61 protein-coding genes, 1 tRNA gene and 1 pseudogene (2 of these 63 running past the window's edge) are annotated in these 55,027 nt (G+C 71.4%); 30 read left to right on the top strand and 33 right to left on the bottom strand.

From position 1 onward, the window contains the following. A protein-coding gene (locus ABZV06_RS07390) for a hypothetical protein (RefSeq protein WP_355244571.1) crosses the window boundary here: on the bottom strand, nucleotides 1–48 show its 5' portion. Its footprint begins 222 nt before the window's first position; the window shows 48 of its 270 coding nt (coding positions 1–48); the start codon lies at nucleotides 46–48; the stop codon falls past the left edge of the window. A 183-nt stretch (nucleotides 49–231) separates the two neighbouring features. On the opposite strand from ABZV06_RS07390, the gene ABZV06_RS07385 reads away from it, so the two are divergent. Together ABZV06_RS07385 and ABZV06_RS07380 are read left to right on the top strand one after the other, a co-directional pair. Then, on the top strand, nucleotides 232–888 hold the full coding sequence (locus ABZV06_RS07385) for a 4'-phosphopantetheinyl transferase superfamily protein (protein ID WP_355244568.1): 657 nt from the start codon (nucleotides 232–234) through the stop codon (nucleotides 886–888). 172 nt (nucleotides 889–1,060) lie between these two features. Further along, a complete protein-coding gene (locus tag ABZV06_RS07380; protein ID WP_355619396.1) occupies nucleotides 1,061–2,071 on the top strand; it encodes a hypothetical protein in 1,011 nt (336 codons plus the stop codon). 55 nt (nucleotides 2,072–2,126) lie between these two features. Here ABZV06_RS07380 and ABZV06_RS07375 read toward each other — a convergent pair whose 3' ends face one another. After that, nucleotides 2,127–3,128, bottom strand: a complete 1,002-nt coding sequence (locus ABZV06_RS07375; RefSeq protein ID WP_355244562.1) for a hypothetical protein — start codon at nucleotides 3,126–3,128, stop codon at nucleotides 2,127–2,129. Nucleotides 3,129–3,216: 88 nt separating this feature from the next. Here ABZV06_RS07375 and ABZV06_RS07370 point away from each other — a divergent pair, with 88 nt between their 5' ends. From ABZV06_RS07370 to ABZV06_RS07330, 9 genes are all read left to right on the top strand, one after another. Further along, on the top strand, nucleotides 3,217–4,005 hold the full coding sequence (locus tag ABZV06_RS07370; RefSeq protein ID WP_355244559.1) for a hypothetical protein: 789 nt from the start codon (nucleotides 3,217–3,219) through the stop codon (nucleotides 4,003–4,005). 356 nt (nucleotides 4,006–4,361) lie between these two features. Then, nucleotides 4,362–4,958 (top strand): hypothetical protein, encoded by a 597-nt coding sequence (locus ABZV06_RS07365; RefSeq protein WP_355244556.1) that lies wholly within the window; start codon nucleotides 4,362–4,364, stop codon nucleotides 4,956–4,958. Nucleotides 4,959–5,102: 144 nt separating this feature from the next. Next, a complete protein-coding gene (locus ABZV06_RS07360; protein WP_355244553.1) occupies nucleotides 5,103–5,786 on the top strand; it encodes a lytic polysaccharide monooxygenase in 684 nt (227 codons plus the stop codon). Nucleotides 5,787–6,610: 824 nt separating this feature from the next. Further along, entirely contained in the window at nucleotides 6,611–7,651 is a 1,041-nt protein-coding gene (locus tag ABZV06_RS07355; RefSeq protein ID WP_355619393.1) for an iron-containing redox enzyme family protein, read from the top strand. A 77-nt stretch (nucleotides 7,652–7,728) separates the two neighbouring features. Beyond that, nucleotides 7,729–8,436 (top strand): 2OG-Fe dioxygenase family protein, encoded by a 708-nt coding sequence (locus ABZV06_RS07350; RefSeq protein WP_355619390.1) that lies wholly within the window; start codon nucleotides 7,729–7,731, stop codon nucleotides 8,434–8,436. Between the two features lie 159 nt (nucleotides 8,437–8,595). Continuing rightward, nucleotides 8,596–9,495, top strand: coding sequence for a diaminopimelate epimerase (gene dapF / locus ABZV06_RS07345; protein WP_355619387.1), 900 nt, complete (start codon nucleotides 8,596–8,598; stop codon nucleotides 9,493–9,495). After that, nucleotides 9,492–11,573 carry a molybdopterin-dependent oxidoreductase gene (locus tag ABZV06_RS07340; protein WP_355619384.1) on the top strand — a complete coding sequence of 694 codons (2,082 nt, stop codon included), beginning with the start codon at nucleotides 9,492–9,494 and terminating at the stop codon, nucleotides 11,571–11,573. Before dapF ends, ABZV06_RS07340 begins: the two co-directional genes overlap by 4 nt. Before the next feature lie 21 nt (nucleotides 11,574–11,594). Beyond that, nucleotides 11,595–12,584 carry an aldo/keto reductase family protein gene (locus ABZV06_RS07335; RefSeq protein WP_355619381.1) on the top strand — a complete coding sequence of 330 codons (990 nt, stop codon included), beginning with the start codon at nucleotides 11,595–11,597 and terminating at the stop codon, nucleotides 12,582–12,584. A gap of 27 nt (nucleotides 12,585–12,611) precedes the next feature. After that, a complete protein-coding gene (locus ABZV06_RS07330) occupies nucleotides 12,612–13,757 on the top strand; it encodes an aminotransferase class I/II-fold pyridoxal phosphate-dependent enzyme (protein WP_355619378.1) in 1,146 nt (381 codons plus the stop codon). A gap of 69 nt (nucleotides 13,758–13,826) precedes the next feature. Here the strand turns inward: ABZV06_RS07330 and ABZV06_RS07325 are convergent, their stop codons facing one another. The 8 genes from ABZV06_RS07325 to ABZV06_RS07290 form a co-directional block, all read right to left on the bottom strand. Then, nucleotides 13,827–14,801, bottom strand: coding sequence for a DMT family transporter (locus ABZV06_RS07325; RefSeq protein ID WP_355619376.1), 975 nt, complete (start codon nucleotides 14,799–14,801; stop codon nucleotides 13,827–13,829). Between the two features lie 178 nt (nucleotides 14,802–14,979). After that, the gene (locus tag ABZV06_RS07320; RefSeq protein WP_355244528.1) at nucleotides 14,980–15,699 is read right to left on the bottom strand and encodes a LysE family translocator; all 720 of its coding nucleotides are present in this window, start codon (nucleotides 15,697–15,699) and stop codon (nucleotides 14,980–14,982) included. Nucleotides 15,700–15,953: 254 nt separating this feature from the next. Beyond that, a tRNA-Ala gene (locus ABZV06_RS07315) sits at nucleotides 15,954–16,030 on the bottom strand. Between the two features lie 433 nt (nucleotides 16,031–16,463). Next, nucleotides 16,464–17,243 (bottom strand): hypothetical protein, encoded by a 780-nt coding sequence (locus ABZV06_RS07310; protein WP_355244525.1) that lies wholly within the window; start codon nucleotides 17,241–17,243, stop codon nucleotides 16,464–16,466. Between the two features lie 179 nt (nucleotides 17,244–17,422). After that, nucleotides 17,423–18,073: a GNAT family protein gene (locus ABZV06_RS07305; protein WP_355619374.1), complete on the bottom strand. Its 651-nt coding sequence runs from the start codon at nucleotides 18,071–18,073 to the stop codon at nucleotides 17,423–17,425. 70 nt (nucleotides 18,074–18,143) lie between these two features. Next, complete coding sequence (glp, locus tag ABZV06_RS07300; protein ID WP_355244519.1) at nucleotides 18,144–19,457, bottom strand: gephyrin-like molybdotransferase Glp; 1,314 nt, start codon at nucleotides 19,455–19,457, stop codon at nucleotides 18,144–18,146. Further along, nucleotides 19,454–20,416 (bottom strand): UTP--glucose-1-phosphate uridylyltransferase, encoded by a 963-nt coding sequence (locus tag ABZV06_RS07295; RefSeq protein WP_355244516.1) that lies wholly within the window; start codon nucleotides 20,414–20,416, stop codon nucleotides 19,454–19,456. The genes glp and ABZV06_RS07295 overlap by 4 nt, the downstream gene beginning before the upstream one ends. Before the next feature lie 9 nt (nucleotides 20,417–20,425). Further along, nucleotides 20,426–22,762, bottom strand: coding sequence for a diguanylate cyclase (locus ABZV06_RS07290; RefSeq protein ID WP_355619371.1), 2,337 nt, complete (start codon nucleotides 22,760–22,762; stop codon nucleotides 20,426–20,428). Nucleotides 22,763–22,847: 85 nt separating this feature from the next. Between ABZV06_RS07290 and ABZV06_RS07285 the strand changes: the two genes are divergently transcribed. Both ABZV06_RS07285 and ABZV06_RS07280 read left to right on the top strand, forming a co-directional pair. Continuing rightward, the gene (locus tag ABZV06_RS07285; RefSeq protein ID WP_355619368.1) at nucleotides 22,848–23,525 is read left to right on the top strand and encodes a 5-formyltetrahydrofolate cyclo-ligase; all 678 of its coding nucleotides are present in this window, start codon (nucleotides 22,848–22,850) and stop codon (nucleotides 23,523–23,525) included. A gap of 27 nt (nucleotides 23,526–23,552) precedes the next feature. After that, nucleotides 23,553–23,729: pseudogene (locus ABZV06_RS07280) on the top strand (FmdB family zinc ribbon protein); the annotation flags it as partial. 14 nt (nucleotides 23,730–23,743) lie between these two features. Here the strand turns inward: ABZV06_RS07280 and ABZV06_RS07275 are convergent. Both ABZV06_RS07275 and ABZV06_RS07270 read right to left on the bottom strand, forming a co-directional pair. Next, nucleotides 23,744–24,034: a hypothetical protein gene (locus ABZV06_RS07275; protein ID WP_355244622.1), complete on the bottom strand. Its 291-nt coding sequence runs from the start codon at nucleotides 24,032–24,034 to the stop codon at nucleotides 23,744–23,746. 75 nt (nucleotides 24,035–24,109) lie between these two features. Next, complete coding sequence (locus ABZV06_RS07270) at nucleotides 24,110–24,292, bottom strand: hypothetical protein (RefSeq protein WP_355244507.1); 183 nt, start codon at nucleotides 24,290–24,292, stop codon at nucleotides 24,110–24,112. A 108-nt stretch (nucleotides 24,293–24,400) separates the two neighbouring features. Between ABZV06_RS07270 and ABZV06_RS07265 the strand changes: the two genes are divergently transcribed. Then, entirely contained in the window at nucleotides 24,401–24,727 is a 327-nt protein-coding gene (locus ABZV06_RS07265) for a hypothetical protein (protein WP_355244504.1), read from the top strand. 30 nt (nucleotides 24,728–24,757) lie between these two features. Here the strand turns inward: ABZV06_RS07265 and ABZV06_RS07260 are convergent, their stop codons facing one another. After that, entirely contained in the window at nucleotides 24,758–25,240 is a 483-nt protein-coding gene (locus ABZV06_RS07260) for a DUF2231 domain-containing protein (protein ID WP_355619429.1), read from the bottom strand. A 189-nt stretch (nucleotides 25,241–25,429) separates the two neighbouring features. Between ABZV06_RS07260 and ABZV06_RS07255 the strand changes: the two genes are divergently transcribed. Further along, a complete protein-coding gene (locus ABZV06_RS07255) occupies nucleotides 25,430–26,293 on the top strand; it encodes an oxygenase MpaB family protein (protein ID WP_355619365.1) in 864 nt (287 codons plus the stop codon). Nucleotides 26,294–26,352: 59 nt separating this feature from the next. On the opposite strand, the gene ABZV06_RS07250 is transcribed toward ABZV06_RS07255, so the two are convergent. From ABZV06_RS07250 to ABZV06_RS07200, 11 genes are all read right to left on the bottom strand, one after another. Continuing rightward, the gene (locus ABZV06_RS07250; RefSeq protein ID WP_355619426.1) at nucleotides 26,353–27,180 is read right to left on the bottom strand and encodes a PD-(D/E)XK nuclease family protein; all 828 of its coding nucleotides are present in this window, start codon (nucleotides 27,178–27,180) and stop codon (nucleotides 26,353–26,355) included. A gap of 137 nt (nucleotides 27,181–27,317) precedes the next feature. Beyond that, entirely contained in the window at nucleotides 27,318–27,932 is a 615-nt protein-coding gene (locus ABZV06_RS07245) for a MarC family protein (protein ID WP_355244498.1), read from the bottom strand. Nucleotides 27,933–27,973: 41 nt separating this feature from the next. Continuing rightward, on the bottom strand, nucleotides 27,974–28,846 hold the full coding sequence (locus tag ABZV06_RS07240) for a PHP domain-containing protein (protein WP_355619362.1): 873 nt from the start codon (nucleotides 28,844–28,846) through the stop codon (nucleotides 27,974–27,976). A 102-nt stretch (nucleotides 28,847–28,948) separates the two neighbouring features. Next, nucleotides 28,949–30,208 carry a hypothetical protein gene (locus ABZV06_RS07235; protein ID WP_355244493.1) on the bottom strand — a complete coding sequence of 420 codons (1,260 nt, stop codon included), beginning with the start codon at nucleotides 30,206–30,208 and terminating at the stop codon, nucleotides 28,949–28,951. Beyond that, nucleotides 30,205–31,011: a SigE family RNA polymerase sigma factor gene (locus tag ABZV06_RS07230; protein ID WP_355244490.1), complete on the bottom strand. Its 807-nt coding sequence runs from the start codon at nucleotides 31,009–31,011 to the stop codon at nucleotides 30,205–30,207. The genes ABZV06_RS07235 and ABZV06_RS07230 overlap by 4 nt, the downstream gene beginning before the upstream one ends. Nucleotides 31,012–31,114: 103 nt before the next feature. Next, a complete protein-coding gene (locus ABZV06_RS07225) occupies nucleotides 31,115–31,990 on the bottom strand; it encodes a PH domain-containing protein (RefSeq protein ID WP_355244487.1) in 876 nt (291 codons plus the stop codon). A gap of 6 nt (nucleotides 31,991–31,996) precedes the next feature. Further along, a complete protein-coding gene (locus ABZV06_RS07220) occupies nucleotides 31,997–32,155 on the bottom strand; it encodes a hypothetical protein (protein WP_007455302.1) in 159 nt (52 codons plus the stop codon). Nucleotides 32,156–32,271: 116 nt separating this feature from the next. After that, nucleotides 32,272–32,469: a DUF6758 family protein gene (locus ABZV06_RS07215; protein ID WP_355244611.1), complete on the bottom strand. Its 198-nt coding sequence runs from the start codon at nucleotides 32,467–32,469 to the stop codon at nucleotides 32,272–32,274. Between the two features lie 91 nt (nucleotides 32,470–32,560). Then, on the bottom strand, nucleotides 32,561–33,184 hold the full coding sequence (locus ABZV06_RS07210; RefSeq protein ID WP_355244484.1) for an RNA methyltransferase: 624 nt from the start codon (nucleotides 33,182–33,184) through the stop codon (nucleotides 32,561–32,563). Nucleotides 33,185–33,223: 39 nt separating this feature from the next. Next, nucleotides 33,224–33,748 (bottom strand): hypothetical protein, encoded by a 525-nt coding sequence (locus ABZV06_RS07205; protein ID WP_355619359.1) that lies wholly within the window; start codon nucleotides 33,746–33,748, stop codon nucleotides 33,224–33,226. 87 nt (nucleotides 33,749–33,835) lie between these two features. Next, nucleotides 33,836–34,351: a MaoC family dehydratase gene (locus ABZV06_RS07200; RefSeq protein WP_355244479.1), complete on the bottom strand. Its 516-nt coding sequence runs from the start codon at nucleotides 34,349–34,351 to the stop codon at nucleotides 33,836–33,838. Nucleotides 34,352–34,900: 549 nt separating this feature from the next. On the opposite strand from ABZV06_RS07200, the gene trxA reads away from it, so the two are divergent. The 3 genes from trxA (at nucleotide 34,901) to ABZV06_RS07185 (ending at nucleotide 36,792) form a co-directional block, all read left to right on the top strand. After that, complete coding sequence (gene trxA / locus ABZV06_RS07195; protein WP_124771302.1) at nucleotides 34,901–35,263, top strand: thioredoxin; 363 nt, start codon at nucleotides 34,901–34,903, stop codon at nucleotides 35,261–35,263. Between the two features lie 159 nt (nucleotides 35,264–35,422). After that, nucleotides 35,423–35,863, top strand: coding sequence for a hypothetical protein (locus ABZV06_RS07190; protein WP_355619357.1), 441 nt, complete (start codon nucleotides 35,423–35,425; stop codon nucleotides 35,861–35,863). After that, nucleotides 35,860–36,792, top strand: coding sequence for an HTTM domain-containing protein (locus ABZV06_RS07185; RefSeq protein WP_355244474.1), 933 nt, complete (start codon nucleotides 35,860–35,862; stop codon nucleotides 36,790–36,792). The genes ABZV06_RS07190 and ABZV06_RS07185 overlap by 4 nt, the downstream gene beginning before the upstream one ends. Here ABZV06_RS07185 and ABZV06_RS07180 read toward each other — a convergent pair. Continuing rightward, nucleotides 36,756–37,175, bottom strand: coding sequence for a DUF393 domain-containing protein (locus ABZV06_RS07180; protein ID WP_355244472.1), 420 nt, complete (start codon nucleotides 37,173–37,175; stop codon nucleotides 36,756–36,758). The two genes, ABZV06_RS07185 and ABZV06_RS07180, sit on opposite strands and share 37 nt — an antisense overlap. 92 nt (nucleotides 37,176–37,267) lie before the next feature. Here ABZV06_RS07180 and ABZV06_RS07175 point away from each other — a divergent pair, with 92 nt between their 5' ends. From ABZV06_RS07175 to ABZV06_RS07160, 4 genes are all read left to right on the top strand, one after another. Then, the gene (locus ABZV06_RS07175) at nucleotides 37,268–39,334 is read left to right on the top strand and encodes an intein-containing Rv2578c family radical SAM protein (RefSeq protein ID WP_355619354.1); all 2,067 of its coding nucleotides are present in this window, start codon (nucleotides 37,268–37,270) and stop codon (nucleotides 39,332–39,334) included. Between the two features lie 206 nt (nucleotides 39,335–39,540). After that, nucleotides 39,541–40,131 (top strand): sigma-70 family RNA polymerase sigma factor, encoded by a 591-nt coding sequence (locus ABZV06_RS07170; RefSeq protein WP_355244466.1) that lies wholly within the window; start codon nucleotides 39,541–39,543, stop codon nucleotides 40,129–40,131. After that, nucleotides 40,128–41,093: a DUF2092 domain-containing protein gene (locus ABZV06_RS07165; protein WP_355619351.1), complete on the top strand. Its 966-nt coding sequence runs from the start codon at nucleotides 40,128–40,130 to the stop codon at nucleotides 41,091–41,093. Before ABZV06_RS07170 ends, ABZV06_RS07165 begins: the two co-directional genes overlap by 4 nt. A gap of 121 nt (nucleotides 41,094–41,214) precedes the next feature. After that, on the top strand, nucleotides 41,215–41,622 hold the full coding sequence (locus ABZV06_RS07160) for a CoA-binding protein (RefSeq protein ID WP_355244461.1): 408 nt from the start codon (nucleotides 41,215–41,217) through the stop codon (nucleotides 41,620–41,622). 101 nt (nucleotides 41,623–41,723) lie between these two features. Here the strand turns inward: ABZV06_RS07160 and ABZV06_RS07155 are convergent, their stop codons facing one another. Continuing rightward, complete coding sequence (locus tag ABZV06_RS07155) at nucleotides 41,724–42,920, bottom strand: acyl-CoA dehydrogenase family protein (RefSeq protein ID WP_355619348.1); 1,197 nt, start codon at nucleotides 42,918–42,920, stop codon at nucleotides 41,724–41,726. A 175-nt stretch (nucleotides 42,921–43,095) separates the two neighbouring features. Here ABZV06_RS07155 and ABZV06_RS07150 point away from each other — a divergent pair, with 175 nt between their 5' ends. Continuing rightward, on the top strand, nucleotides 43,096–43,629 hold the full coding sequence (locus tag ABZV06_RS07150; RefSeq protein ID WP_355244455.1) for a DUF4190 domain-containing protein: 534 nt from the start codon (nucleotides 43,096–43,098) through the stop codon (nucleotides 43,627–43,629). On the opposite strand, the gene ABZV06_RS07145 is transcribed toward ABZV06_RS07150, so the two are convergent. After that, the gene (locus ABZV06_RS07145) at nucleotides 43,630–44,535 is read right to left on the bottom strand and encodes an SDR family NAD(P)-dependent oxidoreductase (RefSeq protein ID WP_355619345.1); all 906 of its coding nucleotides are present in this window, start codon (nucleotides 44,533–44,535) and stop codon (nucleotides 43,630–43,632) included. 117 nt (nucleotides 44,536–44,652) lie between these two features. On the opposite strand from ABZV06_RS07145, the gene ABZV06_RS07140 reads away from it, so the two are divergent. Further along, nucleotides 44,653–45,201 carry a DUF4190 domain-containing protein gene (locus ABZV06_RS07140; protein ID WP_355244449.1) on the top strand — a complete coding sequence of 183 codons (549 nt, stop codon included), beginning with the start codon at nucleotides 44,653–44,655 and terminating at the stop codon, nucleotides 45,199–45,201. A gap of 75 nt (nucleotides 45,202–45,276) precedes the next feature. Here the strand turns inward: ABZV06_RS07140 and ABZV06_RS07135 are convergent, their stop codons facing one another. Beyond that, nucleotides 45,277–46,233, bottom strand: coding sequence for a CoA ester lyase (locus ABZV06_RS07135; protein WP_355244446.1), 957 nt, complete (start codon nucleotides 46,231–46,233; stop codon nucleotides 45,277–45,279). Between the two features lie 123 nt (nucleotides 46,234–46,356). Between ABZV06_RS07135 and ABZV06_RS07130 the strand changes: the two genes are divergently transcribed. Further along, nucleotides 46,357–47,181, top strand: a complete 825-nt coding sequence (locus ABZV06_RS07130) for an SDR family NAD(P)-dependent oxidoreductase (RefSeq protein ID WP_355619423.1) — start codon at nucleotides 46,357–46,359, stop codon at nucleotides 47,179–47,181. 10 nt (nucleotides 47,182–47,191) lie between these two features. Continuing rightward, entirely contained in the window at nucleotides 47,192–47,467 is a 276-nt protein-coding gene (locus ABZV06_RS07125) for a hypothetical protein (protein WP_355619342.1), read from the top strand. Nucleotides 47,468–47,475: 8 nt separating this feature from the next. Here ABZV06_RS07125 and ABZV06_RS07120 read toward each other — a convergent pair whose 3' ends face one another. Next, nucleotides 47,476–48,435, bottom strand: a complete 960-nt coding sequence (locus ABZV06_RS07120) for a DMT family transporter (RefSeq protein ID WP_355244440.1) — start codon at nucleotides 48,433–48,435, stop codon at nucleotides 47,476–47,478. Nucleotides 48,436–48,538: 103 nt separating this feature from the next. Here ABZV06_RS07120 and ABZV06_RS07115 point away from each other — a divergent pair, with 103 nt between their 5' ends. Next, nucleotides 48,539–49,258 (top strand): HAD-IA family hydrolase, encoded by a 720-nt coding sequence (locus ABZV06_RS07115; RefSeq protein WP_355619339.1) that lies wholly within the window; start codon nucleotides 48,539–48,541, stop codon nucleotides 49,256–49,258. 8 nt (nucleotides 49,259–49,266) lie between these two features. Here the strand turns inward: ABZV06_RS07115 and ABZV06_RS07110 are convergent, their stop codons facing one another. Continuing rightward, nucleotides 49,267–49,797, bottom strand: coding sequence for a hypothetical protein (locus ABZV06_RS07110; protein ID WP_355619336.1), 531 nt, complete (start codon nucleotides 49,795–49,797; stop codon nucleotides 49,267–49,269). 12 nt (nucleotides 49,798–49,809) lie between these two features. Next, nucleotides 49,810–50,685 (bottom strand): PhzF family phenazine biosynthesis protein, encoded by an 876-nt coding sequence (locus tag ABZV06_RS07105; protein WP_355244431.1) that lies wholly within the window; start codon nucleotides 50,683–50,685, stop codon nucleotides 49,810–49,812. Between the two features lie 33 nt (nucleotides 50,686–50,718). On the opposite strand from ABZV06_RS07105, the gene ABZV06_RS07100 reads away from it, so the two are divergent. The 3 genes from ABZV06_RS07100 (at nucleotide 50,719) to ABZV06_RS07090 (ending at nucleotide 53,831) form a co-directional block, all read left to right on the top strand. Next, nucleotides 50,719–52,005 (top strand): CBS domain-containing protein, encoded by a 1,287-nt coding sequence (locus tag ABZV06_RS07100; protein WP_355244428.1) that lies wholly within the window; start codon nucleotides 50,719–50,721, stop codon nucleotides 52,003–52,005. Then, nucleotides 51,998–52,606: a DUF1003 domain-containing protein gene (locus ABZV06_RS07095; protein WP_355244425.1), complete on the top strand. Its 609-nt coding sequence runs from the start codon at nucleotides 51,998–52,000 to the stop codon at nucleotides 52,604–52,606. Before ABZV06_RS07100 ends, ABZV06_RS07095 begins: the two co-directional genes overlap by 8 nt. A gap of 76 nt (nucleotides 52,607–52,682) precedes the next feature. Next, on the top strand, nucleotides 52,683–53,831 hold the full coding sequence (locus ABZV06_RS07090; RefSeq protein ID WP_355244422.1) for an Mrp/NBP35 family ATP-binding protein: 1,149 nt from the start codon (nucleotides 52,683–52,685) through the stop codon (nucleotides 53,829–53,831). Between the two features lie 66 nt (nucleotides 53,832–53,897). On the opposite strand, the gene ABZV06_RS07085 is transcribed toward ABZV06_RS07090, so the two are convergent. Both ABZV06_RS07085 and ABZV06_RS07080 read right to left on the bottom strand, forming a co-directional pair. Next, nucleotides 53,898–54,320, bottom strand: coding sequence for a preprotein translocase subunit TatB (locus ABZV06_RS07085; RefSeq protein WP_355244419.1), 423 nt, complete (start codon nucleotides 54,318–54,320; stop codon nucleotides 53,898–53,900). 76 nt (nucleotides 54,321–54,396) lie between these two features. After that, nucleotides 54,397–55,027, bottom strand: the 3' portion of a protein-coding gene (locus ABZV06_RS07080) for a trypsin-like peptidase domain-containing protein (protein ID WP_355619420.1). 623 nt of this gene lie beyond the right edge of the window; 631 of the gene's 1,254 nt are visible here — the last part of the coding sequence; its start codon lies off the right edge, out of view — the gene reads right to left on this strand; the stop codon is at nucleotides 54,397–54,399.

Here is a 55,027-nt window from a genome sequence, read left to right as displayed (position 1 = left end):
TGCGTGGTCGTCGGCCCGACCCCTCGGCCGTTCGGCGCCATCGCTCATCGCAGCTCCTCCAGATGTTCACGGGACTTGCCAGCTATTGATGGTGGTCCCCCCGGAGCCATCACGAAGGGCGCGACGCGTCCCTCCGGTGTTACATCTTTGCGGTACGTTCTGCGATCGTGGGAGTCGGAAATGTGACCGTCGCGCGAACGTCCCCTCACTACCCGGCGGTAGGTGTCCGCCGTGCGTGACCTCATGCCGCCAACCGTGGCCGTGGCCGTGGCCGCACCCGACGACTGGACCGGCGACCTCCTCGACGCCGAACAGGCGTGTCTCGGCGACAAGGCGGTGCAGACCCGCCGACGGGACTTCACCGCCGGTCGGGTGTGTGCCCGTCGGGCGATGGCCGACCTCGGCCTGCCGACGGTGGCCGTGCCGAGCGCCGCCAACCGCGCGCCGATCTGGCCGGCGGGCGTGGTCGGTGCGATCACCCACACCGCCGGCTACTGCGCCGCCGCCGCGGCGCGCGCCACCGAGGTGCGGTCCGTCGGTATGGACGCCGAGCAGCACCGCGAGATCAATGCGGGGGTACGCCGACTCGTGCTGCTGCCCGAGGAGGAGGAGACCTGCGCGCGGCTACCCTCCGGGGTCCGGTGGCCGATCGTGTTCTTCAGCGCCAAGGAGACCGTCTACAAGGTCTGGCATCCGGTCGTCGGGACCTGGCTGGACTTCCACGACGCCCACCTCGACCTGGACCCGGACGCCGGCACGTTCACCGCCCGGATCGCATCGGCGCGCGTGGACGCTGCCCAGGTCGCCGATCCCCCGACCACGATCACCGGCCGGTTCGTGGTCGCCGACGGCCTGGTCCGCACCGCCGCCGTCCTCGCCCTGCCCTGACCGCCGCCGCTCGCACCGTCCATGCTGGCCGCCGCGCGGGCGCTCGGTGGAACCGTGGACGCGAGGCGGCGTGGAACCGTGGACGCGAGGCGGCGCGCCGACCGGGCGACAGTCGACGCACGGTAGCGTCGGCGGGTTCCCGAACCGCACGTACGAGGCGTCAAGGAGTACGGTGACCCACCCCCAGCCCCCCGTCGGACCGCAGGACCCTCAGCAGCCGAGCCCGGAGCCGCCGCCGACGCAGCCGTTCCCGGCGACACCGCAGCCGCAGCAGTCCGCCGCCGACCCGACGGTCCCGCAGGCGCCGGTGCCGCCCGACCCGTGGTCGGCGGCGGCGCAGACGCCGGTGTCGGGTCAGCCGGCAGCCGGGGTGTCACCGCAGGGCGTACCGGAGCAGTGGGCGGCCCCGACGAACGCCCCGCTGCCGCCGTTCGCCAGCTCGCCCTATCCGGTCTCCCCCGACCAGCCCTGGCCGCAACCCCCGTTCTCGGGCAGCGCCTACCCGTACGCGGGGGGCGCGTATCCACCTCCCGGCGGCCCGGGCTACCCGCCCACGACGCCGCCCGTCGCGACGAAGAGCTCCAAGAAGACCGTGGTGGTCGTCGCGGTGACGGCGGCCGTGCTCACCCTGCTCTGCTGCGCCGGCGGGATCGTGGCGGTGGTCTTCGGCGCGAACCGCGCGGCGAACGAGGTGACCGACGCGCTTCCCACCCCGGGCGTGACCCGCGGCGTCGGGCAGCCACCGGCCACCGCCGCTCCGTCGCCCCGGGCGGCCGACGGCGGCGACACCCGCGACATGTCCGTCGGCGACACCCTGGTCCTCGACGACAGCAGCGGAACCGTCGAGATCACCGTGACGAAGTTCAGCACCTCGGCCAAGCCCTGCACGTCGTACGGCCTTGAGCCGGACGAGGGCATGTACGTGATCGCCGACGTGACGGTTGCGGTCACCAGGGGCACCGGTTCGGCGAACCCGCTCTACTTCCAGTGGGTCGCCGCCGACGGCACCGAGACCAATGCGATCGCCGGCGCCTTCTCCGGCTGCGGCAAGCCCATCCCGGCCGGGAACGACCTGACCGCCGGCACCAGACGCACCGGCAGCGTGGTGTTCGACGTGCACGACAGGTCGGGAGTGCTCGAATACCAACCCAGGTTCGCGACCGCTGGCTCCTGGAAGCCGTGACGTGCGGTGGGGCCGACCCGACGGGCCGGCCCCACGCACCCGTGGAGATCGGGTGTCAGCAGCCCGTCCACCGGACCGGGGTCACCCGGTCGGCGTTGCGGAAGCCGACGATCGTGCCCGTGTCGGCGATGGCCTTCGCGCCGACGTTGCCCCCGCCCGGCAGGATCCGGGAGGTGCCGCCGCGCGCGACCCGCTCGCCACCCACGACGACGCCCTTGGCGTTGACGTCGTCCAGCCCCGCCTCCTCATCGAGGAACGTGTACGAGCCGTCGCGCAGGTCCCACCGCACCTTGGCCGGGCTGGTGCCGCCCAGCCAGACCTGGCCGATGGCCCAGTGACCCGCGGCGGCGTTGACAGTGGTCGACCCACCACCCGGAACCGCGAGCGGCTTGATCTTGCCGTTCGGTCGGCGGACCCAGCTGGTCCAGTCACCGAACGGGCCCGCGTAACCGACGATGGTCCCGTTCGGCGTGATCCCCACCGGCTGGGCGTTGGCCGGGGCGTCGAGCACCTCGACAGTGCCCGGACGAGCGGCGGGCCAGCGCAGGGCGACGAACTCGCCAGGCACGATGTCCGAGCCGTAGCCGACGATGTCACCGCTGGGATTGATGGCGGAGACGAAGATGCCGGTGGACGGCACCACCGGCAACTGCTGGAATGCGCCGTCGCGGTACGCCCACGGCCGGCCGATGCCGTTCTCCGCCCAGCCGTTGCCGATCACGATGCCGCTCTCGTTGACGTCGACCGGGTCGAACCCGTTGGCCGGCGCCTCCACCTCGGTGAGCTGCTGCCCGTCCCAGACCAGCAGCAGGTACTCGTTGCCACTGTCGAGGACCCGCAGGCCGGCCCCGGCGACGAAGCGACCCGACGGGTCGATGGCACTCGCCTCGGCGCGATAGGTGTCCGTCGGGTAGGGCAGCGTGCTGATCGTGCAGGCGTTGGCGGCCGTCCTGGCGGGCGCGGCGGTCGCCGCCGAGGACGCGGCGACCCCGAGGGTGGCGGCGAGCAGTCCGGCGGCGGAGCCCGCGAGCATTCTGCGTCGAGCGGTGTACGTCATCTTCTCTCCCCGTGTGCAGCCCGGTTTTCCGGGCGTCAACTGATGCCAGATGCACTCCTGAGGACGCCTCACGGTTGCGGCCTGTCGGATGAGCGACGTGATCGAGCGGCGCGTCCCGCGGGTCTGCTACGGACGGATGCCCTTGCCCGACGGGCGTCGTGGCCGCAGGATCGAGCGGGTGATCATCGATCGGCCGCAGGCGAGCTGCGCACTGGACTACCACCTGGTCCTGCCCGCGCCGGGCGCCAGTGACGGGGAGGGCATCCTCGTCGAGGAGTTCACCCGGCAGGACGACTTCTCCGCCAACGGCCTGCACAGCGCGAGTTGGACGCCCGGGTTCGGCTGGTGGAGTTCCGCCTCGCTGAGCCGCGACCTGCGTAGCGATCCGGCCGCACTCGCCCGGGTCGTCCCCGCCGAACGCGCGGGGGTGGCAGACGCCTACCGCCGCCTGGGGGGTGGTGACCTGCCCTCCGAGGCGGCGCTGCGGACGTACTTCCGCGACCACCAGCCGATCGCGACGGCCCCGCCGCTGCGGCTCGGCCCAACCCAGCCGCCGGACGGCTTTCACGAGCGACGCGTGTACCGCGTCCTGTTCGCCAGGGATCTGCGGGCGGACCAGGTGGCGGCCCTGCGCGCGCTCTGGCGTGCGGTTGGCGGCGGCGCAGCCGGATCGGTCGCCGACGGTCGGCGCGAGAGCGGCGGTGACCAGTTCACCTGGGAGCTGCGACGGGTCGGCCACACACTCGCCTGGTGCCTCGACGTGACGATCCTGATGAGAACCGGCGCGGTCGACGCGGTACGCGCGACCCTGACCGACCTGACGAACCTGCTGCGCGGGTACGGCCTGATCGTCGTGACGACCGAACGGTTCTCGTAGCCGCTCCACAAAGGGCGACGTGCCGATTTTGCAATGATGTACGTCGATGTTGCCACAGTGGGTTCAGACGTGGTGGAATGGCTCGTATCGCCGCAGCACGGGGGCAACCGCGCTGCGAACGGCCACTGCGGGAGCATCGCGGTGCCGGCAGCGCGCCACTTGGGCAGACGCTCGCCTGTCGCAGCACCGGGCCACCTCCACGACGACGGGCACCTCGACGCGTAGGGCGTCCTCGCCCGTCGTACGCATCCCCTGGCACGCACCCCGACGGCCGACGCACTCGACGTCCCGCCCGCCGGGGGCGTCCGATCCGGCCTGTCGGGACGCCGGAACCGGCGACGAGGTGAGAGGCAGTCATGAGTTCCCAGGAGAGTGTCGAGAGTGCCGCGACTGCCGAGAGGTGGTACCGGCACCGCCTGGTGTGGGTGGTGGTGATCCTGCTGGCGGTGTCGGCGGGCACGTTCGTCCTGGTCAGGCGGTCAGGCCGAGAGGCGGAGCCGGCGGATCTGCAAGCACAGATCACAGCCCGCATGCGTACCACCCTCGAACAGGCGGACCCGGGGCAGCACAACCATGCCGGCCACGGTGCCCAGCAGGCGGCCACCGAGAGCAAGCCGCCGGTGATCTGCGGAGTCCGCGTCTACGGCTACGAGCCGAGCGACGCCGCCGCACTCGCCGACGTACGGACCGTCTACGGCTTCCACCTCTGCGGAATCGCCGAGAAGAAGCGCCCCTGGGACGTGGCGGTCAAGCTGGCCGGCCCGCTGATCATGGACATGTCCACCAACCCTCCGGGGATCCAGGTGGTCGAGGCGACAGCCGACGTCATGTTCGTCGACCGGCTACGGGAGATGTTTCCGGACAAGTACGAGGAGTTGGCGCTCAAGGAGGCGCTGACCCAGTCGGAGATGGCCGACCAGCGTCGCCGGTACGACGCCGCAGCCGACCTCTGACCAGATCCCTCCGGTCGACGGGACCACCCTGACCACCTCATATCCCGTTTTAGATAGATCAGCATTGATATTTAGACACATGGATGTAACAGTGGGTTTGGGAGCGTTCCCACTTCGATCACCCCGAGGAACGGAGGATGAACCGTGCGTTCACCCAAGTCCGATCAATCCGGCGGACGACCCCGGTCAACCGCCCGTCGGTCACTTCAGGCGCTCGTCCTGCTGTTCGCCATGGTGGCCGGTACGTTGCCCTCGATCGGCGCGGCCCAGGCACACGGCACCGTCATCGGCCCGGCGACCCGCGCGTACCAGTGCTGGAAGACCTGGGGCAACCAGCACACGAACCCGGCCATGCAGCAGCAGGACCCGATGTGTTATCGGGCGTTCCAGGCCAACCCCGACACCATGTGGAACTGGATGAGCCAGCTGCGCGACGGTCTCGCCGGCCAGTTCCAGGCCCGCACCCCGGACGGGCAACTGTGCAGCAACGCGCTCTCCCGGAACGACTCGCTCAACCAGCCGGGAGCGTGGAAGTCGACAGCTGTCAGCCGCAACCTGACGGTCCAGATGTACGACCAGGCCAGCCACGGTGCTGACTACTTCCAGGTCTACGTCTCGAAGCAGGGGTTCAACCCGGCCACCCAGAAACTCGGCTGGGGCAACCTGGACCTGATCGCGACGACCGGGCGTTACGCGCCCGCACAGAACATCTCGTTCAACGTCTCGATCCCGTCCTCGCGCAGCGGGAACCACATCCTGTTCGTGCTGTGGAAGGCGTCGCACATGGACCAGACCTACATGTGGTGCAGCGACATCACCGTCAGCTGACGGCAGGACCCGGCATGCAGCAGAGGCGGTTCCCGGTGACCCGGGAGCCGCCTTTGCTGTGCTTCGCTGCTTATCACTGATGGCCACGGGGGCCCATGTCGCAGGCCCGGCCGGCGCGGTGACCCGGGCCCGCCGCGGATGTAAACATCGATGTAAAAATTGAAACAACGTATTCATTGCCGATGTTTGCCCAGCGGCGAACACCCAGTGAAATTCCGGCGTCGACGCGCGTGGCGGGGTCCATTCGGCGGGTCGACCGTCGCACCGGATGCCTACCTGATCGGATCATCGCGACCCCGAAAATGGACTCCGCATACCATATTCTGGGACGGTAATTCAGCCTCGACAACACCCGATGAGCACGAATTCCACGCTCCTCAGACGACCCACAGACGGCACTGTCGGCAATATTTTCCTGAATCTCACCTCGACAGCGGTCAATGTCCTCAGTAGGGTGACTCCTTGTGATCGGGGGACCACTCCTCGACGCATGCACGGGGAGTGTCGTCAACGGGGCCGTCCGCTCTCAGAATCATCACTTTCTGCGACTGCCGATCCAGATCATCCCGAAGCTGCGGCCACGCCACCGGACCGCCCGGTGGCCGGTACGCCGTGCCGCCTTGTCGGATGCGCCGTCCTCACCACTCGTCGGTCCGCCGCCACCCTGGGTGCGCGGGGTGACCTTGCGCGTCGGTCCAGGGTGCATCCCTGCGTGCGGCGGGTCGGGATGCGGGCGCGGCAGCGCGGCGGGACTCGTCGTCCCACGCACACGCAAGCTCGCGCACACCGTTCACGTGGCTATACCAGCACCAGGGGGAGGTTCAGTGCCCATCGTCAGTGACCGGCTCCGGTTCGCCGCCGGGCCGACATCGGCAACCGATGTGGTGGAACAGATCAGTTCGTGGTTCGCGGTTCCCGCGGACAAGGTCGACGAGGACCTGCGGCACGACCGGGAACGCATCCTGTCGGCCGTTCGTACGATCAACGACCGCGCCGCAGCCAACGAGCCCGACGCTCTGTACCACCAGCAACTGCTGCTCGCCCGGATCTACGCCCTGATCACCGCGCTGCCCGACGGCGCGACGGCCGAGGGCTCGGTGATCATCCACGAGGTGACCCGCCTGCTGGAGCAGGCCACCATCGAGGCCGAGGACAGCTGGATCGAACCGGCTGTCTACGACGCCATGCCCGGCCCGGGTCAGCCGTTCCTGTCCTGGTTGAAGGGGGTCGCGCGGCAACACCCGGTGTTCAAGCACCCGTACTACGTCGACTTCATCAACCACCGTGCCAGCTCCGCCGACCTGCGCACGTACGTCATCCAGGAGTCCCTGGTAGACGGACGGTTCGACGACCTGCTCGCCATGATGCAGGTCGGCACGAGCGGCGCGGCCAAGATGGAGATCGCGGAGAACTTCTGGGACGAGATGGGCAACGGCAACCCGGCCGAGGTCCACACCCACCTGTTCAACAAGATCTACGACGTTTTCGACATCTCCGACGAGGAGTTGGAGAGCGCGATGACCGCCGACGACCTGCTGGCCGGAAACCTCGCGGTGCTGCTCTGCCGGTACCGGCAGTTCTACCCGGAGGCGGTCGGCTTCCTCGGCATGACCGAGTGGCTGGTGCCGGACCGGTTCCAGAACGTCGTCCGGGCCTGGGAGCGCCTCGGCCTGCCGGAGGTCGGCATCACCTACCACCGCCTGCACATCACGATCGATTCCAAGCACGCCGCCGGCTGGTTCCACAACATCGTCGTCCCGGCAAGCGAGTCGCCGCAGATGCGCCGGGGGATCGCCCGCGGTTCGCTCTGGCGGATGAACTCGTCCGCCCGGCACCTCGACGAGCGGCTGGCCCGCGCGGCCTGACCTGGTGATCGAGGCGCCGCCGCGCCCCGCCACCAGCATCTGCGGCGACACCCGTACCCGAAGCGAAAGGGAACGACATGCCAATCACCGACGAAGGGTTCAAGCTCGTCGAGCTTCCGCCGGTCACCGAAGAGGTCCTGGCCAGCTACGACCGCTGCCCGCCCGACCCGTACATGGGCAACCTGACCCGCTACAAGCGGTTCTCCCAGTACCGCGTGTCGCACAAGGGCGACGACGGGTGGCAGTTCGAGAAGCTGCCGCACCGCGCGTACACCGCCTTCAAGAAGTTCAACTCGATCGGCGGCGGGATGCGGCGGCCGTACGAGCCGCTGGAGGCGGACCTGATCCCGTGGGCCAGGTTCGGCATCGAGTCGATCCCGCTGGACCCCTCGGAGGACTGGCAGCTCAACGTGCACCAGAACCGCAGCCGGGCCACGCTGGAGAAGCCGGGCCAGCTCACCCCGGAGGGCATCCACCAGGACGGCCACGAGTACGTCATGATCGCCATCCTGCGCCGGCACAATGTCGTCGGCGGCGAGACGCGGCTGTGGCGGCCGGACGCCAGCGAGCCGTTCTGGACCGGCACCCTCAATCCCGGCCAGGCCCTGCTGCTCGACGACCGGGCGATCCTGCACGACGTCACCGACATCGAGCCCGAGAACGGCCAGCCCGGCCTTCGGGACATCCTGATCGTCGCCTGCTCCCGTTGGCGGGAGAAGTGGTACGGCGAGGAGCACGACGCCGCCGTGCTGGCCGACGGCGAGCCGGTCGTCTCGGCGATGTGAGCGCGTCCGCCGGATGAGGCCGTCCGCCGTGGTCCGGTCGAAACACCGGGCCACGGCGGCCCGCCGGGCGGGCGGATCATCCACGCGGCGGGCCCATCGGACGGACCCGCCAGCGGGCAAGCGGACCACCGGCTCGCCGCCGGACAGACGGGAGCGAGGATGAGCGACTTCGTCAAGTACCACGCGCTCGGCAACGACTACCTGGTCGTCGACCCCCGACGGCTGGACATCGCGCGGACCGGCGACACCGCCCGACTGCTCTGCGACCGCCGGTACGGGGTCGGCGCCGACGGCCTGCTCGTCGGCCCGGTCGGCCAGGTGGTCCCGGGCGAACCCGTCGACCTGCTGATCTTCAACGCGGACGGCAGCCCGTGCGGCCGCAGCGGCAACGGCATCCGGATCTTCGCCAGTCACCTGCTCGACCGGGAACCACAACTCGGCCGCGGGCCGGCCGGCAACCAGGTCACCGTCCGCACCCGCGGCGGCACGTCCCGGGTGGAGATCCGCGATCCGGGTGCCGGCACGGTCCGGATCGCCACCGACGCGCCGGCCTTCAGCGTGGCCGACCCGAGCGCGACGGACCCCGCCGCCCGGCTGCTCCGCCCGCTTGTCGTCGGTGACCGGACCCTGCCCGTGGTTGCCCTCGACGACGGCAACCCGCACCTGGTGGTGCCTCTGCCGGCGGTGGACCGGGCGGTCGCCGGGGCGCTCGGCGAGCCGATCGCCGGCCACCCGGAGTTTCCCGGCCGGACCAACGTGGAGTTCCTGCGGGTCGTGGACCGTTCCACGATCGAGATCGAGGTCTGGGAGCGCGGAGCCGGTTACACCACCGCGTCGGGCAGCGGCGCCTGCGCCGCCGCCGGTGCGGCCCACGCGCTCGGCCTGGTCGACGACCAGGTTGTCGTACACATGCCCGGCGGCACGGTCGAGGTCGGCATCGACGCCGACGGCACGGTCACCCTCACCGGGCCGGTCCGCGAGGTGTTCGCCGGTGAGCTGAGTGGCGACCTGATCGCCCGGGTCACCGCCGAGGAACGGGAAACGGAGCGGATCGGATGACGCAAACGCGTGAGGTCGTCGGGGGATGCCCGCTGGACTGTCCGGACGGATGTAGCTGGAAGGTCACCGTGACCGACGGGAAGGCCGTGCGGCTGCGCGGCAACCCGGACCATCCGTACACGCGGGGCACGCTCTGCGTGAAAGTCAATCAGTACCTCGACCACGTCGCCTCCCCGGACCGGCTGCTGTACCCGATGCGCCGGACCGGCCCCAAGGGCTCCGGCCGATTCACCCGGATCGGCTGGGACGAGGCGCTGACCGAGATCGCCGACCAGCTCGACCGGATCGTGCGGGAGAGCGGTGGTGAAGCCATCTGGCCTTACCAGGGCACCGGCAACCTGGGCTTCCTCCAGGGTTTGCAGGGCCGGGCCGGTGCCCGGCTGTGGCATGTGCTCGGCGCCTCCCGGCACGAGATGACCATCTGTTCGATCGCCGGGCTGCACGGCACCACGTACGCCACCGGCACCAGCCGGGGCATCGATCCGGAGTCGATGGCGCACGCCCGGCTGATCCTGCTCTGGGGTGCCAACACCCTCACCACCAGCCACCACCTCTGGCGCTTCGTCGACCAGGCCCGCCGCGCCGGCGCACACGTGGTGGTCATCGACCCGGTACGGACCCGGACCGCGCGGCAGGCCGACGAGCACATCGCCCCGCTGCCCGGCACCGACGCGGCCCTCGCCCTGGGCCTGCTGCACGTGGTGCTCGCCGAGGGCGCCGAGGACCGCGACTACCTGGAGCGGTACACCCTCGGCTGGCCCGAGTTCCGGGATCGGATCCTGGAGTACCCGCCGGACCGGGTCGCCGCGATCACCGGCCTCACCGAGGAACAGATCGTCACCCTGGGCCGGCGGCTGGCGCACACCCGACCCACCGCGATCCGGGCCGGCATCGGCGTGCAGCGGCACGCCGGTGGCGGCGAGGTGCTGCGGATGCTGGCGTGCCTGGTCGGCGTCACCGGCGACTGGCAGTACCCGGGCGGCGGGCTGGCGTTCTCGACCGACGGCTACTTCGGCGGCGACCGGGACGCGCTGGCCCGCCCCGACCTGCTCACCCGGCCGGTCCGCGCCCTGTCCATGACCCGGCTCGCGGAAACCCTGCTCGACGTGGACGACCCTCCGGTTCGGGCGCTCGTCGTGTACGGCTCCAATCCGGTCGCCAGCGCACCCGACCAGAACCGAATCCGCCGGGCGCTGACCCGGCCGGACCTGTTCACGGTGGTCCTCGACCACTTCCCGACCGACACCGTCGACTACGCCGACATCGTGCTGCCGGCCACCATGCAGACCGAACACCTGGACGTGCTCGACGGGTACGGGCACATGTACATCACCTGGAACGAACCGGCCGTGCCGCCGCCCGGTGAGTGCCTGTCCACCACCGAGACGTTCCGCCGGCTGGCCCGGCACCTCGGGCTGACCGAACCCAGCCTGTACGACTCCGATGAGGAGTTGGCCGGGCAACTGCTGGCCACCGACGATCCGTCACTGGCCGGGATCAGCATGGAACGGCTGCGCACCGAGGGCTGGGCACGGCTGAACTACGAGCCGGCGTTCCTGCCCTTCGCGGACGGCTTTCCCACCCCGTCCGGCCGGCTGGAGTTCCACTCCGAGCGGGCCGCCGCGGACGGGCTCGACCCGCTGGTCGGGTACGTCCCGCCGAAGGAGCCGAACGACCCGGACCTGTCCCGACGCTTCCCGCTGACCCTGATCGCGGGTGCCGGACACTTCTTCGTCAACACGGTCTTCGGCAACAAGCCGGAACTCGTCCGCCGGGCCGGCGGGCCCCGGATCGTCCTGCACCCGGACGACGCCGGGCCGCGCGGGCTCGTCGACGGCGGCCAGGCGCGGATCTTCAACGACCGGGGCGCGTTCACCGCGACGATGAGCGTGGACGCGGACCACGTCCGGCCCGGGGTGGTCGCGACGACAAAGGGCCACTGGCTCAAGCTCAGCGGCGGCGCCGGGGTGAACGCCACGGTGGACGAGCGGGACTCGGACATGGGCGGCGGCACCGTCTTCCACGACAACCGGGTGCAGATCGAACCCGTCGTACCCGGGGACGTCGAACCATCGTGACCAGAGAGTAGGAGACCGTCCATGGAGTTCCGCGCACTCGGTCGCAGCGGCCTTCGGGTCAGCGAGATCGCGTACGGCAACTGGCTGACCCACGGCTCGCAGATCGACGTCGACACCGCGCGGGCCTGCGTGGCGGCGGCACTCGGCGAGGGGATCACCACTTTCGACACGGCCGACGTGTACGCGGGTACCCGGGCCGAGGCGGTGCTCGGCGAGGCGCTGACCGGGGTACGCCGGGAGTCGCTGGTGCTGTGCACCAAGGTGTACTTCCCGACCGGTCCAGGCCCCAACGACCAGGGACTGTCCCGCAAGCACATCGTCGAGTCGCTGCACGCCTCGCTGCGCCGGCTGCGCACCGACTACGTGGACGTCTACTACGCGCACCGGTTCGACCACGCCACCCCGCTCGTCGAGACGCTGCGCGCGTTCGACGACCTGGTCCGCCAGGGCAAGGTGCTCTACCTCGGGGTGTCCGAGTGGACCGCGGAGCAGATCGTCACCGCCCGGCGGCTGGCCGAGGACCTGGGCCTGACCGCGTTCGTCGCGAACCAACCGCAGTACAACATGCTGTGGCGGGTGATCGAGGGCGAGGTGGTACCGGCCTGCGAGAAGGCCGGCATGAGCCAGGTCGTCTTCTCACCGCTGGCCCAGGGCGTGCTCAGCGGCAAGTACCGGTCCGACGGGCCGGCGCCGGAGGGCTCCCGCGCGCTGGACGCGAACGGCGCCGACTGGGTCGGCCCGTACCTGCGGCCGGAGGTGCTGGAGCGGGTGGCGGCGCTGCGTCCGCTGGCCGCCGAGGCCGGACTGACCACGGCCCAGCTCGCGGTCGCGTGGACGTTGAACAATCCGAACGTGGCGGCGGCGGTGATCGGGGCGTCCCGGCCGGAGCAGATCCGGGAGAACGTCGCGGCGGTCGGGGTACGGCTCGACCCGTCGCTGCTCCGGCGGATCGACGAGACCCTCGGCGACGTGGTCGAGCGTGATCCCGGGAGGACGGAAAGCGCCGTCTGAGCGGCCACCGAGGAGAATCGAGGCCCCATGAGTTTCGAACCGTTCGCGCTTGTCGAGTGGCAGTCCCGGTACGAGCCCTCGGCCGAGTACACGCTGGCGGACAGCAGTTGCCAGCCGGTACGGCTGCGGGAGTTCGTGACCTGGGCGGACGCCGACCGGTTGCTCGACGGCCGCCAGCACTACCCGTCCGTGCGTGGTACCCCGGCGCTACGCGAGCTGATTGCCGACTGGCAGGGCTGCCGGCCGGAGGAGGTGCTGGTCACCGTCGGTGCGGCCGAGGCGAACACCCTGATCATGGACGCGCTGGTCGGGCCGGACGACCACGTGGTGCTGATGGAACCCGGTTACCGGCAGGTGTGGGGTTTGGCCCGCAACACCGGCGCGAAGATCGACACCTGCGCGCTGGACGAGGAACGCGGGTGGCGAATCGACCTGGCCGCGCTGGAGAGCCTCGTCCGGCCGGACACCAGGGCGATCGTCGTCACCAACCCGAACAACCCCACCGGCTCGGTGCTGTCCGCGCCGGAACGGGCGGCCCTGGTCGCGGTCGCCGCGCGCAACGGCGCCTGGCTGGTCGTGGACGAGGTGCACCGGGGTACCGAACTCGACCTCGACACGGTCACCCCGACCCTGTGGGGCGGGTACGACCGGGTGATCTGTGTTGGCAGCCTGTCGAAGGCGTTCGCCCTGCCGGGGCTGCGGGTGGGCTGGATCGTCGCGCCGGCGGAGTTCCTCACCCGGGTGTGGCGCCGGCACGAGTACCTGACGGTCAGCACCGGGATGCTCGCCATGCAGGTCGCCGAGTTGGCCCTCGCCGACCCGACCCGGGACCGGCTGCTGGACCGCAACCGGCGGCTGATGCGCGCCGGCCGGTCCCTGCTGGTCGACTGGGTGGAGGCGCACCAGGAGCTGGTGTCGATCGTCCCGCCGACCGCGACCGCACTCGGTTTCGTCCGGTACCGCGCGCCGGTGACCAGCCTGGCGCTGGCGACCGCGCTGCGGGTGCGGGGTGGGGTGCTCGTCGGGGCCGGCGCCCACTTCGGCTGGGAGGGGCACTTCCGGGTGATCCATTCGCTGGATCCGGGGTACGTCTCGGCGGCGCTGGACCGGGTGGCGACGGTGCTGGCCGAGGGCGTCGAGGGTGTGCTGCCAAAGGACGTGGGACCCGGCTGACGCCGGTCGGCACCGCGGACGCGGGGTCCGCCCGGTGGGATGTCCAGCCGGGCGGACCCCGCGTCCGGCTCAGCCGGTCCGGGCCGGCGACGGCCGCCGGTCGCCGTCGGTCGCGTTCGCCGGCCGCGCCCCGTTGGCCCGTCGCTCGCCGAGCGTCAGCGCGACCACGGCGCCGAGCAGCACTACCGAGCCGACGGTGGCGGCCACGGTGAGCCGTTCGTCGAACCAGAGCACGGCGATCACGGCGGCGGTGACCGGCTCGATCAACGCGATCACCGACGCCGTCGTCGCCCGGACCGTGGCCAGCCCGGTGAAGAACAAGCTGTACGCGAGCGCTGTCGGCGCGAATCCCAGGTAGAAGACCAGACCCAGCGTCTGACCGACATCCCCCGAGGTGGGCAGCAGCCCTTCGAGCAGGGCCAGCGGGAGCAGGAACACCATTCCGACGGTGAACCCGCCCAGTGCCATGACCTGCGGGCTGCCGCCGCTGTCCCGGCCCAACTTGCGGTTGAGCAGTGTGACCCCGGCGTACCCGGCGGCGGACAGCAGCGCGCAGGCGAGCCCCAGCGCCGGTGCCGAGGCGGTGCTGGCGCTCCCGCCGCCGACCAGCAGAAGCAGCCCGACCAGGGCCATCGCCACGGTGGCGGCCCCAGCCCGGCCGAGCCGTTCACCCATCAGGAGGTGGGATCCGATGGCGATCAGGACCGGTCCGGATCCGAGGGTCACCACCGTCGCGACGGCCAGCCCGGCGTAGTCGACGGCGGCGAAGTAGGCGGTCTGGTAGACCGCCAACCCCACCCCTGTCGTCACCACCTGCTGCCAGCGCGGCCGGGCGAGGGTGCCGGTACGGCGGCGGAGCAGCAGGTGAGCGGCGGCGAGGAGCAGGACTCCACTGGCGAACCGCCAGAAGGAAACCGCCACGGGTCCCATGCCGCTGTTGTCGTAGAGGACGGCCGCCACGGCCCCGCCGGTCCCCCAGGCGACAGCCGCGACACAGATGTAGAAGATTCCACGCCCGACGGACGGGCGCACATCAGTACTCACACAGTTCTCCGAAGTCATCGCCACCCGGGCACCACAAACGCACCCGGGCTCAGGAAAGAGGGAGCCGGGTTGGAAAGGTGTCGTTACCGGTTCGCGGATGGTGGCGAGACAACGAAGAATGTCACCAGGACACCATACCGGCGTTCCCGGTGATCAGGCCGTCACACCGTGCCGTAGGTCAGTCCCGGACCAGCATCAGCCGAAGGGCCAGACCGACGAACACCGCCGAGGTGACCACGTTGAGCGCCTTGATGATCCGCCGGCTGCGGCGCAGCAACTGACCCGCGTGCCCGGCTGCAAGGCCGATCACGCCGTCGATCAGGAGGTCGATGACCACCAGGGTCAGGCCGAGGATGAGGAACTGGCCGGCGACGTTGCCGAGTTCCGGGTTGACGAACTGGGGCAGGAACGCGGCGTTGAACAGGATCACCTTCGGGTTGAGCAGGTTGACCACTGCCGCTTTGCGGAACGCCACCCAGCGGTTCACGCCGCCCGCCTCGCCGGCCGGCGCGGCCAGGGCCGTCTCGTTGCGTTCGAGGTACGTCTTGACGGCCAGGTAGACCAGATAGGCCGCGCCGGCCCAGCGGATCACGTCGTAGAGGAACGGTGCCACGGCGAAGATCGCGGCGAAGCCGAGGATGGCCGCCACCGCGTGCACGGCGAGGCCGGCCGCCACGCCCAGCGCGGCGGCGAATCCGGCCAGCGGGCCGCCGCTGACACCCATCGTGATGATGAATGCCATGTCAGGTCCCGGCACGATCACCAGAATCACGGCCGCCAACACGAATGCCTGGTAGAGCGACAGATCGATCACCGACATAGTATTCCATACCGGCGTGAACAGGTAGGCGTCGGCAATCCGTCCGCCCGTTCCCAGGATTTGGGCGGCTGGCTCCACAAGGAAACGAATGTTGAATTGTTGTCAGGCTATCGCAGGTCGGCCGGATCGGTTCACGCTGACGTTGACAGGTGGCGCTGGTGACGGCGCGATCTGACGACCGCGTCTCCTCCGACCCAGCGCGCACCAGCGCCTGACGCACCCCCAGCAAGACGGACCGGGTCGCGACGGCGCCGTCCTGCGGACAAGCAGCGGACAAATGATCAAGGGCGGGTCTCCGTCTTCCGGAGACCCGCCCTTGACCTGCTGTTTCTTGGTGGAGCTGAGGGGATTTGAACCCCTGACCCCCTCGATGCGAACGAGGTGCGCTACCAGTCTGCGCCACAGCCCCCCACCGGTTAACCGGCTTCGGTCCCACCCGGCTTGCACCGGGCGGGCCGGCAGCAAGGCTAACAGGTCGTTCGCCTCCACCGCGAATCCACCCCCGGTGCGCCGCCCGGCCAGCTCTGAGATCCACTCGACATCCAGGAAGTCGGGCCATCCCGGACGCCCGGACACCCCGCCTTCCGGGAAGCCGAGTCGATCAAGCTCGGCCGGCCTTCGCACGGCCTTGATCGACTCGACATCGCCGACGTGGGGGCATCATCGTGCGGTGACACCCCCATATCGGTGATCTGGGTTCGATCAAGCTCCCCCGACGGGGCCCCGTCGAGGGCCGACGCAAGCCCGGCCAGGCCCGGCAAGCCCGGCAAGCCCGGCAAGCCCGGTCAGGCCCGGCAAGCCCGGCCAGGCCCGAAAAGCCCGGCCAGGCCCGGCAAGCGCGGTCAGGCGCCGCGGCCGGCCTCGTAGGGGCGACCGCGCAGTCCGCCCGAGCGGCGGTACGAGACCGAGCCGCCGTTGACCGCCGCCGGCAGGTCGGAGGGCCGGTCGAGACCCATGGCGGCTCGGCGTACCCCCTCGCGTTGGGCCGCCAGACGACGCTGCGCCTCCCGGCGGGCCGCCGCGCGACGGGCCTGTTCGCGGCGGACCTCGGCCTGCCGGGCGGCCAGCCATGCCGCCTCCCGGGCCCGGGCGCGACGCCGGCGACGGGCGGCGAGGGCCCGCCGACGCAGGTGTACGACGTACACGGCCAGCAGCATGAACGTGACCGAGAAGCCGATCCAGAAGCCGGGGCTGACGAACAGCACGCCGATCAACTCGACGACGTTGAGCAGCAGCAGCGCGGCGAGCACGCGGCGTCGCCGGTACACGGCGGGGGCGTGCTGCCGGCGCGGTGGACGGCGGCGGGGACGCTTCGGCGCCGGCGGCACGGCGCGCAGCCGTCCGGATCGGCGGGCGGCCGGGGGCGCGGAGACCGGCACGGCCAACTTCCCCGTAGTCGCGTCCTCACTCAGGGTGACGACAAGCGAGCGTGGAGGGTGGACGGGCTGCCGTCCCGGCACAGTGCGACGCCGCCGACGGCGTTGGAGCACCCGCGCCGTCGACTGCGCCCGCTCCGCCACCAGCCGCTCTGTGGCGTCGTACCGACGAACAAGCGCCGGAGCCAGGGCGAGCAGGCCGGCGGCGGCGAGGACGGCGAGGAGCACCGAGGTCGGCACCCTCACCCCTCCCGTCACCGAATTCGGAGCAACCGCTCCCCGACCGCAGGATCTTTGACCAATCACGCCTGTGTGCGTGGATCGTCCGGCCGGTGAGCGCTTGCCGCAGCTTGCAGTTACTTGAGGTTACGGTGCACCGACCGGGTTGCCGCCACGCCGCGCCGATCCCGTCCGTGGGACAGCCTCTAGCGCGCGGTGGCGCGGATCCGGTGCCAACGGGCCAGCAGACCGCCCTCGGCGGCGACTTCCTCGCTCGTCATCGCGTATCCGATGTGGTCACGCCACGCACCGTCGATGTGCATGTAGCGCACGTGGTACGACTCCTCGCGGAAGCCCAACTTCTCCACCACCCGCCGCGACGGACGGTTCTCCGGCCGGATGTTGACCTCGACGCGGTGCAGCCCACCCGGGCCGAAAGCGTGGTCGACCGCGAGCGCGAGCGCGGTCGGGATGACACCCTGGCCGGCGACCCGGGCGTCGACCCAGTAGCCGACATAACCGGAGCAGAAGGCGCGGCGCACGATGCTGCCGATGTTGAGGTGCCCGACCAGACGGTCCCGGTCGGCCTCCCGCAGGCAGACAGCGAACGGCATCCCCTCACCCTCGCGTGCCGAGCGCCGCTGGTCACGGTGCACCCAGCGGAACGTGGCAGGCGAGTTCAGCTCGTCCCAGCCGCCCGGCAGCGACGACTCCCAGGGGGCCAGCCAGGCCTGGTTGGCCCGACGCACCTCCGACCACGCCGCCGCGTCGGAGCGCCGGTAGGGGCGCAACAACACCGGGCCGTCGACGAGCACCGCCGGCCATCCGGGCGCCCGGACTGGTCCGAAGAGACTCACCCGCACAGTCTCCCGCGCGGGACCGGTGCGCGCGCAAGTGGACCCACCAGATCCCGCCGACGAGCTGAGCTCACCGACGGCGGTCCAGCAGCAGGACGTCCACGGTGGACCCGGCGGCTGCGGTGGTGACCCGCTCGCCGAGCACCAGGAGCCCGTTCGCCTCGGCGAGGCCGGAGAGGGTGAAGGGCCCCCCGCGCAGCGGCTGCACGGTGTAACCGCCGCCGCGTCGTTCGGCGACGTGCGCGGGCCGGAACTCGCGCAGCCCACCCGGGGACGACACGGTCTCCAGCAGATGCGCCCGGACGCTGGGACGGAACACCGGCTCGGCGCCGGCGAGCAGTTGGATGGCGGGGCGGGCCAGCACCTCGAAGCCGATAAGCGCGGCGCCCGGGTCGCCGGGCAGGCAGACCACCGGTACCTCCTCGGCACCGACGGTGCCGAACCCGAGGGCGGTGCCGGGATAGAGCGCCACGTCGGTGAAGGTCACCGGTCCGGCCCGGCCACCCTCCCGGCGGGACAGGATCCGCCGGACCATGTCGCCGGGGCCGGTGCCGGTGCCACCGGTGGTGATGATCAAATCGGCCCGCAGGGTCTGGTCCTCCAGCAGCCCGCGCAGCCCCTCCGGGTCGTCGTCGCAGATGCCGACCCGGTACGCGAGCGCGCCCACCTCGGCCGCGGCGGCGGTCAGCGCGTGCGAGTTGGCGTCCACCACCTGACCGGGCTGGCTGCCGCGGCCCACGTCGACCAACTCGTCGCCGGTGGCCACGATGACCACCCGTGGACTGGGCCGCACCACGACGTGGCCGATGCCGGTGGCGGCGAACACCGCGACGAGGGCCGGGGAGACGTAGGTGCCGGCACGGGCGAGCAGGGTGCCGGCGGGCAGTTCCTCACCGGCGCGGCGGACGCCGTACCCTCGCTTGGGGCTGCGGAAGATCTCCACGGCGGCCATGCCCTGGTCCGTCCATTCCACCGGCACCACGACGTCCGCGGCGACCGGCAGCGGCGCCCCGGCGGCCACCGAGAAGCACGAGCCCGGAGTGAGCCGCACCGGCCGCCAGCTCGCCGCGCCGAGGTCGCCGACCACGTTGAGCCGGATGCTCCGCCCGCCGGGCGTGCCGGAGGGGGCCGGGACGTAGCTCGGGCCCCGGCCCCCTCCGGAAATGTCCTCCCAGCGGGCCGCGTACCCGTCCACGGCCGCCTGGTCGAAGGCCGGGAAGGCGTGCGGCGCGACGACGTCCTCGGCGAGGACGTTGCCGTGCGCCTGGGTGAGGTCGAGGTCGAGTGGCGGCAGCGCTCGCAACCTGCGCAGCACGCTGCCCAGGTAGTCGGCGAGCGGCGTCAACTCGTTCGCGGCCGCCTCGGCGTCGGCCGTCGCTGTCATGTACCAGATCCGCCTGCCGCGTCGGCCTTGACGAACTCGGCCAGCCAGGAGCGGAACTCGCTGCCGAGGTCCTCGCGCTCGGCGGCGATCTGCACGACCGTCTGGAGGTAACCCAGCGGCATGCCGGTGTCGTAGCGGGTGCCCCGGTAGACGATCGCGTGCACCGGGGTGCCCTCGGTGCGGAGCAACTCCATGGCGTCGGTCAACTGGATCTCGCCACCACTGCCCGGCTTGGTCCGCCGGATCGCGTCGAAGATGGTGCCCGGCAGCACGTACCGACCCAGCACGGCGAGGTTGCTCGGCGCGTCCTCCGGCTGTGGCTTCTCCACCATGCCGGTCACCTTGACGACCTCGCCGATGTCGGTCAGGTCGGCCTCGGCGGGCTCGACCGAGGCGATGCCGTACCGCTTGGTGTCGGCCGGGTCGACCTCGAAGAACGCGAGCACGACGCCACCGGTGCGGGCCTGCAACTCCAGCATGGCCGGCAGCAGCGGCTCGGACGGCTTCACGAACTCGTCGCCGAGCAGCACCGCGAAGCTCTGGTCGCCGACGTGGGACTCGGCGTACCCGATCGCGTGCCCGAGCCCGAGCTGCTCCGGCTGCCGGACGGTGTAGATCTCCGCCAGCTCACTGGGCCGGCGCACGGCCGCCAGCCGCTCGGCGTCGCCCTTCTCCTCCAGCCTGGTCTCCAGGTCGGGGCGTCGATCGAAGTGGTCCACCATCGACGTCTTACCCCGACCGGTGATCAGCAACACGTCGCCGATGCCGGCCTGGGTGGCCTCCTCGACGATGTACTGCAACACCGGCCGGTCGACGACCGGCAGCAGCTCCTTGGGAACCGCCTTGGTGGCCGGCAGGAAGCGGGTAGCCAGTCCGGCGGCCGGGATGACGGCCTTGACCGCCAGGGGACGGCCGGTTGCGGCGACCGTCGCTGAGGGGTTCGCTGAGTGCTCCGACATGCCGCGAGACTATCGGCCACGGCTCTGCCGCGGCGGGTGTGGCCCAGAAGACGCGCCGCCACCCGGCCCCGGTCGGGCCGCGTCGGGGCCGGCCCGCGCCGCGTCCGCCGGGCCGTCGTCGGGATCCGGCCGGGCGTGCGCGGGCCCCGAACGGTTCGTTTCCGGTACGCCCACAGCCGACTCCGACCGGGCGTGGCCGCCCGGCTCCCGCGGGACCTGCACCTGTCGACCCGCCCGCGGCAGTCCGTCGGGTGGGCTGACCGCGCCGGCCGGCACCGGTATCTCCCGCGTCGGCACGTCGGGGCGCGCCTCGGCGACCTGGTAGGTGTCCCGCCCGGCGGCCTTGGCCACGTAGAGGGCGTCGTCGGCGGCCTCCAGCACCTCCCGCCCTGTGCTGCCGTGGTCGGGATAGACGGCGATGCCTACCGACACGGTGACCACGATCGGCCCCGCGTACGCCTCGACGGCGATCGGTGTCTCGCGTACCGCCGCTCCCAGCCGCTCCGCGACGATCGCCGCGCCCCGGGCGTCGGTCTCCGGCAGGAGCAGCACGAACTCCTCACCGCCCTGCCGGAACGCCAGGTCCACCTCCCGGATCTCTCCGCGTACCCGCCGGGCGAACTCCGCCAGCACGGTGTCCCCCGCCGCGTGCCCGTACGTGTCGTTGACGTCCTTGAAGCGGTCCAGGTCGAGGGCGAGGACGCTGAGCATCCGGCCGAACCGGCTGGCCCGCTCGACCTCCCGCCGGATCGACTCGCGCAGGTAGCGGTAGTTCCACAGCCCGGTGAGCGGGTCGGTCAGGGAGAGCCGCTGCGCCTCCTCGTGCACCCGCACGTTCTCCACCGCGACGGCCGCGTGCCCGGCGAAGGTCCGCAGGGTGACCAGGTCGTCGTCGTCGAACTCGTCCGCGCCCACCCGGTCGTAGAGCGCCAGTACCCCGAGCGCCACCGCCGGGGCCCCGGCCTCGTCCACCGTCCTCTCGTCGCCCGTGATGGTGGGCCCACCACCCGGCATGGTCGTCGTGCCGCCCGGGGCGGCGAAGGGGACCGCCACGTAGGTGCGGCAGCTCGGTTCGCCGGTCGGGACGTCGGTCGGTTCCACCCGCCCCCGCTGCGGCTCGCCGGTCGCGGCCACCGCGCCGACCACGCCGACGCCCACCGGCACCCGCAGGGTCGGCGGGCCGTCCGGGTCCGGTGTCGGCCACCGCCCGTCCAGGCCCTCGCTGCACTGTGCGACGAGCACCCCGCCGGTCTCCACCAGCAGCACCGCGCCGGCCCGCGCGCCGGTGGCCGCGATGGCGCTGTGCAGGATCACCCGCAGGATGCGTTGCAGGTCGTGGGTGCTGGCCAGGGTGTCACCGAGCACCGCGAGGTGCCCGCGTAGCTGGTCACGGCTGCTGGTCAACGCCGCGACGTACGACCCGGTCTCGCGGGTCATCCGGTTGAACGCCGCCGCCAGCCGGCCCAGCTCGTCGCGGCTGCGCACCGGCACGCGGGCGGTCAGGTCGCCGTGCGCCACCCGGTCGACCGCCCCGGCCAGCTCCACCAGGGGTCGGGTGGTCACCCGGGCGAGACGCCACGCGGTCAACACGGCGAGCAGCCCGGCGAGCACGACCACGCCGGCCAGCGTCACGTGCAGCCCCGGCGGCCTGGTGCTCGGCACCGACAGCACCAGCGGCAGCGGCTGACCCGCGGACGGCCCGATCCGCCGCACGTACCGGCCCTTGGTGGTCTCGGTGACCCGCTCCCCGGTGGTGTGGCCGGCGGCGGACAGCACCGCGTCGCGTACCTCGCGGGACTCGGTGGTGTGGGTGAACCGGGCGGCGCTCGCGCCGCCGTCGAGCAGCGTGACCGCGACTCCGCTCACCGCCGCCAGCCGGGCCACGAAGGCCGGGTCGACAAGTTGCGCGGCGGCCACGCTGCCCAGCAGGGTGCCGGCCGGGTCCCGGCGGTCCACCCGGGCCGACAGCGCGCGGACCGGGCCGGACGTCGCGGCGGTCGACTCCGAGCAGTCCCGCCAGGGTGTCGTCGGCGCGCCGGGCGACGCGTACGTGACCCGCCCGCTGACGTCGCTTATCAGCACGGCCGCGGCCAACCCTCGGCCGACGAGCTGGCCGGCGACGACGGCCGGATCACCGGTGAGGGCGACCGCGTCGGCGGCGGCGCGCAACTGCTGGCAGAGCGCGTCGACCGAGGTCCGCACCGTGGACGCGGCAACGGCGAGCCGTTCGGTGGACCGGGTGCGGTCGACGGCCGTGACGGTGGAGGCGACGAAGAACGCGCCGAGCAGGACCGGGCCGAGCACCACCACGAGGAAGGCTGCCGTCAACCGCCCGCGTAGCGTCACTCGGTCCCCCCGGAAGTTCCGCCTCCGTTGCTTGCGATGCTGACACAGAGCAACCGTGGGAGTGGCGTTGCGTCAGGAGTGTTGCGTGCCAGATTTTTCTGATGAAGCGGAAGTGACCCGAGTGACCAAGCGGGACGCCCGCGTGCGGCTGCTCGCCGGCCGTCGGGCCATGGACGGCGCGACGCGGGCCGAATCGGCCGTACGCGTCCAGGCCGAGCTGGTCGCCCTGGTCCGCCGGCTGCGCCCGCGCCGGATGACGGCGTACGTGCCGGTCGGCACCGAGCCGGGCGGCGCCGACCTCGCCGAGGTGTTACGGGGGGCGTTACCGGCCGACGCCGAGTTGCTCCTTCCGGTACTTCGCGCCGATCTGGATCTGGACTGGGCGGCGTACACCGGTCCGGACGCACTGGCCGCGGCCGGCCGGGGCATCCGGGAGCCGATCGGCCCGCGCCTGGGTGTGCACGCGGTCTCCGACGCCGAGCTGGTGGTCGTGCCGGCACTAGCCGTCGATCACCGCGGCCGGCGGCTGGGCCGCGGCGGCGGCTCGTACGACCGGGCGCTGGCACGGGTACCGGCGGCGAGCCTGACGGTGGTGCCCCTGCACGACGGCGAGCTGGTCGAGGCGCTGCCGGCAGAGCCGCACGATCGTCCGGTCCGCGCGGTCGTCACCCCCTCCGGCGGGATGCGTACGCTTGACGCCGACCTGGGTACGGCGCAGAGTGTCGCGCCCCACACGTCCGCTGGACGAACCCGGTCCGAATGACGCACCATTGGCACTCGAATACGTCGAGTGCCAACTGGCCGAGCCCAGACACCGGAGGAGAACGTGCCTACGTACCAGTACGCCTGCACCGCGTGCGGTCACCAGCTCGAGGCGGTGCAGTCCTTCTCTGACGAGCCGCTGACCGAGTGCCCGGCGTGTCAGGGGCGGCTGCGCAAGGTCTTCAACTCCGTCGGCATCGTCTTCAAGGGCTCGGGCTTCTACCGCACCGACTCCCGCGCGTCCGGCTCGGAGACGTCGGCCGGCGGCACCGCGAGCAAGCCTGCCAAGTCCGACTCGACCTCGACCTCGTCCTCGGGCGGGGATTCCGGGTCGTCGTCCTCCGGGTCGTCCTCGTCGTCCGGCTCCTCGCCGTCGGGGTCGTCCTCGTCGTCGTCCGGCGGATCGAGCGGCGGCAAGGCGCAGACGGCCAGCTCGACCTCCTGACCCTCCGGCGCACGCCTCCGGAGGTCCGGCGGCGTGCCGCATGATCGACACCGGGTCGACGACATGGCGGTGTCCGTTCGAACGGATGCCGTCCTGTCGGCGATCCGCCGCCGGTCGTCGCGTGCGGTCCCCGCCCGAGCTCAGTCCCAGTGCGGGGGGCGTTGGGCGAGGAGCCAGTCGTCATTGCCGTCGCTGCGCTCGCCCCAGCCGTGGTCCGTGTCGTCCGAGGTCTGCTCGGGCAGCACCACGAAGTCGTCGCTCAGGTCGACGGTGCGGTCGTCATCGCCGCGTACGCTCGCCACGCCGGGGTCCTCGATGCTCACGAGCGGCAAGACTAGCGCAGGCCACACCCGCCCGGGACGCTCGCCGACGGATGGGCACACCGGTCAGAAGCGACCCGACCGCCGGCTCCGTTGGTAGCGTCGGACGGCGTGACGACCCCCAGCGCCGGCAGCAGCCCGGACGACCACTGGCGCCGACCCGAGAGCGGCGACGGCCCGGCGGCGAATCAACCCCCACCCGCCACACCACCCACCAGCGGGTACACCGGACCACCACCGAGCGTGCCGCCCCCGGCCGGGTGGCGTCCCCCCGTCCACCTGGAGCCGGCGCCGCCGCGACGGTTGCCGCCGCAGGACACGGCCGCCCTGGACGCGGCCGAACAGCGCTCGCAGCGGGTCACCTACGGCTTCGGGGCCGCCGCCGGCGTGGTGCTGGTGGCTCTCGTCTGCCTGCTGTGCTCGCGGCTCATCTTCTGACCCCGATCCGCGTTGTCGATCCCGCACCGCTCAGAGGGTGGTGCCCCAGACCGCCTCGGCACCCGAGTGCCCGGTCAGAAAGACGTAGACCAGGGCGGCGACGGACAGCACGACGAGCGCCACCGCGAGGATCGGCGTCACCAGTGCCGGCAGCCGTGGCACCCGCCGGTGTCCGCTGGTCACCACGAGAAGCGCGATGGCCACGATCCCCAGGGGCACCACGATCCGGAACAGGATGTCGCCGTAACGCGAGTGCTCGAAGATCTGGTCGAGGATCTGCCCCTGGTAGCCGCGGGCGACCAGGGCATCGGTGAACGCCTCCCCAGACTCGACGGCCACGAAGGCGGTCACCGGCGTCACCACGGCGAGGATCCCCAGCGCCCAGTCCAGTCGGTGCCGCCAGCGCGGCAGCCCCACGTACGCGATGGCCAGCCCCGCCAGCAGTGGGACGAAGACGACCATCGCGTGCACGACGAAGACGTGTACCGGTAGACCCAGGATCTCCTCGAACATCGACACCTCCAGGCGGATCACGGTCACGGGATCGACAGCGTACGTACGGCCACCGGTCGTCCCGGGCTCTCGCCCTAGAGACACGCGGGCGGTGGTGCTCAGGTTCAGCGCCGCTGCGACGAGATCGACCGGGCGGTCGTCCGTCCGCGCCGGCCGGCACCAACGCGGTGGCCGTGGCACGCTTGGTCGGTGGACTCCGATGACCTCGGCCTCTTCGGTCCAGGTTCGGTCACGTGGAAGGTGCACGAGGAGCCGATCCTGATCGTCGCCGGCCTGCGCTCGCTCTACCTCCAGGCGTTGCACCCCCGCGCCATGGCCGGCGTCGCGCAGAACAGCAACTACCGCACCGACGCGTGGGGACGACTGGTCCGCACCGCCACCTACGTGGCGACCACCGTCTACGGCACCACCCTCGACGCCGAGCAGGCCGGAGCGCGGCTGCGTCGGCTGCACGCCCGGCTGCGGGCCGTCGACCAGGCCACCGGCGAGGAATTCCGGATCGACGACCCCGCACTGCTGCGCTGGGTGCACGTCACCGAGGTCGAATCGTTCCTCAGCACCGCCCGTCGGGCGGGTCTGCCGCTCACCGATGACGAGGTCGACGGCTACTACACCGAGCAGCGTCGGTCGGCCGCCCTCGTCGGGCTGGATCCGGCCACGGTGCCGGGCACCGCCGCCGAGGTGCGGGAGTACTACCGTGTCGTCCGGCCCGAGCTGCGGATGACCCGCGAAGCCGCCGAGACGGCGATCTTCCTCACCGCCCCGCCGCTGCCGTGGAAGCTCGGCCTGCCGGCCCGGCTGGGCCTCAACCTGGGCCCGCCGCGCTGGGCGTACCTCGGGATCGCCGGCACCGCGTTCGCGCTGCTGCCCCCGTGGGCACGGCGGATGTACGGCGGGTTGGGGCTGCCCACCACCGAGTTGTCGGCCGACCTCACCGTACGCGCGCTGCGCCTGGCACTCGGCGCGGTGCCACGCCGCTACCTGGAGGGGCCGCTCGTGCAGGCTGCCAAGGAGCGGGCCGCGCGCCGCGCCGCGACCGCGCTGGCCGGCTGACCGACCGGCGGCGTTCCGGCACCGGCGCTCCTGCTTCGGGCACCGGCCGACGGTACGAATCAGCCCTCGGCGGACCTCTGCACGGCCGCCCACGGCTCCTTGCCCGGCGTCTGCGCCCCGGTGGGGCAGTGCCGGCGATAGTCGCACCAGCCGCAGCGCGGCCCGGGCGCCACGGGGAACGCCTCGTCGGGATCACCGCCGTCGGCGACGGCCCGCTCGGCGGCCATGATGTCGCGAGCCGTGTCCTCGGCGCGGGCCAACTGGCGGGCCAGCGACTCGACGGTGTGGTCGTGCCCGGCGACCGTACCGGTCGGCAGGTGGTGCAACTCGACCCGACGACACGGCCGGCGGAACACCCGCTCGGCCGCGTACGCGTAGAGGGCCAGGGCCTGCGAGCCGCGGGCGTCGTCGGCGTCCAGCCCGGTGCGGCCCGTCTTGTAGTCGACGATCACCACCTCCGGACCCTCCGGCCCGGGGCGGGAGTCGATGCGGTCAGCGCGGCCGTTGAAGGCCAGTACGGCGGTCTTGACCGCCACCACCCGCTCGACGCCGAGCGGGTCGGCCTCCGGTTCCAACGTCTCGACGTACGCCTCGAGCCAGCTCAGCGCACGCCGGTAGGCGGCACGCTCCTGCTCGTCGTCGCGGTAGCCCTCCCGGACCCAGGTGCCCTTGAGCAGGGTGGCCAGCGCCTCGGGGCGGCGTCGGTCGACGGGCAACGCATACCAGTTCTTCAGGGCGGTGTGCACGCTCGCGCCGAGCGAGTTGTGCGCCCAGGGCGGCCCCTTCGGCGGCGCGGGCCGGTCGACGTAGGAGTAGCGGTAGCGGCGGGGGCAGTCCGCGTACGCGCCGAGCTTGCTCGGGGTGCAGACGAACAGTCGTTCCGGCATCCCCTCGAAGCCGAGCTGCTCGGCGCCACCGGGACGCTGCTGAGGGGTCCGACCGCCCGCGGCGGGTCGTCCGGCTGAAGAGGCTCGTCGCACGCCTGCGATCCTGCCATCCGCCTGCGACATTCGGCGTGTGCCGGTCAGGTCATGTTCACGTAGTGCGTGACGAAGGCGGCCACCGCGTCGGCGATGAGCTGGACGGCGATCGCGGCCAGGAGCAGGCCGGCGATCCGGGTCAGCACCTCGATCCCGCCGGGGCGCAGGATCTTGACGATGCCGCCGGAGAAACGCAGCACGATCCACACCGCGACCATGACGGCGAGGATCGCGGCGGCGATGGCGGTGAAGTCGCCGAACCCGTCGGCCTGCTGGACGAAGAGCATCGTCGCCACGATGGCACCCGGTCCGGCCAGCAACGGGGTGCCCAGCGGCACCAGGGCGATGTTCGAGGTGACCTGCTGGCTGGGGTCGTCGGCCTTGCCGGTCAGCAGTTCCAGTGCGACAAGTACGAGCAGCAACCCACCGGCGGCCTGCAGGGCGGGCAGGTCCACGTGCAGGTAGTCGAGCAGGGTCTGCCCGGCCACCGCGAAGATCACGATGACGCCGAGGGCCAGCGCGACGGCCTGCCAGGCCGCCCGGTTGCGGTCGCGCGCGGGCAGCGGCCCGGTCAGTGCCAAGAAGATCGGCATCATGCCCGGCGGGTCGGTGATCACCAGCAGGGTCACGAAGACCTCGCCGAACAGCTTCAGATCCACGTGAGCAACCTAGCCGCGCCGTGGTGGGCGAAATACGCGGATCAGGCCGAAGCGACCTCGGTCACGCCGGCGGCGACGATCCGCTCGTACGCCTCGACGCCGGTGGTGAACGCGCCGAGCTGGACGGTCTTGTGGGTGCCGTGGAAGTCGGAGGAGCCGGTGACCAGCAGGTCCAGCTCGGCGGCGAGCGAGCGTACGTGCGCACGCTCGGCCGGGCTGTGGTCCTCGTGGTCGGCTTCCAGCCCGGCCAGCCCGGCGGCGGCCAACTCGGCGATCAACTCGTCGGGGACGACCCGGCCGCGTCGGGTGGCACGGGGATGGGCGAAGACCGCTACGCCTCCGGCCGCCCGGACCAGCCGGACCGCGCGGAAGACGTCGATGTCCTCCTTCGGCAGCCGGTACCGCTCACCGAGCCAGTCCGGGCCGAACGCCGCACGGGTGTCGGCGACCAGGCCGGCGCGGATCAGCGCCTGCGCGATGTGCGGACGACCCACCGTCCCGCCAGCCGCGCCGGTCAGGATGTCCGGCCAGCTCACGTCGATGCCGTCGGCGCGCAGCAGGTCCACGATGCGCTCGCCGCGCTCCTCTCGGGCGGCCCGCACCCGGGCCAGCTCGGCGACCAGCTCCGGATGTTCCGGGTCGAACAGGTACGCCAGCAGGTGCAGCGGCGTCGCCGACTGCGTGCCCGCCCAGCGGCAGGACAGTTCGGCGCCCCGGACCAGGAGCAGTCCGGGCGGCAGCGCCCGTACGGCCGGCGCCCAGCCCGCGGTGGTGTCGTGGTCGGTGATGGCGAGCACGTCCAGGCCCGCCTCGGCGCCGGCGCGGACCAGTTCGGCCGGGGTCAGCGTGCCGTCGCTGGCGGTCGAGTGGGTGTGCAGGTCGATCCGGGGCGCGGAGCCGGTACGCGAGGTCACGTCCCGACGCTACCGAGCGGACCCGAAGATGACTCGCGTAGGGCGAAGAGGTCCCGAACCGTCCGGCGAACCGGTCGGCCCGGGGAACGGACCCGCGACGGGTCAGGAGCCGCTGACCAGGACCGGACGGTCACCGGGCTGGAGGCCGGCCACGGGCACCGGCTCGGCTTGTTCGCCGGCACGTACCCGCTCGACGTCGACCCGGACCAGCCGACCGGAGCTGTCGACGTAGGAGGCGTCCGAACCACTCGTCCAGGCGATGCCGCCACTCAGCGCCGGGCCGGCCGGTACGGCGTTCAGCGTCGTCCCGAGCTGCTGCAGGTCGACCAGGAAAGACCGGTCGGCCATCCCGACCTTTCCGTTGACCAGCAGCCACCGTCCGTCGTCGGACATCCCGCCCGCGCCGTCCGGGCTCAACTGGGCGCCGCAGGCGCGTACCGCTTTCCGAGCCCGCTTCGGATCGAGCAACGCCAGGCAGGTTCCGTCCGAGGAGTTCCCTGCCACCTGGCCCACCAGCCGCCCGTCGGGCAGCGCGCCGTACACGTCCAGGGTGTCCTGCTCGGGCACCGCCGTCAGCTTCTCCGCGCCGGGCCGCCACATGGCGTGACCCGGTCGGGTCGGGTCGAGCCGGACCAGCACGTTGTTGCCGACGAACCGGACGGGCTGCGCGTCCTCCGGGACCGCGATGCGCACCGTGCCGATGAGCTGGGTGCCGACGACTCCCGCCACGAACAGGTCACCGCCATCCCGCCAGGCGACCTGGGTCGCGTCCGGCGCGAGGACGATCTGGGCGGCGCCGGCCAGCAGCACCTGCACCAGGCCGTCGTCCTGGGCGACCCAGAGGGAACGCCCGGCCGTGGTGGGCGCACCGACCACCAGGAGACCGCCACCATTGGGCAACCGGTGGGCGCGTTCGGCGGAGCCGACGCCGGGCAGCGGCAGCCGTTTGCCGTCGGCGTCGATCAGGGTGCCGGCGAGGATCAGGTCGGCGGGCGCTCCCTGCGACGGTGGGGGCGGGGCGATGCTGACCGAGGGGAGCGGTCGAGCCGACAGATCCGGGTCGCCGATCACGACGATGGGCGGCCCCTCGCCGCCGGAGTTGTCGGCGAGGTGTGACATGCCGGCGCCGATCAGCACGGTGGTGACCACCCCGAGCGCGACGCCGGCTCCGGCACGCCGCCGACGGATCCGGTTGGCGCGGCGGATGGCCTGACCCGCCGGGTCGGCGGTCAGTGGACGGGTGACGGCGACCTGGTGCGAGAGGGTCTCCCGCACCGCACCTTCGAGCTGGTCACGTCGCACCTGGTTGAGACGCTGCGGACCGCCCGTCAGGTTGTCGGGTCGCCGCGGAAATGCGCTCACTGCTGATCTCCGGCGCCGGTGCCGACAGGCACGGCCGCCGAAGCGGTGGGCAGCTCGACCGCCGGGGCGATCGGACGGGGCGGGCGGGGTGCGACGGACGTGGGCTCGGCCCGACCTGTGCTGGGACGCGGCACCGCCGCGGAAAGGGACCCCGACACACCTCCGGCCGCGCCGGACCGGGCACCACCGGGCCCTCGGCCGGACCGGGCTGCATCGACACCCGGGCGGGGCCGGAGAACAGCAGCGTCCCGCCCGGGCCGGGTGCTGGCGGCGTTCCCGACAGACCGGGGCGCTGGGGCGAGATCGGGGGTGTCGGTGCCCATGCGTCGACGCAGCGTGGCCAGCGCACGGGATGCCTGGCTCTTCACCGTTCCGGGGGAAATGTCCAACAGTGCGGCTGTCTGTGCTTCCGACATGTCCTCGTAGTAGCGCAGGACGAGCACCGCCCGCTGCCGGCTGGGCAGCTCCTTGAGGTGCCGCCAGAGCAGGTCACGGTCGAGCTGCCGCTCGATCTCGTCGACGCCGGGGCGTTCGGGCAGCACTTCGGTGGGGCGCTCGCCGTGCCAGCGCCGCCGCCACCAGCTCGTCGAGGTGTTGACCATCACACGCCGGGCGTACGGCTCGACCGCCTCGATCCCGCCGAGCCGCTTCCAGGCGAGGTAGGTCTTCGTCAGCGCCGTCTGGAGCAGGTCCTCGGCCGTCGCCCAGTCCCCGGCAAGGAGATAGGCGGTGCGGAGCAGGGCGGCGGAGCGAGCCGCGACGAACTCGCGAAACTCCTCCTCCAACGGGTCCCTGCTCGCCACCACACACCTCCGCACCCAAACCGTCCTGGCAGAGTGCCACGTCAGAGGCGGTCTGGTCCATGACGAAAGGTGCGCACTTGCTCCGATGTTCGGACGAAAACTTTCACGCCCCGTCGTCGGCCTTGGCCTCGTCGGCCTCCTTGCCCAACCGCGCCTCGACGGCCTGCGGCTCGTACATCTCTTCGACGACGCGTAGATAGAGTTCGTTGGGGTTGGGCAGATTCTTGATCTCCCGCAGCGCCTGCTCCTGGCCGGCGGACTCCAGCACGAAGGTGCCGTAGTTGAGGGCCCGGCCCGTCGGGGTCTGCTCGTACTTCATGTCGGTGACCCGGACCAGCGGCATCATGGCGACCTTGCGGGTGACGATGCCGTTGACCACCATGACCCGCTTGTTGGTCAGGATGAACCGGTCATACCACCAGTCCGCGACCTTCCACGCCACCCAGCCCATGACGGCGAACCAGAGCAGCACTGCGATGGTCGTCAGCGCGCCGACGTTGTTGCCGGCGAGGAAGCCCGACAGGTAGCCGAGCACGAAGGTCGCCGCGACGCCGATCAGGAGCGGGTTGGTGAGGTGGATCCAGTGCCGCTTCCACTCGCCCCGGTAGCGCTCGGTGGGGAAGAGGTAGCGGGCGACCAGCGAGCTGGGCTCGTCCTCCAACGGAAGAACCCGTCGGGGTGTCGACCCCATGGCGTCGGCGCGCAGCCCCGCCAGCTCTTCCTCGGAGATCTGGGGCGGCTGGTTGGCCGCGTCGGGATCACGGAGCCAGGCTCGCCCGGACCGCCCTTCGCCGGCATAGCCGGGCCCGTCGCCGTAGCCGACATCGTCCGAAAGGGATGGCCCGTCGGACAGGCCGGCGCCGGCTCCGTAGCCCGGGCCGTCATCGGGCCCGATTCGCGGGATCGGCTCGGTGTCGCGCTCGCGACGCTCCCGGTCGGGGTCGTCCGGGTCGAAGGGTGGACCGGAGGGGCTTCCCATCGACGGCTAGGCGACGAGGCTTGTGAAGAAGTCGCCGAATCCCTGGGCAATGTCCATGATCCCGCCGCCCAACGACTTGAACACATCGGCCGCAGAGTTTGGCCGATAGGCGACGAAGAAGATCAAGAATGCGATTCCGGCCCAGGTGAGGACCTTCTTGACCATGGCGGGCCATCCTCTCGCGCGGCGCCGGGTCCCATTACCGCAGCGGCACCCAGAGTATCAGTGTGGTGTCGTACAGTGAATATCTGCGTCCGTTCTCCGTCAACCCGGAAGAGAAGTCAAGCTCTCCCGGACAGGTACGGGGACGGTGCGCCGTACACGAGTTCGGGCGGAGTCCACTCGGTCAGGTCGTGCAAGACGACGTCTTCCGCGAGGAGGTGACCCGCACTCGCCGGCCAGGCTATCGCATGTAGCCACATTCCCCGAGCCTCGCCGGCGTACGCGCTTCGATCCGTCGAAGAATTCACCAACCACAGTGGAGTCGGTCACCGCGACACTCACATCCCCACCGTCACCCCGCATCGCCGGCACGTCGAGCCGGAACGCCGATCGCGCCGGGGGCGACGGTCAGTCCGGGGGTGGACCGGCGTGCGTACGAATCCACGCGTGCATGGCGATGCCGCTGGCCACACCCGCGTTGATGGACCTGGTGGAGCCGTACTGGGCGATGGAGTGGAGGCGGGTGCAGGCCGCACGAGCGGGGGCGGACAGGCCCGGCCCCTCCTGACCGAACAGCAGCACGCACTCGCGCGGCAGGACGGCGGTCTCGATCGGCCGGGAGCCCGGCAGGTTGTCGATGCCGAGCACGGGCAGCCGCCGCCCGGCCGCCCAGTCGACGAACTCCTCGATCGTCTCGTGGTGCCGGACGTGCTGGTAGCGGTCGGTCACCATCGCGCCGCGTCGGTTCCACCGACGCCGACCGACGATGTGCACCTCGGCGGCGTTGAACGCGTTGGCGTTGCGGACCACCGTGCCGATGTTGAAGTCGTGCTGCCAGTTCTCGATGGCGACGTGGAAGCCGTGCCGATGCCGGTCCAGGTCGGCGACGATCGCCTCGTGCCGCCAGTAGCGGTAGCGGTCGACGACATTGCGTCGGTCGCCCTCGGCCAGCAGCTGCGGGTCGTAGCGCGGGTCCTCGGGCAGGTCCCCCGGCCAGGGGCCCACACCCACCTCAAGCTGGTCGTCGGTCACGGTCAGCAGAGAGTACGGGCACCCGGACGCTCGGCGATCTCAGCCCAGGCCGAGCGCGTCACCGAGCCGGTCCAGGAAGCGCCGGTCCGCAGGGCCGACCGGACCTCCGTCGAGGCCGGGCACCGCCCGGCAGACGCGGGCCGCAACCGACTGCACCCACTGGCGGTACGCGGCCGAGTCGGCCGGATCGGCGCGCCGACGCAGCACCCGGGCCGCCGCCCGACAGGCGGCCAGCAGGTCCACCAGGTCGGTGAGGCGCGCGGTCGGAGCGGGCGCGCCGTCGTGGCGGGCGTAGATCGCGGCGACCACGGCCCGGACCAGGTCACTGTCGAAGCCGCGGCCGGCGGCCACCGCGTCCAGGCCGGCCAAACCAGCCATCACCCCGCGCTCCGGGCGGCCGGTGCCAGGCGCGGCAGCGGCCACGAGCACCCGAGCGGGCAGGCTGGTGAGCAGGTCCCACTCGGCGGCGGAGTAGACGGCGGTGGTCAAGGGTGCGGCGCGGCGGCCGGCAGAGGGCGGCTCTCCAGCGACGGAGTGGCTCATCGGAACCTCCGGCGTCAGCATAAGCCCCGAAAACGGGACCAGGGCCTCCACCGGCGGAACCTGCTGTCCGATGGTGCCCTGCTCCGGCGTGCGGCCCGGCGGGCGCGTTCAGCGCGGCGTGGGGAAGCTGGGCCGCTCCGGGTCCACCCCGTCGGGCACCGCGCTGGCCGCGTACTCCTTCTTGGGGACCATGACCCGGCGGCGGAAGACGCAGACCATGGTCCCGTCCTGGTTGTAACCCCGGGTCTCCACCGAGACCACGCCCCGGTCGGGCTTGGAGCCGGACTCGCGCTTGTCCAGCACCGTCGTCTCGCCGTAGATGGTGTCGCCGTGGAAGGTGGGCGCCACGTGCCGCAGCGACTCGACCTCCAGGTTGGCGATGGCCTTGCCGCTGACGTCGGGCACCGACATGCCGAGCAGCAGGGAGTAGATGTAGTTGCCGACCACCACATTGCGCTTGAACTGGCTGGACGTCGCGGCGTAGTGCGCGTCCATGTGCAGCGGGTGGTGGTTCATCGTGAGCAGGCAGAAGAGGTGGTCGTCGTACTCGGTGACGGTCTTGCCCGGCCAGTGCCGGTAGACCGCGCCGACCTCGAACTCCTCGTAGTAGCGGCCGAACTGCATCCTGGTCCCCTTCGACGGGCGGCGATGGAGTTCGGCACAGCATGCCTTACCGGTGGTTAAGGCGACGGTCCGGGCGAGACCTCGGCGGAAATGTCACACCGGTCACTCACCAGGGGGGAGACGCAATGAGCGGCGGGGCCCTCCCCGGCACCCGCCGCCCACGCTCTGATGTGAGGAATTCTGCCCTACGGTGCCGTAGCTTCAACAGAGATCGCGGTCACATTTATCTTTTTGTAACAATACTCTCCGTGACGGACGCGGGGTTGATCAGCGATCTCCGCAGGCCGGATAGCTCCTCGTCAGGGCTCAAGTTACCGATTCGTAGCGCTCGACCGGGTGGATCTCCCTGGAAACGCTCCCATTACCGCAGGTCACGCAAGTGCGTCGTGCACTTGCGTTCCGCAGGACGAGATGAACTGACACAGTTCGATGGTCTGCGCGGCCTCCGAGCAGCCCCGGCCACGTTTCGTGCGCAGCCGCCCGGGAATTCGATACGGTCAGCCCTGGTTCTACGGGACGCAGACAACCCGCAGGTGATCGGAGAGTGCAATGGCAACCGTTGAGCTGACCTCGACGAACTTCGACGAGGTGACCGGCAACGACGGCATCGTCCTGGTCGACTTCTGGGCCGACTGGTGTGGTCCGTGCAAGCGGTTCGCCCCGGTCTACGAGCGCTCCTCGGAGAAGCACCAGAACATCGTCTTCGGCAAGGTCGACACCGAGGCCCAGCAGGAGCTCGGCGCGAAGTTCGACATCCGGTCGATCCCGACGATCATGGCGATCCGCGACGGCGTCATCGTCTTCGCCCAGCCGGGCGCCCTTCCCGAGTCCGCCCTCGAGAACCTGATCGAGCAGGTCGAGGCGCTGGACATGGACGACGTCCGCAAGCAGCTGGCCGAGCACAAGCATTGAGCCGTCCGCGTGACGGCACGCGAAGGCCGGGCCCGGTTCGGGTCCGGCCTTTCGTCATGCCATGCCCGGGCACTGGCCCATGATCACCGACCTGGCCAGGCGGAACTGACCGTCGGTGGGACGCGAGACGGTCGGTACATCCCGTATCGTCACGACCCGATGGAGACCCTGACCACCCGCGGGCGCGTGACCCGGCTGGGCGCGACCGCCCTCGGTCTCGTCCTGCTGCTGCTCGGCACCTTCTGGGGCAGCGACGACGACTTCCCGTTCGGCCCGTTCCGGATGTACGCCACCTCGAACCCGCCGAACGCCCCCGCCCCGGACACCCGGGTGGAAGGGGTGAGCAGCACCGGAGCCGTGGTCGACCTCGACCAGGACGCGACCGGCATCCGCCGCGCCGAGATCGAGGGCCAGCAGGCCCGCTACGCCGCCGACCCGGCGCTTCTCGCCGAGGTCGCCGACGCGTACACCGAACGCCACCCGGACGCCGCAGCGCTGGTCGAGGTGCGCATCGTCATCCGGTGGCACGGCATCCGCGCGGGCCGGCCCACCGGGCAGCACACCGACGAGACCGTGGTCCGCTGGCAGGTCTCCGGATGACCGGCTGGCTGACCGAGGCGGTGCCACGCGGTCGGATTGCCGCGTTCCGGACCGTGATCTACCTCTTCGTCGCCGCCGACCTGGTGGTCTTCACCCCGTGGGTACGCACCAGAGCCAGCGTGCCCGGCGAGCTGTACCAGCCCCTGCTGATCGGCCGGCTGCTCCCGCTGCCGACGCCGACGCCGACAGTGGTGGCGGTGATCTTCTGGGTGCTCCTGCTCGCCGCCCTGCTCGCCGCGACCGGCCGGGCGCCCCGGCTGCTCGGCTGGACGGTCTGCACCCTGTACCTCGAGTGGATGATCATCGCGATGAGCTACGGGAAGGTCGACCACGACCGGATCGGCCTGCTCGTCGCGCTGGCCGTGCTGCCCACCGCCGGCCGGGCCCGCCACGGCGACACCACCCGCACCGAGGCCGGCGGCTGGGCCCTGCGGGTCACCCAGATCGCGGTGATCTGCACGTACTTCCTGGCCGCCTTCGCCAAGCTGCGCTTCGGCGGCCTGGACTGGCTGACCGGCTCGGTGCTGGCCCGGGCAATCATCCGACGCGGCACCGACCTGGCCGATCTCGTCGCCCAGGTGCCGTACCTGCTGATCGTCGCCCAGTTCGGCATCGTCGCCTTCGAACTGCTCAGCCCCGTGGTGTTCCTGCTGCCGGCCCGCTGGCGACTGGCGATGGTCGGCTTCTTCTACTCGTTCCACGCGGTGACCATCGCGACCATCACGATCTCGTTCGCACCACACCTGGCCGCGATGACCAGCTTCCTGCCCCTGGAACGGGTACGCCCACTGGTGTGGGCAGGCCGGCTCGCCGGCCGCGGCCCGGTAGACGTCGACACGACGTCGGCGCCGCCCGATCAGACTCCGCCCGATGATCGGGCCCGGCTCGGCGATCAGGCTCCGGCAGTCGGGCGCCCGGTCGGGCCGTAGAGCCGCTCCCTGGCCTCCTGCGGCAGGGAACACGCCGCCGTACCGCCCGGGAGGCGGTGCCTGTTCCGGGCCACCCAGCGGTACACCGGCCAGGCCACGAGGCGCACCGGTGGAAACCTCAGGCCAGCCCCGGCGACCCGCCAGAGCGGGCCACTGGCGGCGAGCAGCTTCGCGATGGCGTCCGGGCCGGCTGCGCGGGTGGCGTCCGCGCCGACCCACTGCACGGCCTCCTCGCACTCGGCCACGCTGAGGCCGAGCGCGTCCAGGTCGGCGAACTGCCAGGGCACCACCCGTGCGCTGGTGGGGATCCGGCGTTCGATGAACTCCGCACAGGTCGTGCAGAACGCGCAGTCACCGTCGTAGACGAAGGTCGACGTCTCCATGGCGCCCATCCTCCCCCGTCGCGACGCCGATCACTCACGGGTGTCCGGCGCGTCACTTGCGTAAGCCTCGTACACGTGTTCGAATAGTGGCCATGCGCTGGGACAACCTCACCGCTCCCCCGGTCGAGGGAGACCCCGAGCGGGCAGCGCCAGCGACGCCACCCCTGCCGCTGGCGCTGCCCGGCGCCGTCGTCCGCACCTTCGACACTCCTGAGTTCGCCGGGATGACGTTCCACGAGGTGCAGGCCAAGTCGATCCTCAACCGGGTGCCCGGCGAGTCCCGCGTCCCCTTCGAGTGGACCATCAACCCGTACCGGGGATGCAGTCATGCTTGTGTCTACTGCATGGCCGGTGACACTCCGATCCTGATGGCGGACGGTCGCACGACGCCGATCAGTGAGCTCGAGCCCGGCGACCGCATCTACGGGACCGAGCGACGCGGTGCTTACCGCCGATACGTCGTCACCACCGTTCTTGACAAGTGGTCCACCGTGAAACCCGCACACCGGGTCACCCTGACTGACGGCACCACGCTCATCGCCAGCGGAGACCACCGGTTCCTCTCCGATCGTGGCTGGAAGTACGTCACCGGGGCTATGCGGGGCACCGGCCAGCGCCCCTACCTGACCACCAACAATCGCCTCATCGGCACAGGCCGTTTCGCATCCGGGCCGAAGGAGTCACCTGACTACCGCCGGGGCTACCTCTGCGGGATGGTCCGGGGCGACGCTCACCTCGCCACCTACTCGTACCCACAGGGGGTCGTGCATCGGTTCCGTCTGGCGCTGATCGACGACGAGGCGTTGAGTCGGAGCGAGCGCTACCTCGCCCAGGAGGGCATCGAGACGCAACGCTTCTCGTTCGCACCGGCCAGCGCCACCCGGCAAGCCCTGTCGGCCATCCGCACCTCGAAACAGCGGGACATCGAAACGATCACCGGTCTGATCCAGTGGCCGGCTGCCCCCACCGACGAATGGCGCCTCGGCTTCCTGGCCGGCATCTTCGACGCCGAGGGCAGCTGCAGTAGAGGCGCCCTGCGCATCAGCAACAGCGACGACACGATCCTCGACCAGACGACGGCGGCGCTGCGCCGGTTCGGCTTCGCCTGCGTGCTTGAGGACCCCGGCAGACCCAACCGGGTGCGGCAGATCAGATTGACCGGAGGTCTTCCCGCTCGGCTCCGGTTCTTCCACCTCACGGACCCGGCCATCACCAGGAAGCGCTCGATCGAGGGCGCCGGGCTGAAGTGCAGGGCGGACCTCAGGGTCGTCGACGTTCAGGCTCTCGGGCTGGAGTTGCCGCTGTGGGACATCACCACCGGCACCGGCGACTTCATCGCCGACGGTGTGGTGAGCCACAACTGCTTCGCCCGAAATACCCACACCTACCTCGATCTCGACGCTGGTACGGACTTCGACCGGCAGGTGATCGTCAAGGTCAACGCCGGTGAGCTGGTGCGACGCGAGCTGGCCGCGCCGAAGTGGCGGGGCGCGCACGTGGCGATGGGCACCAACGTCGACTGCTACCAGCGGGCCGAGGGTCGCTACCGGCTGATGCCGCAGATCATCGCGGCCCTGCGGGACTTCGCCAACCCGTTCTCGATCCTCACCAAGGGCACGCTGATCCTGCGCGACCTGCCCCTGCTGCGTCAGGCCGCCGACGTGACCACGGTTGGCATCTCCTTCTCGGTGGGCTTCGTCGACGACGGGCTCTGGCGTGGCGTCGAGCCGGGCACACCGCACCCGAGCCGCCGGCTCGACGCGGTCCGCCGGCTCACCGACGCCGGCTTCTCCGTCGGGGTGCTGATGGCGCCGATCCTGCCCGGCCTCAGCGACGGCGAGGAGTCGATCGACGCCACGGTCTCGGCGATCGCCGCCGCCGGTGCGACGAGCGTGACCCCGCTGGCGCTGCACCTGCGACCGGGCGCCCGCGAGTGGTACGCCCAGTGGCTCGCCCGAGAGCACCCGCACCTCGTCCCCCGCTACCGCGAGCTGTACCGCTCCGGCGCGTACGCCCCGCAGGCCTACCAGCGGGAGTTGACCGCGCGAGTGCGGATCGCCGCCCGCCGCCACGGACTGCTTCGGGGCGAGGTGGGCGACAATCGCCGCCTACCCGAGCCGTCGCCTACCGCGACCGCCGAGCAGCTGACCCTGCTCTAGTCTCCGTACCGGCAGGCAAGCCCCTGACCTGCCCGAACGTTCAACAGGACAACCTCTTTCCGCACCCCTGCGACGGTGACGGACAGCCGATGGCATCACACACGCAGTGCTTGCGACGGTGCTGGGCCGGAGAGGCGGGAACCTGGCGGCGGCGGCAGACAAGAACAGGGCATGAACGCACCGTCGAACCAGGGGGCCATCGGGACATGACTGTGACCGAGCGCTCCGACGCGCTGTTGGTAACGGGAGCGCCTGAATTGTTCGGAGAGCTGTTCGAGCGGTACGGCGGGTGGCTGTACAACTTCAGCGCCCGCCGGGTCGGGCGGCAGCTCGCCGAGGATCTGGTTGCCGAGACGTTCCTGGTCGCGTTCTCGCGACGGGACCGTTACGACACGTCGATGCCCAATGCACGTCCGTGGCTTTTCGGCATCCTGAGCAACCTGCTGCGCAACTACCACCGCGCCGAGGTGCGATGGCTGCGGGCACTGGAGCAGTCAGGCATGGACCCACTCGGTGGTTCCGGTCAGCACAACTTCGCCGACCGGGCCGACGAACGACTCGACGCCGAGGCTGCCACGCGGGCACTCGCCGGCGCACTCGCCACGATGCCGCACGACCAGCGCGATCTGCTCCTGCTGCACACCTGGGCCGGCCTGGACTATCCGGAGCTGGCCGCCGCACTCGGCCTGGCACCGGGCACCGTCCGGTCCCGCCTCCATCGGGCCAAGGCACGCCTGCGCCTCGCGATGCCCGCCCACTACGCACCGTCCGCTGCTGCGAACGAAGGAAACGCATGAACGACAACGTGGAATCTGACAACGCAGACGTCGAGCTGCTGGTCGCCTTTCGCGAGGACCTGACCGGCGCCCCGACGGACGCGACCGATCGGATGCGGCACGCGATCCTGAACGGGACCGTGTACCGGCGCCCGACCCCGAAGCGCTGGTATCTGCGTCGTCCGGCGATCGCGACCGCGACCGCCTTCGCCCTGGCCGGTCTCGCCGCCGGCAGTGTCGCGCTGGGAACGGCCGACCAGCGGACCGGGCAGACGGGCGGGGCCTCCGCCAGCTCGACCGACGCCTCGCACCCGTCGCAGTTACGCGACGTCGCCTACGTCAGCATGCAGACCCAGGCCGCGCTGGGTGCGGCGGAGGACTACGTCGTGAAGGTGCACGACGCCTACAAGGGCGGCTCGATCGACTCCTGGGAGGACAAGCAGACCGGACGCCGCCGGGTCGACATCTACCGGGGCGACGGCAGCCCGGACTCCACGCTGGTGACTGTCGTCGCCGACGGGAAATCCCGTGGCACCCAGATCAGCCACCTCGAACGGACGTACTTCCAGTTCGTCGAATCGGCGGACAAGGCGACCAGCACGGTCTTCGTGCCGGACGACGCGGCGGGCATCCGGGACTGGCTCGCCCGGGGAAGCCTGGAGATCGTGGGCCAGGAGAAGGTGGACGGGCACGACACCGTGCACCTGCGGTTGAAGGCGGGGAAAGCGGCCTACACCGCGGACCTGTGGGTGGACTCGACCTCGTTCCTGCCGTACAAGACGGTCGCCGACAAGAGCGGCAAGGTGACCGACAGGGCAGAGGTCAGCACCTTCGAGTGGCTGCCCCGCTCGGAGCAGAACCTGAGCCACTTCGATCTGACGCCGCCCGCCGGCTACGAGAAGGCCGGGAGCAAGTCCACCAAGGGCGGCTCGCCGTTCACCCTTCCCGCTGGCCCCGAACGACCCGGGTCGACGACTGACTGACAGCCGTGGATGGCCGGCCTCGGATTCCGGGGCCGGCCATCCACGCCGTGTCCGGCCACCTCGCGTTCTGCGTGACCCGCCGACCGGGGCGGTCTCGGGCGGGCGGCGCTACAGTCGGCGGGTGCGTACCGCTCAGCAGATCCTCGCCGACTCCGCCGTGATCGCCGTCGTTGGCGCGTCCCGCGACCCGTTGAAGGCCGCACACCGCGTTCCGTTGCAGATGCAGCGGTATGGCTGGCGCATCATCCCGGTCAACCCGACCGTCGACGAACTCTTCGGCGAGCGGGCGTACGCGACGCTGGCGGACATCCCGCACCCGGTCGACCTGGTGGACGTGTTCCGGCCGGCCGCTGACGCCGTGCAGGTGGTCCGGGACGCGGCGGCGATCGGAGCGCCGGCGGTCTGGCTGCAACTGGGCATCGTCTCGGCCGAGGCGCGGCGAATCGCCGAGGAGGCCGGCATGGAGTACGTCGAGGACCGCTGCCTCATCGTCGAACGCGCCGCCGGAGACCTGACCCGCCTCCGCTGACCCCCTCTCCCCCGCGATCTTGCACTTTCGGTCGACGTTCTGCCCCGCTATGCACTCTGTGTCGCCACAGCAACTGCAAGATCGCGGGGATTCAGCTGGGGTCAGAGCTTGTACTCCTTGAGCAGGCCTCGACTGATGATGGTCTTCTGGATCTCCGAGGTGCCCTCGCCGATCAGCAGGAACGGGGCCTCGCGCATCAGCCGCTCGATCTCGTACTCCTTGGAGTAGCCGTAGCCGCCGTGGATGCGGAACGCCTCCTGGACGACCTCGGCGCAGTACTCGGAGGCGAGCAGCTTGGCCATCCCGGCCTCGACGTCGTTGCGCTGGCCGGCGTCCTTGAGCCGGGCGGCGTTGACCATGAGGGCGTGCGCGGCCTCGATCTTCGTGCCCATCTCGGCGAGCTTGAAGGCGATCGCCTGGTGCTTGGCGAGCGGCTGGCCGAAGGTCTTGCGCTGCTGGGCGTAGCTGACCGCCAGCTCGAAGGCGCGCAGAGAGATGCCGCAGGCGCGGGCGGCCACGTTGACCCGGCCGACCTCGATGCCGTCCATCATCTGGTAGAAGCCGCGGCCGACCTGGTCGGCGCCGCCGAGGATCGCGGTGTCGGGCACGGCCACGCCGTCGAGCACCATCTCGGTGGTCTCGACGCCCTTGTAGCCCATCTTCTCGATCCGGCCGGGGATGGTGAGGCCCGGGGCGGTCTCGCCGAAGCCCGGCTCCTTCTCCAGCAGGAACGTGCTCATGTTGCCGTAGACGGACTCGGCGCCGGTGTCGGTCTTGACCAGGGTGGCGACCACCGATGAGTACGCCCCGTTGGTCAGCCACATCTTCTGCCCGTTGAGGACATAGGTGTCGCCCTCCCGGACGGCCCTGGACTTGATCGCCGAGACGTCGGAGCCGGTCTCCGGTTCCGACATCGAGAACGCGCCGCGCACCTCGCCGGTGGCCATCTTCGGCAGCAGGCGGGCCTTCTGCTCGGCGGAGCCGTGCTGGGAGATCAGGTACGCCACGATGAAGTGGGTGTTGACGATCCCAGAGATCGACATCCAGCCTCGGGACAACTGCTCCACCACGAGGGCGTAGGTGAGCAGCGATTCGCCGAGGCCGCCGTACTCCTCGTCGATGGTGAGACCGAACAGCCCCATCTCGCGCATGCCGTCGAGGATGTCGGTGGGGTACTCGTCGGCGTGCTCGAGCCGCTGGGCGTGCGGGATGATCTCCTTGTCGGCGAACTCCCGGACGGTCTCCAGGATCGACCGCTGCACATCGGTGAGGCCGGGCGTCTGGGCGAGTCGGGCCATCTCAGCCTCCGGGGATCAGCGCACTACTCGTGGGTAACTGAACGCTCGGTCAGTATCGGCCGCCCGGCCGACCAGGCCAAGGTGACCAGTCCACACAACCGCTGTGAAAAGGTTCACCGCTGCGGGTAGCGTCCGGCAAGAGGGACTTTTCCGGCACGGCAGGAGGAGGACAGTCGTGAGCCACCCGCCGCCGTCGGGCCCGCCGGGGGACGAACCGCCGCCGTCGCCGTACGAGCCGCCCCGGGACCAGTCGCCGTACGCGCCGCCGCCAGCCGGCCAGTCACCGTACGCGCCGCCGCCGGACCAGTCGTCCTTCGGACCGCCGGAACGCTCGCCGTACGGGCCGCCCGCCGACGACCCGTCACCCTACGAGCAGCAGGGCCCGCACCAGCCGGCGCACTGGAGCCAGCAGCCGCCGTACCCTCCGCAGGGCCCCTACGGTCAGTACGGCCCGCCGCAGCGCGGGCCCGGCCGGCCCACCAACATCCTGGCGATCCTCTCGCTGGTGTTCGCCTTCGTGTTCCCCCCGGCCGGCGCCGTCCTCGGTCACCTGGCCAAGCGGCAGATCCGCACCAGCGGCGAGGACGGCGACCAGCTCGCCACCTGGGGCCTGATCCTCGGTTACGTGTTCACCGCGCTGACCCTGCTGGCCTGCTGCGGCTGGCTGGCGCTCGTCGTCCTCGGTAACAGCGACAGTCGCGGCTACTGATCAGCGGAAGCGGGCCTCACGGACGCTGTTGCCGCCGTCCACCACGAGCATCTGACCGGTGATGTACGACGCCGCCGGCGAGCAGAGGAAGCTGATGGCGGCGGCGACCTCGTCCGGGGTGCCCGGTCGACCGACCGGCGTACCCAGACCCTGCTTGATCTCGGCCATCGTGGACGCCGCCGTGTAGATGGTGCCCGGCGCGACCGCGTTCACGGTCACGCCGTCGGCGATCATCTCCATGGCCAGCGCGCGGGTCAACCCGACGACACCGGCCTTCGCCGCGGCGTACGCGGCCTCGGTGGGCAGGGCGTTGAGCGGTCCGGCGGTGGCAGCCAGGTTGACGATCCGCCCCCAGCCCCGCTCGGCCATCCCGCCGATGAACGCACGGCTGCACAGGAACGCGGTGGACAGGTTGCGGTCGATCTCGCCGCGCCACTCTTCGTAGGTCAACTGCGCGACCGGGCGCAGGACCCCCTGACTGGCTCGACTCGCCAGACCGGCATTGTTGACCAGCACCTCGACGTCGCCCAACTGCTCGGCCACCGCGTCGGCAAGCGCACCGACCTCGGACTCGTCCGTCAGGTCCGCGACGAACCCGGTCACGCCCAGCTCACCGGCCCGCTCGTGGATGCGCCGGGTGGTCGACACGATGGCCACCCGCGCGCCCAGGTCGGCGAGCCGACGGGCGGTCGCGTACCCGATGCCGTCCACGCTGCCCGCCCCCGTCACCAGGGCGACCCGACCGTCGAGCCGCATGGTCACCGGGTCCGCGAGCGCGACCGGCTCGTCGGTGCCGGTCGCACCGGTCGACGGGGCCACCCGACCGCGTCGGGCGACACCCGGGCGGCTCACGTCCCGTCGCGGTCGGCTGCCGGAACGGTCCCCGGCACGCGCGTCAGTTGCCATGCCAGCGATCCTGCCCGTTACGACCGGCCCGGGCAATGCGGCACCCGGGAGCGGGGGCGTCGGGTTTGGTCACTGCTGGCTACTCTGGCGGCGCACCCGAGCCGACGGAGATCACGCATGACCAATCCCCCGCCCCCCGGCGACTGGAACGACCCCACCTGGTCGGCTCCGCCGTCGAGCACACCCCCGGACCCGACCCTGGTGGCCGGTCAGCCGGTACCGGCCCAGCCCGGTCCCGTGGACCCGTACGCGCCGGTGGACCCGTACGCGGGCGCTACGTTCGCACCCGGTCAGCCGACGCCCGGTTATGCGCCGCCCGGTTACCCCGCGCCCGGTTACGCCCCGGCGGGTTACCCGCCGCAGTACCCCGGTTACGGCTACCCGGCCCCGCGCAAGACCAACGGCCTGGCCATCGCGTCGCTGGTGCTGGCCCTGGTCGGTCTCACGTCCTGCGGTATCACCGCGCCGATCGGGGCGATCCTCGGTCACGTCGCGCAGAAGCAGATCCGGGCCAGCGGCGAGGACGGCGAGGGGATGGCGAAGGCCGGCATCATCGTCGGCTGGATCGTCACCGCGCTGATGGTGCTGGCGATCGCCGCGTACGCCGCTGTGATCATCTTTGCGGTCACGACGGGCGAGAGCGGCGGCAGCAGCAGCAACTACTGAGGCGGCGAGTTGGTGGCGTACCGCCGGATGCGGGACCGGGTCGACAGCCGGCGGCGGTCGCCCCGGCCCGGCCGCTCAATGCGCCGGTGGGGTGAACGACGAGGTACGGCTCATGCCCGCGGCGCGGCCCTTGGCGGCGATCACCAACGCCATCTTGCGGGACGCCTCGTCGATCATCTCGTCGCCGAGCATCACCGCGCCCAGCTTGCCGCCGGCCTCCGAGGTGTAGTGCTCGTACGCGTCGAGGATCAACTCGGCGTGGTCGTAGTCGGCCTGCGCCGGCTGGTAGACCTCGTTTGCGGCGTCGATCTGGCCCGGGTGCAGCACCCACTTGCCGTCGAAGCCCAGCGCCGCCGAACGCTTCGCCACCTCACGGAACGCGTCGACGTCGCGGATCTGTAGGAACGGGCCGTCGATGGCCTGCTTGTCGTGCATCCGGGCGGCCATCAGGATCCGCATGAGGATGTAGTGGTACGGGTCGCCGGGATAGTCCGGGATCAGCCCGCCGACCACCAGCGACCTCATGTTGATCGACGCCATGAAGTCGGCCGGACCGAAGATGATGGTCTCGACCCGGGGCGAGGCGGCCGCGATGGCGTCCACGTTGACCAGACCGGCCGCGTTCTCGATCTGCGCCTCGATGCCGATCCGGCCGACCTCCAGGCCGATCGTCTTCTCGATCTGGGTGAGCGTCAGGTCCAGCCACTGCACCTGGGCGGCGTTCTGCACCTTCGGCAACATGATGCAGTCCAGGTTCGCGCCGGCGCCCTCGACCACCTCGATGACGTCCCGGTACGTCCACGGGGTGGTCAGGTCGTTGACGCGTACGACCCGGGTCTTGCCGGACCAGTCACCGTCGTTGAGGGCGGCCACGATGTTCTTGCGCGCGTCCGGCTTGGCCAGCGGCGCGACGGCGTCCTCCAGGTCGAGGAAGACCTGGTCGGCGGGGAGCCCCTGCGCCTTGCCGAGCATCTTGACACTGGAACCCGGCACGGCCAGGCACGACCGGCGGGGACGACCGACTGCGGCCATGGATGCGCTCCTTCCAGCGACCGGCGGACGCGCCGAGCCACCTGACTCCGAGAAAACTTAACGATCCCAAAGGGCGTGGTGACGTCACGGTAACCTCGCGCCATGACCGCGGTGAATGGACCTGTGGAAGATCTCACTGGGCGTCGACTGGTGGTGGTGACAGGTGCCAGCTCCGGCATCGGGTTGGCCGCCGCGGTGGCCTTCGCCTGTGGTGGTGACCAGGTGGTGCTCGTCGGGCGCGACCCGGCCCGCCTGCAGGCCGCGGCCGACCGCGTACGGGACATCTCCGGCGAACGTCCGGAGCTGTTCCGGGCCGACTTCGCGGTGCTCGACGACGTACGCGGACTGGCCGGGCGGCTGCGCGACGCGTACGACCGGATCGACGTGCTGGCCAACAACGCCGGGGCCATCGCGCTCCAACCGCTGACCACCGTCGACGGTTTCGAGCTGTCGATCCAGGCCAACCACCTGGCCCCGTTCCTGCTCACCAACCTGCTCGCCGACCGGGTGGGCCGGATGGTGGTGACCGCCTCGGGCGCGCACCGCTTCGGCGCGCTCGATCCCGACGACCTCAACAGGCCGCTGCGCGCCTACCGTCCGATGGGCGCGTACGGCACCAGCAAGCAGGCCAACATCCTGTTCGCCGCCGAGGCGACCCGGCGCTGGCCGGGCGTCCGGGCGTACAGCTTCCACCCGGGAGTGGTGCGGACCCGGTTCGCCAACGACAGCCGACTGGTCGCCTTCGGCATGCGGTTCATGCCGTTCCGCAGCCCCGCGAAGGGTGCCGAGACACTCGTCTGGCTGGCGAACCAGGACCCGGCCCGGCTCGTCGACGGTGGCTACTACTACAACCGCCGGCCGCGTCGGCCGTACCGCAAGGCGGCGGATACACGGCTCGCGGCCCGGCTCTGGGAAGCCAGCGCCACCGCCGTCGGCATCGACGGATAGCGTGGCCGCCATGCTGACGCTTGTCGCGATCGTCGAGTACGCCGCCCAGGCCGAGGCCGCCGGACAACGGTACGAGGACGCCGTGCTGGCCCTGCTCGACCGGCACGGCGGCCGGCTGGAACGGCGGCTGCGCGGCACCGACGGGCGCAGCGAGGTACACGTGATCACGTTCGCGGCCCGCAGCGGCTACGAGTCGTTCCTCGTCGACCCGGAGCGGGCCGCGCTGCGCGCCGAACTCGGCGACGCCGCCCCGACCACCCGCGTCATCGAGGCGCACGACGTCTGAAGCAATCGTCAGCTCTCCAGTGGAGCGGCGTCGGCGGGCAGCGGGGTAGGCGGCGTGGCGCGGCGGCCGGCGCGAGCGCCGCCCAGCACCACCACCGCCACTCCGACGAGCAACAAGGCCATCCCCACCAGCGCGTACGGGCGGGGCACCTGGTGCAGCCAGGCCCAACCGAGCAGCGCCGCGCCAGGCACCTCCAGCAGGATGAGCACGCTCACCGTGGTCGCCGAGATCTTGTGCAGGGCGTAGTTGAACATCGAGTGCCCGAGCAGTTGGGCGCCCGCCACCAGGGCCAGGATCGCCAGCCAGGTGCGCGGGTCGAAGCCGACGAGTCGTACGCCACCGAGGAGGCAGACCACCAGCAGGATCGCTGCGCAGATGCCGTAGCAGATGGTCGTGTAGGTGGTGGTGCTGATGCTCGCGCGGGCCCGCTCACCGAAGGCGGTGTAGACGGCCGCGAAGATGCCGCCGGTGACCGCCAACAGGTCGCCGGCGACGGCCCTGCCGGACACGCCCACGTCCGCTCCGGTGGCGATCACCGCACCGCCGGCCGCCACCGCGACGCCGATCCAGACGACCAGGGGCAGCCGTCGTCCCTGGGCGCGGGCGATCAGCCCCTGCCAGATGGGCTGAGTCGCTCCCAGGGCGGTGGCCGCGGCAACCGAGGTGAGCTGCGCACTCGGCACCCAGGTGGCGAAGTGCGCGGCCAGCGCAACCCCGGACAGGACGCAGAACAGGCCTTCGCGCCGGCCGACGCCGACGGTCAGCCGACGGAACTCGGCCCGGCGTCGCGCCAGGGAGAAGGGGCTCAGGAGGGCGACCGCGAGCAGGTTGCGCCAGAACGCGATGGCCAGCGCGGGAGCGGCGGCGTACGCGATCAACGGTCCGGACGACGACACGGCGACGACGGCCAGGCCGACCGCGCCGGTGGTCAGCGGGTCCAGGGACGGACGGTCGGAAGGTGGAGACACGAGGAGTAATCCTCACACGTATGACGGACAACACGGAGGGTCAGCACTCCGTTACCATCACGCGGTCATGCCGGCGACCACGACCGCCCGGAGGCTTTCCCCCATGCCCAACTACCAGGCGGTGCTGTTCGACTTCTTCGGCACGCTGACCAGTTCGGTGCAGCGTGGCGCCGCGCACCTCGACACCGCCGAACTGCTCGGCTGCCCCAGCGAGACCCTGAGCGAGGTGCTGAACCGCACCTACTACGAGCGCGCCTCCGGCCGACGCGGCGACGCGGCGACGACCATGCGGTGGGTGTGCGCACAGGCGGGCGTACACCCGACAGACCGTGCCCTGCAGGCGGCGGTGGTGTCCCGGCACCGCGCGATCCGCGCGGACACCCGGTTGCGCGCCGACGCGGTGCCCGTGCTCGCGGCCCTGCGCGAGCGCGGCGTCCGCACCGGCGTGATCAGCGACTGTACGCACGAACTGCCGGACTTCCTGCCGCAGCTCCCCGTCGCGCCGCTGCTCGACGTGCGGGTCTTCTCCGTGCAGGTCGGGCGTTGCAAGCCGGACGCGGCGCTCTACCTGACCGCGTGCCGTCGGCTCGGGCTCGCGCCCGACGCCTGCCTGTACGTCGGTGACGGCGGCAGCCAGGAGTTGACCGGTGCCGAACAGGCCGGCATGACCGCGGTTCGGCTGGCCGCGCCCGACCTGGCCGACCACATGGTCTTCAACGCCGACCGCCAGTGGCGCGGCCCGACGCTCGGCACACTGGGCGAGGTGCTCGACCTGGTCGCCACCGACACCGAGGTCCTGGGGGTCGGCGGCCGGGCGGGGTGACGCGCCGATCAGCGGCGGCGGACCCGGTGCAGGCGGAACGGCTTACGGGTGACGCGCACCGCCGGAGTCTCCCGCGGCGTCTCGGCCTGCGCATCGGACGGTAGGTCGGAGCCGGTCAGGGCCGCACCGGCCGGGGCGAGGCGGTTCAGGGCGCAACCCTCGGCGGCCCAGCGGGCCACCAGGTCGGCGCTCGGGCCGGGGGCGTTCAGGCGCTTGCCCGCCACCAGCGGCGCGGCGGTGTCCCACGCCTCGGTGCCCGGTGCCAGCCGGGTCACCCGGGCCGGCCAGGTGACGATTCGACCGCCGTGGTCGCCACGCAGGGAGACCTGCGCCTCGGTGGCGTCGGCGAGGCCCGGCGCCGCCTGCTCACCTGGCCCGCTCACCACGAGGAGCGCCCCCTCCAACGGCGCGCACCAGAGCGCGAGCGCCGGCCCACCGGACACGCTGACCCAGGCCACGGCGGCCTTCTTCATCGCCTCGTCGACCAGCGGCGTGCCACCGGTGGCATCCTCGTCCGTCACACCCGCATCCTCCCGCATCGGCGGCGTCGTTCAGCCCACGAACGGCGGCACGGCGATCTCGCCCCGGGCCACCGGCATCACCTGACCGGCGACTGTCGCGCCGACCGCCACTCCGTTCGCCGCGGTCACCGTGCAGGCCAGCGCGGATGGCCGGCCCATCTCCGCGCCCTGGCGCACCGAATAGCGCGACATCCCCTCCGCCGGCAGCAGCCCGCTGGCCACCAGCCAGACGCCCAGCCCGAGCGCCGCCGAACCGGTCGCCGGATCCTCCGGGACGCCGATCCCCGGCACGAAGACCCGGGCATGCGCGGTTTGCGTGGCGGCGTCCCAGGAGAAGACGCTGACGTGCGCTACCCCCAACCGTTCCGCTGCCGCCGGGTTCACCCGTGCCCGGGCCACCGCGTCCGGGTGGACCAGCAGGTACGGAAACTCCAGCCCGCAGCCGGCCACCCGGGGCGCCGGCCCGTCACGGTCGAGGTCGTCCGCGCCCAGCCCGGCGATCTCCAGCAGCAGCTCCGGGTCCAACTCGGGGCCGAGGGTGGGAAGGCCTCCGGTGAGCGTCGCCCCGGAGGCCGTCACCTCGATCGGGAGTACGCCCGCCCCGCACTCCTGGGTGACCTGCCCCACACCGAACATCCCGCGCCGACTCGCGGTGACCGCCGCGCCGACACTCGGGTGCCCGGCGAACGGAAGCTCCTCGACCGGCGTGAAGATGCGGGCCCGGTAAGTGGCGCCGACCTGCGTCGGTGGCAGCACGAACACCGTCTCGGAGAGGTTGAACTCCAGCGCGAGCGCCTGCATCTGCTCGGTGGCCAGCGCCTCCGCGCCGAACACCACGGCCAGCGGGTTGCCGGCGAACGGGCGGTCGGTGAAGACGTCCACGATCTCGTAGGCCAAGGTCGACATGTTGATAAACACTAGGCGCTTAGGCTGGTGCCCGTGAGTACGCCGACCCGGGTCTACATCGCCCGCCTCGCCGGAGTCGCCGTCTTCGATCCGAACGGTGACCAGGTGGGACGGGTCCGTGACGCCGTGGCACGGCTGCGGGCCACCGCACGTCCGCCCGAGGTGGTGGGTCTGGTCGCCGAGATGCCGATGCGTCGGCGGATCTTCCTGTCCATCAACCGCATCACGTCCATCGACGCGGACGCGGTGGTTCTCGGGTCCGGGACGCTCAACCTGCGGCGCTTCGAGAAGCGCCCGAACGAGCTGTTGGTGCTCCAGGAGCTGCTGGACCGGCGCGTACAGCTCGACCCGGGCGGCCAGCCCGGCTCGGTGGTGGACGTCGCCATGGAGTGCGCCCGCGGCGGCGAGTGGTCGCTGAGCCGGGTCGCGGTCCGCGAGCAGACCAGCCGGCTCACCCGCCGCGGCCACCTGCACCAGGTCGAGTGGGACCGGGTGCGCGGGCTCAGCGGCATCGCCGACAACCGGGGTACGGCGAACCTGCTCGCCGTCCTGGAGGACATGCGCCCGGCCGACCTGGCCAACGCGCTACAGGACCTGCCCGACGCGCGGCGCAACGAGGTCGCGGCGGCGTTGAACGACGAACGGCTGGCCGACGTCCTCAGCGAGCTGCCGGAGCACGACCAGGTCGAGATCCTCGCCGCGCTGGACCGCGAACGGGCCGCCGACGTGCTGGAGGAGATGGACCCGGACGACGCCGCGGACCTGCTCAACGAGCTGCCCCCACCGGAGCAGGACGTTCTGCTCGACCTGATGGAGCCCGACGAGGCCGACCCGGTACGCCAGCTGTTGAAGTACATGCCGGGAACAGCGGGCAGCGTGATGACCTCGGAGCCGGTCATCCTGCCGCCGGACGCCACCGTCGCCGAGGCGCTGGCGCGCATCCGGGAGCCGCAGCTGTCACCCGCCATCGCCGCCCAGGTCTTCGTGACCCGGGCGCCGCAGAACACCCCGACCGGCCGCTACCTGGGCATGGTGCACTTCCAGGCGTTGCTGCGTGAACCGCCGGCCGACCTGCTGGGCAAGGTGGTGGTCAACGACATCGACCCCCTGCGTCCCACCACCCCACTCCCGGAGATCACCCGCCGGATGGCTACCTACGACCTGGTCGCCATGCCGGTGATCGACCGGAACAACCGGCTGGTCGGCGCCGTGACGGTCGACGACGTACTGGACCACTCGCTGCCCCGGGACTGGCGCGACCGGGACGCCCTAGCCGCCCCGGGCGCCTCCGACGCGGTGCTGGACGGCGACGGTGGCTGAGCAGCGGCGCACGGAGCGGCTCGACCAGCCCCGCGAGCCCCGCGGCATCAAACTCCCCCGGTTCGACGCGGAGGCGTTCGGTCGCTGGTCGGAGGGCATCGCCCGGGGCATGGGCACCGCGAACTTCATCGTCGTCATGACTGTGGTGATCGCGATCTGGTTCGGCTGGAACATCCTCGCCCCGGCCGAGCTGCGCTTCGACCCGTACACCTTCACCTTTCTCACGCTGGTGCTGTCGTTGCAGGCCAGCTACGCCGCGCCGCTGATCCTGCTGGCCCAGAACCGGCAGGCCGACCGGGATCGGTTGGCGTTGGAGGAGGACCGGCGGCGCGCCACGGCCCAGAAGGCGGACACCGAGTACCTGGCACGGGAGATCGCCGCGCTGCGGATCGCGCTCGGCGAGGTGGCCACGCGTGACTTCCTCCGCTCCGAGCTGACCCGCCTGGCCGAGGAGCTGGACGAGGCGGGGCAGCGCCGGCAACGTCTGGAGCGCCGGCAGCAGGGGAAGGAAAGCCAGCGGTCGACCGACGGCCCCGGGCTGGACGAACCGCGCGACGAGCTGGACGGCGACTACGCCCGCGACGCCCGGCCCGAGCGCTGAGGACGGCTCATCGTTTGGCTCACACCACCCTCGGCCAGCGGTCGGCCGGGATGCCCCGCGACGTAGCATTGCGGGCATGTCAGCACCCGTGAGCACCGTCGAGGACGCGATCCAGGCCGCGCTGGCCACCGTCAACGACCCGGAGATCCGCCGGCCCATCACCGAGCTGGGCATGGTCCGCTCCGCCACGATCGGTGCGGACGGTGTCGTCCGGGTCGAGCTGCTGCTCACCGTCGCCGGCTGCCCGCTCAAGGACAAGCTGCGTACGGACATCACGGCCGCCGTGGCGGCGGTGCCGGGTGTGAACGGCGTGGAGATCGACTTCGGTGTGATGAGCCCCGAGCAGCGGCAGTCGCTCCAGGCCCAGCTACGCGGCGGCGGGGCGAGCGAGGAGCCGGTCATCCCGTTCGCCCAGCCCGGCTCACGGACCCGCGTGTACGCGGTCGCCAGCGGCAAGGGTGGGGTCGGCAAGTCCAGCGTGACGGTCAACCTGGCGGCGGCGCTCGCTGCCCGTGGGCTCTCCGTGGGCGTGGTCGACGCGGACATCTACGGTCACTCGGTGCCCCGGATGCTCGGCGCGGACGGCCGGCCGACCCGCGTCGAAGACATGATCATGCCGCCGCAGTCGCACGGCGTGAAGGTGATCTCGATCGGCATGTTCACCTCGGGCAACGCGGCCGTGGTCTGGCGTGGCCCGATGCTGCACCGGGCGTTGCAGCAGTTCCTCGCCGACGTCTACTGGGGCGACCTGGACGTGCTCCTGCTCGACCTGCCCCCGGGCACCGGCGACGTGGCCATCTCGCTGGCCCAGTTGCTGCCCAACTCGGAGATCCTGATCGTGACCACCCCGCAGACCGCCGCCGCCGAGGTGGCCGAACGAGCGGGTGCGATCGCCCTGCAGACCCACCAGCGGGTCGTCGGCGTCATCGAGAACATGTCCTGGCTGGAGCTGCCGGACGGTTCCCGCATGGAGATCTTCGGCGCCGGCGGCGGTACGGCGGTCGCCGAGTCGTTGAGCCGGACGATCGGCGCGCAGGTGCCGCTGTTGGGACAGATCCCACTGGACACCCGGGTCCGGGAGGCCGGCGACGCCGGTACCCCGATCGTGCTGGCCGAGCCGGATTCCCCGGCCGCGCAGGCGCTCGGCACGGTCGCCGACCGGCTCGCGCTGCGGCGCGAGTCGCTGCTCGGCAAGCCGCTCGGCCTCAAGCCCGCCGGGCGCTGAGCACCCCGATCGACGACGCCCCGCCGGCCACTCGGGCCTGCGGGGCGCTCTCGTTCGGGTGCCGGATCAGGTGGCGTCGTCGTAGCTGACCCGGGGCGCCGGCGTCGAGGGCGTGCCGGTGGCCGTGCTGGGTCGCGTCCCGTTCGACCGCAGGTCAGCGGCGTTGGCCACGTCCTTCAGGTCGTTGTGCACGCCGTTGACGTCCGCGCGCAGGTTGTCGTAGACGCCCTGCAACGGCTTGCGGATCGCCGCCTCGTCCTCCTCGCTGAGGAGGTGCTTGCGGATGAAGGCCTTCGGGTGCAGATCTTCGAGCTGGATGTCGGTGCCCAGCTCGCGACTGAGGTCGCCGGTGGCGTTGCGGGCCATGTTGCGCAGGTTGCGCACCAGCCGCAGGCCGTCGTTGATCACGGCAGGCAGCCGGTCACCGAAGATCAACAGCGCCAGGAGCAGCAGCGCACCGATTTCCCACCAGTTCAGGTTGTCGAGCATCCCGCGGGCCTCCTCTCGGCGTCAGCAGCAAGACTACGCACGTCGGGCGGCTTTCCGGCAGGGGGTGACCCGCTGTTCACTTCGCATCCGCCGCGAGTGTCACCGACGTGTTCCGGCGCGCGCTGCCCCGCCGGAACTCGACGGTCACCACCGACCCCGGGGCGAACTTGCGGACCAGCGCGATCAGGTCGGTCGGTTCGGTCATCGGTCGACCGTCGAGCTTCAGGATCACGTCCCCGACCTTGAGCCCGGCTCCGGCCGCCGGGCCGGAGGGCTCCACGGCAGCCAGTCGTACGCCGCCGCCGGCACCCGCGCCCGGGCCACCGACCTGGGCGCCGATGACCGTACGCCGGGCCTTGCCGGTGCCGATGATCTCCTGGGTCACCCGCTTGGCCTGGTTGATCGGGATGGCGAAGGCGAGCCCGATGTTGCCGGCCTCCTGCCCCTCGGCCACCAACGACTTGATCGTGGAGTTGACGCCGACGACCCGCCCGGCGCCGTCGACGAGCGGGCCGCCCGAGTTGCCGTGGTTGACGGCGGCGTCGGTCTGGATCGCCGCGTAGTAGCGCACCGGACCGCCCGGCTCACCGGCCTGCATCGTCCGGTCCAGGGCGCTCACGATGCCGGCGGTGACCGTGTTGGCCAAGGACAGCGGTGAGCCCACCGCGAGGACCGGGTCACCGACGGCCAGCGCGTCGGAATCGCCG

Origin of the sequence: Micromonospora sp. NPDC005172 (assembly GCF_040608555.1) — a bacterium.
Lineage (GTDB): Bacteria > Actinomycetota > Actinomycetes > Mycobacteriales > Micromonosporaceae > Micromonospora.
This window is presented reverse-complemented; position numbering and strand designations above follow the sequence as displayed.

Bases quoted from the DNA above. Each gene is read 5' to 3' on its own strand.
- ABZV06_RS07140 (WP_355244449.1), top strand. From the start codon at position 44,653: ATGACCAATCCCCCGCCCCCCGGCGACTGGAACGACCCCACCTGGTCG.
- ABZV06_RS07090 (WP_355244422.1), top strand. From the start codon at position 52,683: ATGTCAGCACCCGTGAGCACCGTCGAGGACGCGATCCAGGCCGCGCTG.
- ABZV06_RS07375 (WP_355244562.1), bottom strand. From the start codon at position 3,128: ATGACGTACACCGCTCGACGCAGAATGCTCGCGGGCTCCGCCGCCGGA.
- ABZV06_RS07205 (WP_355619359.1), bottom strand. From the start codon at position 33,748: ATGCTGACGCCGGAGGTTCCGATGAGCCACTCCGTCGCTGGAGAGCCG.
- ABZV06_RS07085 (WP_355244419.1), bottom strand. From the start codon at position 54,320: ATGCTCGACAACCTGAACTGGTGGGAAATCGGTGCGCTGCTGCTCCTG.
- trxA (WP_124771302.1), top strand. From the start codon at position 34,901: ATGGCAACCGTTGAGCTGACCTCGACGAACTTCGACGAGGTGACCGGC.
- ABZV06_RS07135 (WP_355244446.1), bottom strand. From the start codon at position 46,233: ATGGCCGCAGTCGGTCGTCCCCGCCGGTCGTGCCTGGCCGTGCCGGGT.
- ABZV06_RS07110 (WP_355619336.1), bottom strand. From the start codon at position 49,797: ATGCGGGAGGATGCGGGTGTGACGGACGAGGATGCCACCGGTGGCACG.
- ABZV06_RS07260 (WP_355619429.1), bottom strand. From the start codon at position 25,240: ATGTTCGAGGAGATCCTGGGTCTACCGGTACACGTCTTCGTCGTGCAC.
- ABZV06_RS07105 (WP_355244431.1), bottom strand. From the start codon at position 50,685: ATGTCGACCTTGGCCTACGAGATCGTGGACGTCTTCACCGACCGCCCG.
- ABZV06_RS07340 (WP_355619384.1), top strand. From the start codon at position 9,492: ATGACGCAAACGCGTGAGGTCGTCGGGGGATGCCCGCTGGACTGTCCG.
- ABZV06_RS07125 (WP_355619342.1), top strand. From the start codon at position 47,192: ATGCTGACGCTTGTCGCGATCGTCGAGTACGCCGCCCAGGCCGAGGCC.
- ABZV06_RS07295 (WP_355244516.1), bottom strand. From the start codon at position 20,416: ATGTCGGAGCACTCAGCGAACCCCTCAGCGACGGTCGCCGCAACCGGC.
- ABZV06_RS07115 (WP_355619339.1), top strand. From the start codon at position 48,539: ATGCCCAACTACCAGGCGGTGCTGTTCGACTTCTTCGGCACGCTGACC.
- ABZV06_RS07145 (WP_355619345.1), bottom strand. From the start codon at position 44,535: ATGGCAACTGACGCGCGTGCCGGGGACCGTTCCGGCAGCCGACCGCGA.
- ABZV06_RS07250 (WP_355619426.1), bottom strand. From the start codon at position 27,180: ATGCCGGAACGACTGTTCGTCTGCACCCCGAGCAAGCTCGGCGCGTAC.
- ABZV06_RS07185 (WP_355244474.1), top strand. From the start codon at position 35,860: ATGACCGGCTGGCTGACCGAGGCGGTGCCACGCGGTCGGATTGCCGCG.
- ABZV06_RS07170 (WP_355244466.1), top strand. From the start codon at position 39,541: ATGACTGTGACCGAGCGCTCCGACGCGCTGTTGGTAACGGGAGCGCCT.
- ABZV06_RS07220 (WP_007455302.1), bottom strand. From the start codon at position 32,155: ATGGTCAAGAAGGTCCTCACCTGGGCCGGAATCGCATTCTTGATCTTC.
- ABZV06_RS07275 (WP_355244622.1), bottom strand. From the start codon at position 24,034: ATGTCGTCGACCCGGTGTCGATCATGCGGCACGCCGCCGGACCTCCGG.
- ABZV06_RS07155 (WP_355619348.1), bottom strand. From the start codon at position 42,920: ATGGCCCGACTCGCCCAGACGCCCGGCCTCACCGATGTGCAGCGGTCG.
- ABZV06_RS07200 (WP_355244479.1), bottom strand. From the start codon at position 34,351: ATGCAGTTCGGCCGCTACTACGAGGAGTTCGAGGTCGGCGCGGTCTAC.
- ABZV06_RS07370 (WP_355244559.1), top strand. From the start codon at position 3,217: ATGAGCGACGTGATCGAGCGGCGCGTCCCGCGGGTCTGCTACGGACGG.
- dapF (WP_355619387.1), top strand. From the start codon at position 8,596: ATGAGCGACTTCGTCAAGTACCACGCGCTCGGCAACGACTACCTGGTC.
- ABZV06_RS07330 (WP_355619378.1), top strand. From the start codon at position 12,612: ATGAGTTTCGAACCGTTCGCGCTTGTCGAGTGGCAGTCCCGGTACGAG.
- glp (WP_355244519.1), bottom strand. From the start codon at position 19,457: ATGACAGCGACGGCCGACGCCGAGGCGGCCGCGAACGAGTTGACGCCG.
- ABZV06_RS07225 (WP_355244487.1), bottom strand. From the start codon at position 31,990: ATGGGAAGCCCCTCCGGTCCACCCTTCGACCCGGACGACCCCGACCGG.
- ABZV06_RS07335 (WP_355619381.1), top strand. From the start codon at position 11,595: ATGGAGTTCCGCGCACTCGGTCGCAGCGGCCTTCGGGTCAGCGAGATC.
- ABZV06_RS07365 (WP_355244556.1), top strand. From the start codon at position 4,362: ATGAGTTCCCAGGAGAGTGTCGAGAGTGCCGCGACTGCCGAGAGGTGG.
- ABZV06_RS07180 (WP_355244472.1), bottom strand. From the start codon at position 37,175: ATGGAGACGTCGACCTTCGTCTACGACGGTGACTGCGCGTTCTGCACG.
- ABZV06_RS07175 (WP_355619354.1), top strand. From the start codon at position 37,268: ATGCGCTGGGACAACCTCACCGCTCCCCCGGTCGAGGGAGACCCCGAG.
- ABZV06_RS07350 (WP_355619390.1), top strand. From the start codon at position 7,729: ATGCCAATCACCGACGAAGGGTTCAAGCTCGTCGAGCTTCCGCCGGTC.
- ABZV06_RS07165 (WP_355619351.1), top strand. From the start codon at position 40,128: ATGAACGACAACGTGGAATCTGACAACGCAGACGTCGAGCTGCTGGTC.
- ABZV06_RS07190 (WP_355619357.1), top strand. From the start codon at position 35,423: ATGGAGACCCTGACCACCCGCGGGCGCGTGACCCGGCTGGGCGCGACC.